Source organism: Brenneria salicis ATCC 15712 = DSM 30166, from assembly GCF_003315515.1.
Lineage (GTDB): Bacteria > Pseudomonadota > Gammaproteobacteria > Enterobacterales > Enterobacteriaceae > Brenneria > Brenneria salicis.
The window spans coordinates 1-57,052 of sequence record NZ_QNRY01000023.1; the positions used below are offsets into that span (position 1 = coordinate 1).

General features: G+C 51.8%; 47 protein-coding genes, 1 tRNA gene, 6 pseudogenes, 1 riboswitch and 1 other annotated feature. Of the genes and pseudogenes, 31 read left to right on the forward strand and 23 right to left on the reverse strand.

Annotated elements, in window-relative coordinates:
- Positions 1-90 precede the first annotated feature (90 nt).
- The 4 genes and pseudogenes from DES54_RS10780 to DES54_RS10795 form a co-directional block, all read right to left on the reverse strand.
- Positions 91-1,137 (reverse strand): oxidoreductase, encoded by a 1,047-nt coding sequence (locus DES54_RS10780; protein ID WP_113867244.1) that lies wholly within the window; start codon positions 1,135-1,137, stop codon positions 91-93.
- Positions 1,138-1,238: 101 nt separating this feature from the next.
- A pseudogene (locus DES54_RS10785) lies at positions 1,239-1,654 on the reverse strand (helix-turn-helix domain-containing protein); the annotation flags it as partial.
- Positions 1,655-1,656: 2 nt separating this feature from the next.
- Positions 1,657-2,715, reverse strand: a pseudogene (locus DES54_RS10790) (ATP-binding cassette domain-containing protein); the annotation flags it as partial.
- Between the two features lie 115 nt (positions 2,716-2,830).
- Positions 2,831-3,766 carry an arabinose ABC transporter substrate-binding protein gene (locus tag DES54_RS10795; RefSeq protein ID WP_113867246.1) on the reverse strand — a complete coding sequence of 312 codons (936 nt, stop codon included), beginning with the start codon at positions 3,764-3,766 and terminating at the stop codon, positions 2,831-2,833.
- Between the two features lie 421 nt (positions 3,767-4,187).
- Between DES54_RS10795 and DES54_RS10800 the strand changes: the two are divergent.
- The 10 genes and pseudogenes from DES54_RS10800 (at position 4,188) to nth (ending at position 13,981) form a co-directional block, all read left to right on the forward strand.
- A pseudogene (locus DES54_RS10800) lies at positions 4,188-5,875 on the forward strand (ribulokinase).
- A gap of 47 nt (positions 5,876-5,922) precedes the next feature.
- Complete coding sequence (araA, locus tag DES54_RS10805) at positions 5,923-7,428, forward strand: L-arabinose isomerase (RefSeq protein WP_113867248.1); 1,506 nt, start codon at positions 5,923-5,925, stop codon at positions 7,426-7,428.
- A gap of 164 nt (positions 7,429-7,592) precedes the next feature.
- The gene (gene ydgT, locus DES54_RS10810) at positions 7,593-7,808 is read left to right on the forward strand and encodes a transcription modulator YdgT (protein WP_113867250.1); all 216 of its coding nucleotides are present in this window, start codon (positions 7,593-7,595) and stop codon (positions 7,806-7,808) included.
- Positions 7,809-8,025: 217 nt separating this feature from the next.
- Positions 8,026-8,607: an electron transport complex subunit RsxA gene (rsxA, locus tag DES54_RS10815; protein ID WP_113867252.1), complete on the forward strand. Its 582-nt coding sequence runs from the start codon at positions 8,026-8,028 to the stop codon at positions 8,605-8,607.
- Entirely contained in the window at positions 8,607-9,185 is a 579-nt protein-coding gene (rsxB, locus tag DES54_RS10820) for an electron transport complex subunit RsxB (protein WP_113867254.1), read from the forward strand. The genes rsxA and rsxB overlap by 1 nt, the downstream gene beginning before the upstream one ends.
- A pseudogene (gene rsxC, locus DES54_RS10825) lies at positions 9,178-10,914 on the forward strand (electron transport complex subunit RsxC); the annotation flags it as partial. The gene rsxB and the pseudogene rsxC, both read left to right, overlap by 8 nt.
- 27 nt (positions 10,915-10,941) lie before the next feature.
- Positions 10,942-12,012, forward strand: a complete 1,071-nt coding sequence (rsxD, locus tag DES54_RS10830) for an electron transport complex subunit RsxD (protein ID WP_113867258.1) — start codon at positions 10,942-10,944, stop codon at positions 12,010-12,012.
- Between the two features lie 9 nt (positions 12,013-12,021).
- Entirely contained in the window at positions 12,022-12,651 is a 630-nt protein-coding gene (gene rsxG / locus DES54_RS10835; protein ID WP_113867260.1) for an electron transport complex subunit RsxG, read from the forward strand.
- Positions 12,648-13,349: an electron transport complex subunit E gene (locus tag DES54_RS10840; protein ID WP_113867262.1), complete on the forward strand. Its 702-nt coding sequence runs from the start codon at positions 12,648-12,650 to the stop codon at positions 13,347-13,349. Before rsxG ends, DES54_RS10840 begins: the two co-directional genes overlap by 4 nt.
- Positions 13,346-13,981 (forward strand): endonuclease III, encoded by a 636-nt coding sequence (gene nth, locus DES54_RS10845; protein ID WP_113867264.1) that lies wholly within the window; start codon positions 13,346-13,348, stop codon positions 13,979-13,981. The genes DES54_RS10840 and nth overlap by 4 nt, the downstream gene beginning before the upstream one ends.
- An 82-nt stretch (positions 13,982-14,063) precedes the next feature.
- Here nth and cysB read toward each other — a convergent pair whose 3' ends face one another.
- Together cysB and topA are read right to left on the reverse strand one after the other, a co-directional pair.
- Positions 14,064-15,038, reverse strand: a complete 975-nt coding sequence (cysB, locus tag DES54_RS10850; protein ID WP_113867266.1) for an HTH-type transcriptional regulator CysB — start codon at positions 15,036-15,038, stop codon at positions 14,064-14,066.
- 328 nt (positions 15,039-15,366) lie between these two features.
- Positions 15,367-17,964: a type I DNA topoisomerase gene (topA, locus tag DES54_RS10855; RefSeq protein ID WP_113867268.1), complete on the reverse strand. Its 2,598-nt coding sequence runs from the start codon at positions 17,962-17,964 to the stop codon at positions 15,367-15,369.
- A 524-nt stretch (positions 17,965-18,488) separates the two neighbouring features.
- On the opposite strand from topA, the gene DES54_RS10860 reads away from it, so the two are divergent.
- Entirely contained in the window at positions 18,489-18,758 is a 270-nt protein-coding gene (locus tag DES54_RS10860) for a YciN family protein (protein ID WP_113867270.1), read from the forward strand.
- Positions 18,759-18,812: 54 nt separating this feature from the next.
- Here DES54_RS10860 and sohB read toward each other — a convergent pair whose 3' ends face one another.
- Positions 18,813-19,859 carry a protease SohB gene (sohB, locus tag DES54_RS10865; protein WP_113867272.1) on the reverse strand — a complete coding sequence of 349 codons (1,047 nt, stop codon included), beginning with the start codon at positions 19,857-19,859 and terminating at the stop codon, positions 18,813-18,815.
- Between the two features lie 360 nt (positions 19,860-20,219).
- Here sohB and DES54_RS10870 point away from each other — a divergent pair, with 360 nt between their 5' ends.
- Both DES54_RS10870 and cobO read left to right on the forward strand, forming a co-directional pair.
- Positions 20,220-20,981, forward strand: a complete 762-nt coding sequence (locus tag DES54_RS10870; protein WP_113867274.1) for a YciK family oxidoreductase — start codon at positions 20,220-20,222, stop codon at positions 20,979-20,981.
- A gap of 17 nt (positions 20,982-20,998) precedes the next feature.
- Entirely contained in the window at positions 20,999-21,589 is a 591-nt protein-coding gene (gene cobO, locus DES54_RS10875) for a cob(I)yrinic acid a,c-diamide adenosyltransferase (RefSeq protein ID WP_113867276.1), read from the forward strand.
- Between the two features lie 56 nt (positions 21,590-21,645).
- Here cobO and rluB read toward each other — a convergent pair whose 3' ends face one another.
- From rluB to rnm, 3 genes are all read right to left on the reverse strand, one after another.
- Positions 21,646-22,530 carry a 23S rRNA pseudouridine(2605) synthase RluB gene (rluB, locus tag DES54_RS10880; protein ID WP_113867330.1) on the reverse strand — a complete coding sequence of 295 codons (885 nt, stop codon included), beginning with the start codon at positions 22,528-22,530 and terminating at the stop codon, positions 21,646-21,648.
- A gap of 186 nt (positions 22,531-22,716) precedes the next feature.
- A complete protein-coding gene (locus DES54_RS10885; RefSeq protein ID WP_113867332.1) occupies positions 22,717-23,337 on the reverse strand; it encodes an L-threonylcarbamoyladenylate synthase in 621 nt (206 codons plus the stop codon).
- Between the two features lie 25 nt (positions 23,338-23,362).
- The gene (rnm, locus tag DES54_RS10890; protein WP_113867334.1) at positions 23,363-24,259 is read right to left on the reverse strand and encodes an RNase RNM; all 897 of its coding nucleotides are present in this window, start codon (positions 24,257-24,259) and stop codon (positions 23,363-23,365) included.
- Positions 24,260-24,506: 247 nt separating this feature from the next.
- Positions 24,507-24,611 (forward strand) — a sequence feature (Trp leader region).
- 35 nt (positions 24,612-24,646) lie between these two features.
- Between rnm and DES54_RS10895 the strand changes: the two genes are divergently transcribed.
- The 5 genes and pseudogenes from DES54_RS10895 to trpA all read left to right on the forward strand — a co-directional run bounded on the left by DES54_RS10895 (position 24,647) and on the right by trpA (position 31,263).
- Entirely contained in the window at positions 24,647-26,209 is a 1,563-nt protein-coding gene (locus DES54_RS10895; protein WP_113867336.1) for an anthranilate synthase component 1, read from the forward strand.
- Positions 26,209-27,833: pseudogene (gene trpD, locus DES54_RS18920) on the forward strand (bifunctional anthranilate synthase glutamate amidotransferase component TrpG/anthranilate phosphoribosyltransferase TrpD). Before DES54_RS10895 ends, trpD begins: the two are co-directional and overlap by 1 nt.
- A gap of 4 nt (positions 27,834-27,837) precedes the next feature.
- Positions 27,838-29,217: a bifunctional indole-3-glycerol-phosphate synthase TrpC/phosphoribosylanthranilate isomerase TrpF gene (gene trpCF / locus DES54_RS10910; protein WP_427846326.1), complete on the forward strand. Its 1,380-nt coding sequence runs from the start codon at positions 27,838-27,840 to the stop codon at positions 29,215-29,217.
- A gap of 46 nt (positions 29,218-29,263) precedes the next feature.
- Positions 29,264-30,454, forward strand: a complete 1,191-nt coding sequence (gene trpB / locus DES54_RS10915) for a tryptophan synthase subunit beta (protein ID WP_113867282.1) — start codon at positions 29,264-29,266, stop codon at positions 30,452-30,454.
- Entirely contained in the window at positions 30,454-31,263 is an 810-nt protein-coding gene (gene trpA / locus DES54_RS10920) for a tryptophan synthase subunit alpha (protein ID WP_113867284.1), read from the forward strand. Before trpB ends, trpA begins: the two co-directional genes overlap by 1 nt.
- Before the next feature lie 63 nt (positions 31,264-31,326).
- Here trpA and ompW read toward each other — a convergent pair whose 3' ends face one another.
- Positions 31,327-31,962, reverse strand: coding sequence for an outer membrane protein OmpW (ompW, locus tag DES54_RS10925; protein WP_113867286.1), 636 nt, complete (start codon positions 31,960-31,962; stop codon positions 31,327-31,329).
- Positions 31,963-32,248: 286 nt separating this feature from the next.
- Between ompW and DES54_RS10930 the strand changes: the two genes are divergently transcribed.
- The 4 genes from DES54_RS10930 to yciA all read left to right on the forward strand — a co-directional run bounded on the left by DES54_RS10930 (position 32,249) and on the right by yciA (position 34,705).
- Positions 32,249-32,614, forward strand: a complete 366-nt coding sequence (locus tag DES54_RS10930; protein WP_113867288.1) for a YkgJ family cysteine cluster protein — start codon at positions 32,249-32,251, stop codon at positions 32,612-32,614.
- Between the two features lie 94 nt (positions 32,615-32,708).
- Positions 32,709-33,458: a YciC family protein gene (locus tag DES54_RS10935; protein ID WP_113867290.1), complete on the forward strand. Its 750-nt coding sequence runs from the start codon at positions 32,709-32,711 to the stop codon at positions 33,456-33,458.
- A 192-nt stretch (positions 33,459-33,650) separates the two neighbouring features.
- A complete protein-coding gene (locus tag DES54_RS10940) occupies positions 33,651-34,211 on the forward strand; it encodes a septation protein A (RefSeq protein ID WP_113867292.1) in 561 nt (186 codons plus the stop codon).
- A gap of 68 nt (positions 34,212-34,279) precedes the next feature.
- Complete coding sequence (gene yciA, locus DES54_RS10945) at positions 34,280-34,705, forward strand: acyl-CoA thioester hydrolase YciA (protein WP_113867294.1); 426 nt, start codon at positions 34,280-34,282, stop codon at positions 34,703-34,705.
- A gap of 97 nt (positions 34,706-34,802) precedes the next feature.
- Here yciA and tonB read toward each other — a convergent pair whose 3' ends face one another.
- Positions 34,803-35,567: a TonB system transport protein TonB gene (gene tonB, locus DES54_RS10950; protein WP_113867296.1), complete on the reverse strand. Its 765-nt coding sequence runs from the start codon at positions 35,565-35,567 to the stop codon at positions 34,803-34,805.
- Positions 35,568-35,771: 204 nt separating this feature from the next.
- Here tonB and DES54_RS10955 point away from each other — a divergent pair, with 204 nt between their 5' ends.
- Together DES54_RS10955 and DES54_RS10960 are read left to right on the forward strand one after the other, a co-directional pair.
- Positions 35,772-36,068 (forward strand): YciI family protein, encoded by a 297-nt coding sequence (locus DES54_RS10955; RefSeq protein ID WP_113867298.1) that lies wholly within the window; start codon positions 35,772-35,774, stop codon positions 36,066-36,068.
- Positions 36,069-36,209: 141 nt separating this feature from the next.
- Complete coding sequence (locus DES54_RS10960) at positions 36,210-37,871, forward strand: methyl-accepting chemotaxis protein (protein WP_113867300.1); 1,662 nt, start codon at positions 36,210-36,212, stop codon at positions 37,869-37,871.
- A 12-nt stretch (positions 37,872-37,883) separates the two neighbouring features.
- Here DES54_RS10960 and DES54_RS18485 read toward each other — a convergent pair whose 3' ends face one another.
- Positions 37,884-38,060 carry a YciY family protein gene (locus DES54_RS18485; protein ID WP_147247283.1) on the reverse strand — a complete coding sequence of 59 codons (177 nt, stop codon included), beginning with the start codon at positions 38,058-38,060 and terminating at the stop codon, positions 37,884-37,886.
- 195 nt (positions 38,061-38,255) lie between these two features.
- Between DES54_RS18485 and cls the strand changes: the two genes are divergently transcribed.
- Positions 38,256-39,716 carry a cardiolipin synthase gene (gene cls, locus DES54_RS10965; protein ID WP_113867302.1) on the forward strand — a complete coding sequence of 487 codons (1,461 nt, stop codon included), beginning with the start codon at positions 38,256-38,258 and terminating at the stop codon, positions 39,714-39,716.
- 56 nt (positions 39,717-39,772) lie between these two features.
- A complete protein-coding gene (locus tag DES54_RS10970; protein WP_113867304.1) occupies positions 39,773-40,096 on the forward strand; it encodes an HI1450 family dsDNA-mimic protein in 324 nt (107 codons plus the stop codon).
- Positions 40,097-40,163: 67 nt separating this feature from the next.
- On the opposite strand, the gene oppF is transcribed toward DES54_RS10970, so the two are convergent.
- From oppF to oppA, 5 genes are read right to left on the reverse strand one after another with little or no spacing between them, the layout of a single operon-like run.
- Positions 40,164-41,192: a murein tripeptide/oligopeptide ABC transporter ATP binding protein OppF gene (oppF, locus tag DES54_RS10975; RefSeq protein ID WP_113867306.1), complete on the reverse strand. Its 1,029-nt coding sequence runs from the start codon at positions 41,190-41,192 to the stop codon at positions 40,164-40,166.
- Positions 41,189-42,184, reverse strand: a complete 996-nt coding sequence (locus tag DES54_RS10980) for an ABC transporter ATP-binding protein (protein WP_113867308.1) — start codon at positions 42,182-42,184, stop codon at positions 41,189-41,191. The genes oppF and DES54_RS10980 overlap by 4 nt, the downstream gene beginning before the upstream one ends.
- An 11-nt stretch (positions 42,185-42,195) precedes the next feature.
- Positions 42,196-43,104 (reverse strand): oligopeptide ABC transporter permease OppC, encoded by a 909-nt coding sequence (oppC, locus tag DES54_RS10985; RefSeq protein ID WP_113867310.1) that lies wholly within the window; start codon positions 43,102-43,104, stop codon positions 42,196-42,198.
- Positions 43,105-43,116: 12 nt separating this feature from the next.
- Positions 43,117-44,037: an oligopeptide ABC transporter permease OppB gene (gene oppB, locus DES54_RS10990; RefSeq protein WP_113867312.1), complete on the reverse strand. Its 921-nt coding sequence runs from the start codon at positions 44,035-44,037 to the stop codon at positions 43,117-43,119.
- 56 nt (positions 44,038-44,093) lie between these two features.
- The gene (oppA, locus tag DES54_RS10995; protein WP_427846325.1) at positions 44,094-45,722 is read right to left on the reverse strand and encodes an oligopeptide ABC transporter substrate-binding protein OppA; all 1,629 of its coding nucleotides are present in this window, start codon (positions 45,720-45,722) and stop codon (positions 44,094-44,096) included.
- A 1,026-nt stretch (positions 45,723-46,748) separates the two neighbouring features.
- On the opposite strand from oppA, the gene adhE reads away from it, so the two are divergent.
- Positions 46,749-49,436 (forward strand): bifunctional acetaldehyde-CoA/alcohol dehydrogenase, encoded by a 2,688-nt coding sequence (gene adhE / locus DES54_RS11000; RefSeq protein WP_113867316.1) that lies wholly within the window; start codon positions 46,749-46,751, stop codon positions 49,434-49,436.
- 305 nt (positions 49,437-49,741) lie between these two features.
- Here the strand turns inward: adhE and DES54_RS11005 are convergent, their stop codons facing one another.
- Positions 49,742-50,338, reverse strand: a complete 597-nt coding sequence (locus tag DES54_RS11005) for a thymidine kinase (RefSeq protein WP_113867318.1) — start codon at positions 50,336-50,338, stop codon at positions 49,742-49,744.
- 398 nt (positions 50,339-50,736) lie between these two features.
- On the opposite strand from DES54_RS11005, the gene hns reads away from it, so the two are divergent.
- Positions 50,737-51,144: a histone-like nucleoid-structuring protein H-NS gene (gene hns, locus DES54_RS11010; RefSeq protein WP_113867320.1), complete on the forward strand. Its 408-nt coding sequence runs from the start codon at positions 50,737-50,739 to the stop codon at positions 51,142-51,144.
- 131 nt (positions 51,145-51,275) lie between these two features.
- Here hns and galU read toward each other — a convergent pair whose 3' ends face one another.
- The 3 genes from galU to rssA form a co-directional block, all read right to left on the reverse strand.
- Positions 51,276-52,187, reverse strand: a complete 912-nt coding sequence (gene galU / locus DES54_RS11015) for a UTP--glucose-1-phosphate uridylyltransferase GalU (protein ID WP_113867322.1) — start codon at positions 52,185-52,187, stop codon at positions 51,276-51,278.
- Positions 52,188-52,391: 204 nt separating this feature from the next.
- A complete protein-coding gene (gene rssB / locus DES54_RS11020) occupies positions 52,392-53,408 on the reverse strand; it encodes a two-component system response regulator RssB (RefSeq protein ID WP_113867324.1) in 1,017 nt (338 codons plus the stop codon).
- Positions 53,409-53,480: 72 nt separating this feature from the next.
- Positions 53,481-54,386: a patatin-like phospholipase RssA gene (rssA, locus tag DES54_RS11025; protein ID WP_113867339.1), complete on the reverse strand. Its 906-nt coding sequence runs from the start codon at positions 54,384-54,386 to the stop codon at positions 53,481-53,483.
- Positions 54,387-54,533: 147 nt separating this feature from the next.
- Here rssA and DES54_RS11030 point away from each other — a divergent pair.
- The 3 genes and pseudogenes from DES54_RS11030 (at position 54,534) to DES54_RS11040 (ending at position 56,163) form a co-directional block, all read left to right on the forward strand.
- Positions 54,534-54,996: pseudogene (locus tag DES54_RS11030) on the forward strand (YchJ family protein).
- An 83-nt stretch (positions 54,997-55,079) separates the two neighbouring features.
- A complete protein-coding gene (gene purU, locus DES54_RS11035) occupies positions 55,080-55,928 on the forward strand; it encodes a formyltetrahydrofolate deformylase (RefSeq protein WP_113867326.1) in 849 nt (282 codons plus the stop codon).
- 150 nt (positions 55,929-56,078) lie between these two features.
- Positions 56,079-56,163: transfer RNA gene (locus DES54_RS11040), tRNA-Tyr, on the forward strand.
- A gap of 43 nt (positions 56,164-56,206) precedes the next feature.
- Here the strand turns inward: DES54_RS11040 and DES54_RS11045 are convergent.
- A complete protein-coding gene (locus DES54_RS11045) occupies positions 56,207-56,827 on the reverse strand; it encodes a trimeric intracellular cation channel family protein (protein WP_113867328.1) in 621 nt (206 codons plus the stop codon).
- Positions 56,828-56,848: 21 nt separating this feature from the next.
- Positions 56,849-56,946, reverse strand: a riboswitch (glycine riboswitch).
- Positions 56,947-57,052: the final 106 nt, after the last annotated feature.

The following is a 57,052-nucleotide window of genomic DNA, read 5'->3' on the forward strand; positions in this document are numbered from 1 at the left end:
CGGTTGGTGATTTGTGATTTTTGGCGATTGATCAGATCGCTCAACTCGGACTGAGTTCCCTCAAAGTGATCTACTATTTGGAACAGCTATTTAGCTATTTTTTACCGTCATGGTTTTTTTCTGTTGATAAGAGAGCAGCCCCAGTTCGATCAATTCCATCACCTGAATTGCCTGATGCACGCTGACTGGGTTATCTCCTTTGCCGGTTAACGCGTCACGGATAGCGGCATAGTAAGCCGGATAGTCGCCGGGTATGGTTGTGACGGCTTGCTGTGCCATCACGCCGTCACGGTGCAGCGTCAGCACGCCATCTTGCTTATCCTGTCCCCAGCTCGCTGAGGGCGGACGTTGCCCGGCTTTCAGATGATCTTCCTGCTGATCAACGCCGAACTTCACAAAACTGCCTCGCGTACCGTGAACGATATAACGCGCCGTAGGCGCCGCCGCCAGCATACTCGCGTGTAACGCCACGCGGCGCTGGGGATAAATCAAGGTGGCATGGAAATAATCGACCGCTTTGCTGCCGGGTCTTAATTGCGCCATATCGACCTGGATCGCCACTGGTAAACCAAATAGCTGCAACACCTGGTCGATCAAGTGCGGCCCCAGATCGTACCAGATGCCGCTCCCTTCGCTGCCGTCTTCACGCCAGCGCTGACGGACTTCAGGACGGAAACGGTCGAAGTGGGATTCCATATACACCACATCGCCTAACGCGCCGCTGTGCAGCAGATTTTTCAACGTAAGGAAATCGCTATCCCAGCGACGGTTGTGAAAAACCGAAAGCAGTTTGCCCTTATGCTCCGCCGCCGCGCCGAGTTCGTGCGCCTGCGACAAGGTGACGGTAAAGGGCTTATCGACCACCACATGTTTCCCGGCTTCCAGCGCCTGACGAGCCAGAGGAAAGTGTGTGTCATTCGGTGTGGGAATAACAATCAGATCAATATTCGGATCGTTAAATAGCGTTTGCGGATCGCTTTGGATACGCAAGGTTGCCCAGTCAGCATGAACCTTATCCGCATCGCTGCTGGAAATCGCGGCCAGTTCCATTCCCGGCGTACCGGCAATAAGCGGCGCATGAAACGTTTTGCTGGCATAACCATAACCCAGCAACCCAACACGGATAGTGTTACTCATGAAGATTCCCCTTAATGCGCTTACCCAATAGTGAATGTCAGTATAGCACCGGGGCAATCCCCTATTTTTAGCTATTTTGCCGCTTTTACCGCTCGTCCCGTTCAGATGCCAACCACGCCAGCGCTTTGATTTCCCCAGCACGGCGCCTCGCGCGTTTTGGCGGACGGGTAGTTGATTTCACTACTGCGCCGCCGAAAATCACTGGGACTGACGCCCACGCGTTTTCGGAATACTCTGGAAAATAAAGTTGATCATCATAGCCGACCACCCTGCCGATATTGGCGATCGACTCCTGCGTCGTCTGCAACAACAGCTTGGCCCGAATAACCCGCTGATCTTCACGCCAGCGCAGAATATTGATGCCCACCTGCTCACGGAACCGATGCGCCAGACGCGAAGGCGACAAACAGACATGGCGCGCCACATCCTCAATCCGTAACTCCCCGGCCAGGTTGCCGGTAATGAACTGGCAAGCTTCAATCACCCGCGGATCCATGATTTTCTGAAGACTTAGCGGATGTCGCGCACGGAATGTACCGGAATGATGCCATCAGCCTTGCGATCCTCAGGGCAAAACATCACACCCTGACGGATCGCGTCGATCGGCGAGTTCACCACCAACGGTTCGCCATCCAGCAATACCTGACCTGACGTAATCCGCGTCGCGCCGAATAACCCTCTCAACAATTCGCTGCGGCCCGCGCCGACCAAGCCAAACAGTCCGACGATCTCCCCTTGCCGGACATGCAGCGAAACCGTCGATTTTACCGCCGGCGCTTTCACCAGTTTCAGCGTCAGTCGCTCGTCGCCGAGCGGACGCGGCTGATAACCATAGATGTCGCCCAGATCGCGTCCCACCATGGCTTGTACCAGCAGTTCATGATTTACCTGCCGCCGATCGTCAAACGTGCGCACATAGCGACCATCTTTAAACACGGTAATCGCATCACTCAGTGCGAAAATTTCTTCCATGCGATGCGAAACATACACAATGACCCGCCCTTCGGCGCGCAACTCTTTAATCACGCGGAATAGCTGTTCGATTTCACGGGCCGAGAGCGAGCTGGTGGGTTCGTCGAAAGCAATGATTTTCGCGTTGCGGGCCAGGGCCTTGGCGATCTCCACCATTTGCCATTGCCCGATAGACAGGTATTTCAACGGCGTATCCGGGTCGAGATCCAACCCCAGATGTTCGAGTTGCAATTTGGCCTCATAACGCAGCAGCGAGTAATTAACCATGCCGTATTTATGCGGTAACTGACCAAGATAGATATTCTCCGCCACCGTCATTTCCGGCACCAGATGCAGTTCCTGATAAATAATCGCTACCCCGGCATTCAGGGCGTCCATCGTGTTATTGAATTGAACCGGTTTACCCTGAATATGAATTTCCCCCGCCGAGGGCGCGTAGTTGCCACTCAGAATTTTCAATAAGGTGGATTTACCCGCCCCGTTTTCCCCCATCAAGGCATGGATCTGCCCGGCCTGGCAGGAGAAACTGATATCCGCAAGCGCCCTGACGCCGGGAAACGTTTTACCAATACCATGAAACGACAAATAGGGTGACTGTGCTGTCATGTCCGTTTCCTCACGGTTAACCGCTGGCCACCAGCCAGCGGGCCTTACGTCAGCTGCATGTTGGCCGGCTGAATAACGTTTAGGGCAAACGCGGGACTGCCTGGCCCCAACTGCCTCACATCAGGCCCTTTTTCGCCAGTTCGACCTTGAAGTTTTCACGCGTGATCAGCACCACATCAGTCACCTCAGTGAATTTTTGCGGTTCAACCCCGTTGGTAACCCAGTCGTTCAACATCTGGATACTTTTATAGCCGTGCACATCCGGGCTGGGCAGCAACGAACCATAGAAACCGGTCGCCTGACCTTTGGACAGTTCACTTACCGCATCCACGCCGTTGATGCCAATGCCAATCACATTCGCGGCTTTAAAGCCCTGTCCTTCGATGGCGCGAATGCCCCCCAGAACGGTGTTATCGTTCATACCGACGATCAGCCAGTTTTTCACTTTCGGGTGCTGCACCAGCATGGAGTTGGCGGCATCAAACGCGCCGGGGATATCGTTGGATTTGGTGGGCACCTGATAGATTTGCTGTGCCGGGAAACCGGACGCTTTCAACGCTTCCATCGAACCGCTGGTACGGCGCCGCGCGGTATCCAGTTCGTCGGCGGTAATCGCCATGACCGCGGTTTCATCCACCTTCCAGCCACGGTTGTGCATTTCTTTCCACAGTTCCTGCCCCTGACGTTCGCCGATTTTGGTTGCCGCCATCATGACCAGCGGCACGCTGTCCATCGGCTCGCCTTTGGCATTGACAAACTGGTCATCCACGGCGATGACTTTCAAATCATAACTGCGTGCTTTGGCGACAATCGCCGCACCCAGCTTGGGATCAGGCGTACAGATAACAAAGCCTTTCGCGCCGCTGGCCGCCAGACTATCAATGGCATTCAGGGTTTTCTCTCCATCGGGAACCGCAATTTTAATCACATCAAAACCGAGATCTTTTCCTGCCTTATCCGCAAATCGCCATTCGGTCTGAAACCAGGGCTCTTCCGGTTGTTTAACCAGAAACCCCAGTTTCAAAGTTTCGGCGATAGCCGATTGTGACATAACGGCAGCCAGCCCGATTGTTGCCAGCACCTTAGTGAATTATGCATGATGTTCTCCGCTACGGTTATTTTTTTATTCCCCGGTCAGACCGGTACATATCATGGTTTCTGATACGCTATTTGAGGCTCGAACAAAGGAAAAACACAGGCTTAGCACCATTCTTTTATTCATTGGCATTCAGACGACCTATGTTTTAGCCGCTATTTTCATCAAGAATATAGAGCGCTATCACATCCCGGAATAACTACAGGTTTGTGCATATATTTAGCAAATTTAACCGGTCGTTAACTTTTGACGACCATCACAAAATGACAGCCGATGACAGAAAAATACATACTTCCAGCTAACGCCTCCTCACGCCCTCACCTATCCCCTGTCTATCGTTGAGCACAATAAAAACGGGATGAACAGGAGCGGAGCAATGCGTGCAGGTGCGATTACGATTGGCCTCGATTTTGGCAGTGATTCGGTGCGCGCCCTGGCCGTTGAGTGCCATTCCGGGCGGGAATTGGAAACAGAAGTGGTCTATTACCCGCGCTGGCGTGAAGGTAAGTATTGCCAACCGGCCAATAACCAATTCTGACATCATCCTCTGGATTACATTGAATCAATGGAACAGGCTATCCGGGTAGTGATGGCGCGCCTGACGGCCAGACAACGTCAACAGATTATCGGCATCGGCGTGGACGCCACAGGCTCGACGCCGGCGCCGATTGATGAACGCGGACAGGTGTTGGCGTTGCGTCCCGAATTCGCTGAGATAACCCCAACGCGATGTTTGTGTTGTGGAAAGATCACACCGCGATAGAGGAAGCGGACGCGATCAATACGTTATGCCGTAGCGGGCAATTCCCGGATTACACCCGCTACATTGGCGGCGTCTACTCCTCAGAATGGTTCTGGGCAAAAATTCTGCATGTCTCGCGTGAAGATGCCGACGTCCGCCGGCACGCCGTCTCCTGGATCGAATTATGTGATTGGCTGCCGGCGCTGCTTTCCGGTACGCTAGCGCCGGAGCAAATCAAACGCGGACGCTGTAGCGCCGGACACAAATCCCTGTGGCATCCTCACTGGGGCGGTTTGCCGCCCCAGCCTTTCCTGCACGCGCTCGATCCCTGTCTGACCGAACGATTGCAATATCCAATGTTTAGCGCGACCTGGACGGCCAATCAGCCCGTTGGCGTCCTCACCGCCGAGTGGACACAACGGCTGGGGTTACCTGACGGCGTGACGATCGCGGGCGGCGCATTCGACTGTCATGTCGGCGCCGTTGGCGCAGGGGCACAACCTTATACGCTGGTTAAAGTCATCGGCACCTCCACTTGCGATATTTTGATCGCTGATGCGTCACGTATTGCCAATCGCACGATCGCCGGGATCTGCGGACAAGTGGATGGCAGCGTGATACCCGGTTATATCGGGCTGGAAGCCGGACAATCCGCTTTCGGCGATATGTACGCCTGGTTCGGTCGGCTACTGAATTGGTCTTTGCGGCAAGCCATGCGGGATTATCCACAACTCAACGCGCAGCTACAGGCAACGGAAAGTCAATTGCTTGAACGGCTCACACAAGCGTGGGCCGCCAATCCCACACTGGATCATTTGCCGATGGTGCTCGACTGGTTTAACGGACGCAGAACACCGTTTGCAAATCAACGTTTGCAAGGCGTGATCGCTGATCTCAATCTCGGCACCGACGCGCCAACGCTGTTTGGCGGCTTTATCGCGGCCACCGCTTTCGGCGCGCGCGCCATCATGGAGTGTTTTGAAAATCAGGGCGTCCCGGTTGAAAACATTCTGGCGTTGGGCGGTATCGCCCGTAAATCCCCCGCCATTATGCAGGTTTGCGCCGATGTCATGAATCGTCCGTTACAAATCGTCGCTTCCGATCAATGCTGCGCGTTGGGCGCCGCCATTTTCGCCGCCGTCGCCGCGGGGGAGCATGCCGATATTCCGACCGCGCAGCGGCATATGGCCAGCCCCATCGAACGCACGTTGACGCCGGACCGCCAGCGCGTTGCGCGCTATCAACAGCTTTACCAACGTTACCAGCAGTGGTGCCATCTGGCCGAGCCCGCTTACCGCCCGACAGCCAGAGCGGATGCTTGAACCGATTATTTTCTTCCCCCACAGGGAAAAGCGAAACAGGAGTCATCATGGATCACTTTAAGCAGCTTGAAGTCTGGTTTGTCATCGGCAGTCAACACCTGTACGGACCGGAAACCTTACGCCAGGTAAAAGAGAATGCGGAAAACGTCGCCGCCGGACTGAATCAGGAAGGCGGACTGCCGGTAAAACTGGTGCTGAAACCGCTGGTGAAAACCCCGGATGAAATCACCGCCCTGTGTCGCGACGCGAACTATCAGGATAGCTGCATCGGCATGCTCCTCTGGTTGCACACCTTCTCTCCAGCCAAAATGTGGATTGGCGGACTGCGTATTCTTCATAAACCGCTGCTGCAATTCCATACCCAGTTCAACGCCGAAATTCCCTGGAACACCATGGATATGGATTTTATGAACCTGAATCAGACGGCGCACGGTGGCCGTGAGTTCGGGTTTATCGGCGCACGGATGCGTCAGGCGCATCAGGTGGTGGTCGGCCACTGGCAGGATAAAAGCGCGCATCAGCGTATTGCCAAATGGATGCGCGTCGCCGCGGCGATCCAGGAAAGCAAGCATCTGAAACTGGCGCGCTTTGGCGACAACATGCGCGAAGTGGCGATCACCGAAGGCGATAAAGTCGGGGCGCAGATCCAGTTCGGCTACGCCGTCAGCGCCTGGGGACTGGGCGATTTGGCGGCTGTCGTCGATGCGGTGTCCCAAGCGGATATCGACACGCTGATCGAAGAATACGAAGCCAGTTATCAACTGACGGATGCGGTTAAACTGCATGGCCCGAATCGTCAGAATCTGTTGGATGCGGCCCGGATTGAACTGGGTATGAAGCGCTTTCTGCAACAAGGCGGCTATAACGCTTTCACCACGGATTTTGAGAACCTCCACGGACTAAAGCAGTTGCCGGGACTGGCGGTACAACGCCTGATGCAACAAGGTTATGGCTTTGGCGGCGAGGGCGACTGGAAAACAGCGGCCCTGCTGCGCATTATGAAAGTAATGGCGAGCGGATTGCCGGGCGGCACATCGTTTATGGAGGACTACACTTACAATTTCGAGCATAACAATAATCTGGTTGTCGGTTCCCACATGCTGGAAGTCTGCCCCAGCATAGCCAAAGAACAGAAACCGCTGCTGGATGTTCAGCCTTTGGGGATTGGCGGCAAGGCCGACCCTGCCCGCCTGATTTTCTCCGTACCGGCAGGTCTTTCGCTCAATGCCAGCGTGATCGATATGGGCGATCGTTTCCGCATGCTGGTTAATGTGGTGGATACCATAGAACAGCCGCATCTCTTACCCAAACTGCCCGTCGCGCGGGCGATCTGGAAAGCCCAACCTACGCTGGCCCTGGCCGCCGAAGCCTGGATCCTGGCGGGCGGCGCCCACCATACGGTATTCAGTCAGGCGCTGGATCTGGACTTTATGCGGTTGTACGCCGAAATGCAGAATATTGAACTGCTGGTCATCGATAACGATACCCGCCTTCCGGCATTCAAAGATGCGCTGCGTTGGAATGAGGTCTATTACAAGTTTTATTCGCACTAGTATCGCCAATGGAAGACGGTTTTTTATCACCTTCCATTGCATTTTATTATCTGTTATCAAAAATCCGATTTTTCTATTTTCTTTTCCCATTCAGCGCTGGACAGCGTTTATCTGTTGCATATACTTAATCATCTCAATTACATAACTATCTATGTTCATTCACTATGACCGTTCATGACTACTTGCTTAAATTCAGAAAAGTAAGCACCACGGAAAGTCTGGAAAAACTCTTCGATCACCTCAATTATTCTCTGACGGATAATCAGGAAATCATCAATATGTACCGCGCCGCCGACCATCGCCGGGCTGAGTTGGCGGCTGGCGGAAAATTATTTGATTTAGGCTGCGTGCCAAAATCGATATGGCATTATGTGATATAACGCTACGGTGATATTATTATCTCTCGTCGAATAGTTATGCATTCACACCAATTTATGGCTATCACATTTTTTTACGATGGATAGCCTCTATTGTCCCGAAAAGAGGGATACAGAGCGGCTATTTACTGTGGTTTCGTCCATAACCCTACAGTGGGTATGTTGTCGAAAGCCCGACAATGCCCGATAATATGCGGGTTTTGTTTTTTTAGGCACCGTAATGACCGAATACGCTTTATTATTTGTCAGCATCCTCCTGGTAAACAATTTCGTTCTGGTGAAATTTCTGGGGTTATGCCCGTTCATGGGCGTGTCCAGAAAACTGGAAACGGCCATTGGCCTGGGGCTGGCGACCACCTTCGTCATGACACTGGGCTCCATGTTTTCCTGGTTGATCAATGCGTTCATTTTACAGCCGCTGGATATTCTTTATCTGCGGACCATGGCGTTTATTCTGGTTTTAGCGTTTGTAGTTCAGTTTTCTGAAATGTTTGTGCGTAAAGCCAGCCCCGACCTCTATCGTTTGCTGGGGATTTTCCTGCCGTTGATTACCACCAATTGCGCGGTGCTGGGCGTGGTATTGCTTAATGTGAATATGGCGCACGGTTTTCTTCAGTCAACCCTATACGGGTTTGGCGGCGCGCTGGGCTTCTCTTTGGTCATGGTGCTGTTTGCCGCGATCCGCGAACGTATTGCGGTGTCTGATGTTCCCGCGCCATTCCGGGGGAACGCCATCGCCTTGATCACCGCCGGACTGATGTCGCTGGCCTTTATGGGTTTTACCGGCCTGGTGAAATTCTGATGACCACGATTTGGATTGCCATTACAGCGCTCAGCGCGCTCGCCTTGTGTTTCGGCCTCATTCTTGGCTATGCCTCCCGACGCTTTCAGGTTAAAGGCGATCCGGTGGTTGAACAGGTCGAGGCCATGTTGCCGCAGAGCCAATGCGGTCAGTGCGGTTACCTTGGTTGTCGCCCTTACGCGGAAGCGGTGTGTCTGAATGGCGAAAGTATCAATAAATGCGGGCCGGGCGGCGAAGCAATGATGCTCAAGCTGGCTGAAAAACTGAATATCGATCCCCAGCCGCTCGACGGAGACGGCGCAGTGCTGAATCCTGAGCGTAAAGTGGCGTGGATCGATGAGAGCAATTGTATCGGCTGCACCAAATGCATTCAGGCCTGCCCGGTGGATGCCATCATCGGCAGCACCAAAGCCGTGCATACCGTGGTCAGTGATTTATGTACCGGTTGCGATCTGTGCGTATCGCCCTGCCCGACAGACTGTATTGAGTTGCGCCCCATTGCGCCAACGCCCGCCAACTGGAAGTGGGATCTCGATACGATCCCGGTTCGCGTTATTCAAGTAGAACAACATGCTTAAGCTGTTATCCGCCTTTAAAAAAGACAAGATTTGGGATTTCGCTGGCGGTATCCATCCACCGGAAATGAAAACGCAATCCAGCCGGGTGCCGTTGCGTCACATTCCCTTGCCTGATCAGTTTATTATTCCTCTGAAACAGCACCTGGGTCCCGAAGGTGAACTGTGCGTCAGCGTGGGCGAACACGTACTGCGCGGTCAACCGTTGACCATCGGCAAAGGACGAACCCTTCCGGTTCATGCTCCGACATCCGGCACGATCCACGCCACTCGTCAACACATGACGGCGCACCCTTCCGCGTTGCCGGAATTAAGCGTTATCCTCATCCCCGACGGGGAAGACCGCTGGTGTGAACGCCCTACGCTGGCCGATTACCGCACACAATCCGCCGCTACGCTGCTGGCCCATCTTCATCAGGCGGGAATTGCCGGTCTTGGCGGCGCGGGCTTCCCTACCGCCGCAAAATTACAAGGCGGCCTGCGCGGGATCGAAACGCTGATCATCAATGCGGCAGAGTGCGAACCTTACATCACGGCGGATGACCGGCTGATGCAGGAGTGTGCCGATGAAATTGTGCAAGGCATGGATATTCTTGCTTCTCTGCTGCAACCGCAGCGCCTGATGATCGGGATTGAGGACAACAAACCCGAAGCTATTGACGCCCTGCGTCATGCATTAGGTCGGCGCGACGATATACAACTGCGCGTGATCCCGACCAAATACCCGTCCGGGGGCGCCAAGCAACTCACCAAAATTCTGACCGGCAAAGAAGTGCCGTTTGGCAAGCACTCGGCATCCATTGGCGTGCTGATGCAGAACGTGGGAACCATCTTTGCCATAAAACGCGCCGTGATCGATGGCGAACCCATGACCGAACGCGTGGTGACGCTGACTGGGGAAGCGTTGCGCCAGCCCGGTAATGTTTGGGCGCGGCTGGGTACGCCGGTGCGTCATTTACTCAAACACGCCGGTTTTCAGGCCAATAAACAACCGATGGTGATTATGGGCGGGCCGCTGATGGGCTTTACATTGCCGTCGCTGGATGTGCCGATAGTCAAAATCAGTAACTGTCTACTGGCGCCGTCGCATACCGAAATCGAGCCTGTTGCCCAAGAGCAATCGTGCATTCGTTGCAGCCAATGCGCTGATGCTTGCCCTGCCGGACTATTGCCGCAACAGTTATATTGGTTCAGCCGTGGGCAGGAACATGAAAAGGCCCGCGATCATCATTTATTCGACTGTATTGAGTGCGGCGCCTGCGCTTACGTTTGTCCGAGCAATATCCCGCTGGTGCAATATTACCGGCAGGAAAAAGCCGAAATTCGCGCCATTGATGAAGAAACGCAACGCGCCGCGCAAGCCAAACTGCGCTTTGAAGCGAAGCAGGCGCGTCTTGAGCGTGAAAAACTGGCGCGTGAATTACGACATAAGCAGGCCGCCGCCAGCGTTTCCACCAGCGATAAGCAAGCGGTTCAAGCCGCGCTGGAACGAGTTCGCCAGAAAAAGAGCGCCGATGCGGATTTGGTCATTAATGCCGTACCCGGCCAGCAACCGGATAACAGTGAAGTTATTGCCGCTCGCGCCGTGCGCAAAGCACAATCACGGGAAAATCAAGCGATGGCGAAAACTAGTGCGGCTGATAGCGCAGCAACGCCAGCGCTTGAGGTTGATCCTCGCAAGGCGGCGGTGGCCGCGGCACTCGCCCGCGTGAAAGCGCGTAAAGCCGCGCAAACGGCATCGAAGTTTCAAGAGGAATAAATGGCTTTCAAAATCGCGAGTTCTCCCTTTACTCACAACCAGCAACGCACTCAGCGCATTATGCTGTTGGTGATCATCGCCTGTATCCCCGGCATGCTGGCGCAGTATTATATTTTCGGCTACGGCAACCTGATTCAGGTTGGCCTGGCCGCTGCGACCGCGCTGATCACGGAAACCGTGACAGTGTCACTAAGAAAATTTAATGCGCGTGCGGCGCTGGCCGATAATTCGGCGCTGCTGACCGCGATCCTGCTTGGCATCAGTCTGCCGCCGCTGGCGCCGTGGTGGATGATTGTCATTGGAACCGCCTTCGCTATCGTAATAGCCAAACAACTATATGGTGGGCTAGGCCAGAACCCGTTCAATCCGGCGATGATCGGCTACGTTGTTCTGCTTATCTCCTTTCCGGTACAAATGACCAGTTGGTTGCCCCCCGGCCCCCTTCAGGTTATGCCGATTGGCTTTTACGATTCGCTGATCGTCATTCTGTCGGGGCAGACGCCGTCCGGCCATTCGGTGCAACAGTTGATGCAAACAGTCGATGGCGTCAGTCAGGCGACGCCGCTGGACACCTTCAAAACCGCTTTGCGCTCAGGTCAACAACCGCAGGCTATTTTCCAGCAGCCTCTTTTTGCGACCACGCTATTTCGTTCCGCAATGGCCGGTATCGGCTGGCAGTGGGTCAGCATTGGCTTTCTGATCGGCGGATTGTTCCTGTTGGCGCGCGGAATCATTCGCTGGCATATTCCAGTCAGTTTTTTGCTTAGTCTGACGCTATGTGCGGCGCTGAGTTGGTGGCTGGCGCCGGAAAAATATGCCCCGCCCGTCCTGCATCTGCTTTCGGGCGCCACCATGTTGGGCGCGTTCTTTATTGCCACCGATCCGGTCACCGCCTCAACCACCAACCAAGGTCGTTTGATTTTTGGCGCACTGATCGGACTGTTAGTCTGGCTGATCAGAACATATGGCGGTTATCCTGACGGCGTGGCGTTTGCTGTTTTGCTGGCGAACATTGCCGTGCCATTGATTGACTATTTCACTAAACCGCGTGCTTACGGCCATCATCGTTAAGGAATCGCCATGTTCACCACTATGCGCCGCCATGCGACGACACTGGCACTGTTCGCAGCCTTAACTACCGCAATGAGCGCGGTGGTTAACAGCCTGACTGCGCCAACCATTTCCCGACAAGCGTTACTGCAACAAAAAGCGCTTTTGGATCAGGTGGTGCCGATTGACCGCTATAATAATGACATGCAACAAGAATGTTACATTGTCACTGATTTGGCATTGGGATCAACCTCCCCCCATCGGCTGTTCGTTGCCCGTAAAGACGGCATTCCCGTCGCGGCGGCGGTGGAAAGCACTGCGCCGGATGGTTATTCCGGCGCCATACAACTGCTGATTGGCGCCGACTTTGCAGGCAATGTGCTAGGGACGCGGGTCACGGCGCACCGGGAAACACCCGGATTAGGGGATAAAATAGAAATCCGTATTTCTGACTGGATCACCCGTTTTAGCGGTCAGACAGTACAAGGCAGTGATGATGCTCGCTGGGCGGTAAAAAAAGAAGGTGGTATGTTTGACCAGTTTACCGGTGCGACCATTACGCCGCGCGCAGTAATCAACAGAGTAAAACGCAGCACGCTGTATCTACAAACGCTACCGTCACGACTTAATACCCTGCCGGTTTGTGGAGAGAATAAATGAGTGCAGTCAAACATCTGCTGATTCAGGGATTATGGAAAAACAACTCGGCGCTGGTGCAATTGCTCGGCTTGTGTCCCCTGCTGGCGGTATCCTCCACCGTCACCAACGCGCTGGGATTAGGGCTGGCCACCACGCTGGTATTAACCTGCACCAATGTCGCCGTCTCCACGCTCAGACGCTGGGTTCCGGCTGAAATCCGCATCCCGATTTACGTCATGATTATCGCCTCCGTGGTGAGCGTGGTACAGATGCTGATCAACGCCTATGCCTACGGGTTATATCAATCACTGGGGATTTTTATTCCGTTAATTGTGACTAACTGCATTGTTATTGGCCGTGCCGAAGCCTTTGCCTCGAAAAACCCGGTCGGACTATCGGCCGTTGATGGTCTGGCGATGGGGCTGGGCGCCACCAGTGCGCTGGTCGTCCTGGGTTCGCTGCGCGAAATACTGGGCAACGGGACATTGTTCGACGGTGCCGATCAGCTGTTGGGTGACTGGGCCAAAGCGTTGCGTATTGAAGTGGTTCACCTGGATTCGCCGTTCCTGCTGGCCATGTTGCCCCCCGGCGCTTTTATCGGTTTAGGGCTGATGCTGGCGGGGAAATACCTGATTGATGAAAGGATGAAACAGCGAAGGGAACGTGTTGCTCAGGCGGCAAAACCGGCCGCGGCCAAGGTAGCTGGAGAAGCACGATGAACAAGGAAAAGCGGCTTGAGATCTTACGCAGATTACGCGCTAACGACCCTCATCCCACCACGGAACTGAAGTTCAACACGCCTTTTGAATTACTGATTGCGGTTTTGCTCTCCGCGCAGGCCACCGACGTCAGCGTCAATAAGGCTACGGCCAAGCTCTATCCGGTAGCCAATACCCCGCAAGCCATGCTCGCACTAGGCGTTGATGGCATCAAGCCGTATATCAAGACCATCGGTTTGTTTAACGGCAAGGCTGAGAACATCATCAAAACCTGTCGCATACTGATTGATAAACATCACGGCCAGGTGTCCGAAGATCGCGTGGCGCTGGAAGCCCTCCCCGGCGTGGGCCGCAAAACCGCTAACGTGGTATTAAATACCGCTTTCGGATGGCCGACGATTGCCGTGGATACCCATATTTTCCGCGTCAGTAACCGCACGGGCTTTGCGCCGGGCAAAAACGTCGAGCAAGTTGAAGATAAGCTGCTGAAAGTCGTGCCCGCTGAGTTTAAAGTCGATTGCCATCACTGGCTTATTCTGCATGGCCGCTACACCTGTGTCGCTCGTAAACCACGTTGCGGCGCTTGCCTGATTGAAGATCTCTGCGAGTTCAAGGAAAAAGTTTACGCCTAGCCATATCCGGGAGCATGTGAACGCCCCTCCTTTGGTCATTAAAAAAGACCAGACAGTCTGGCCCTCTTTTACCATAGCGGTTTCATTTCACCGGCAGCGTAATGTCTTTAAACATCGCCTCAATTTCATCATTAGATCGTAGCGCAACAGCGGTATCCACCACATCGCGGGTAAGATGCGGGGCAAAACGTTGGATAAAATCATACATATAGCTTCTTAGAAATGTGCTGCGACGAAAGCCGATTTTAGTGGTGCTGTAGCTGAAAATACGGTTGGCGTTGATTGTCACCAAATCGGTTTCTATCCGCGGGTCCACCGCCATATTTGCAATCACGCCGACGCCCAATCCCAGCCGGACATAGGTTTTAATCACATCGGCGTCGGTCGCCGTAAAGACAATGCGCGGGGTCAATCCGGCCCGATTAAACGCCGCATCCAGTTCTGAACGTCCGGTAAAACCAAAGGTATAGGTGACGATCGGATAGGCCGCCAACGCTTCAATGGTAACGTCTTGTTTGGATGCCAGCGGATGATCGGGCGTCACTACCACCGCCCGGTTCCAGTGATAGCATGGCAACATGATCAAATCGTCGTACAGGTGCAGCGCTTCCGTGGCAATGGCGAAATCCGCCGTTCCCTTAGCCACCGCTTCCGCAATCTGGGTCGGCGAGCCTTGATGCATATGCAGCGAAACACGCGGGTAGCGCTCAATGAATCCTTTGATTACACCAGGCAACGCATAACGGGCTTGCGTATGCGTCGTCGCAACATACAGGGAGCCTTTATCAGGATAGGTATGCTCGCCTGCGACGGCTTTGATGGCATCGACTTTGGAAAGGACTTCACGCGCAATACGAATGACTTCCTGTCCTGCGGGAGTGACCTGCGTCAGATGTTTTCCGCTGCGGGTGAAAATCTGAATCCCCAGTTCATCCTCTAACATTCTGACCTGTTTACTGATCCCTGGCTGAGAGGTGTACAGGCCCTCAGCGGTAGAAGAAACATTCAGATTATGGTTAACAACTTCAACAATATAACGAAGCTGTTGCAGTTTCATAATTTATCCCATTCCCAATTGAATGATGCGTGCGGCATCTAAAGTCTAATGTGGTTTTATTGACGAAAATAGGCTTTGTTATACGAAACGCTGGCGCAGCTTTCATCATTTAATGTCATTAAATCATAAAAATAGTTTTTATATAACTATGATTGCATGCCGTCCGTCAAGTAACGCCATGCGGCAGGCCGCGCCAGCCAGAGAAATGCAGGGTAGCTCAACAGATAATTATTCTCTCAGCTAAATAACCATCCCCTTACCCAGATCAAAAAAAACCAGCCTAAAAAGGCTGGCCCAGGTCAATTCCCGGCATCACCGATGCATTGGCTTATTTCTTGCCGTCCACCCATTTACCCTCGACATAGAAAGCCGACCAGCCGGTAGCCTTGCCCTCTTTTTCCGAAGAGACATATTGCTGCTTGGTCTTACGGCTAAAGCGCACCTGAGTTTTGTTGCCGTCTTTATCCACTGCCGGGGCATCGGCCAGATAACGCAGTTTTTCAGGCAGCCGATCTTTGAAGCGTTGTAATTCCTCAACCAGCGGCGCACGCGTCTCACGGGATTTCGGGAACGTATTGGCAGCCAGGAACACGCCAGCGGCGCCATCCCGCAATACGAAATAGGCATCCGATTTCTCACATGGCAGTTCAGGCAATGGTACCGGATCTTCTTTCGGCGGCGCGACATCGCCATTACGTAAAATTTTACGTGTGTTGCCGCAAGTGTCATTGGTGCAGGCCATATACTTGCCGAAACGTCCCATTTTGAGATGCATCTCTGAACCACATTTTTCGCACTCGACAACCGGGCCGTCATAACCTTTGATCCGGAATTCGCCCTCTTCTATCTCATAGCCATCACAAGCCGGGTTATTACCGCATACATGCAGCTTGCGTTGATTATCAATCAGGTAACTGTCCATAGCGGTGCCGCATTTCACACAACGGCGGCGCGCGCGTAAGGCATTGGTTTCGGCCTCATCCCCTTCCAGCACATTCAGCACTTCAGCTTCGGGGATCAGATTGATGGTGGTTTTGCAGCGCTCTTTAGGCGGCAGCGCATAGCCGGAACAACCAAGGAAAACCCCGGTGCTGGCAGTACGTATCCCCATTTTGCGTCCGCAGGTCGGGCAGTCGATGCTGGTCATCACCATCTGGTTTGGCCGCATACCGCCAGCTTCCGGGTCCTGCTCCGCGGTTTCCAGCTGTTTGCTGAACTCGGCGAAAAATTCATCCAGAACCGCTTTCCATTCCGCCTGATTATTCGCCACCTGGTCGAGGCTGCTTTCCATCCGGGCGGTGAAATCGTAATTCATCAGTTCGCGGAAGTTCTCTTCCAGACGATCGGTAACAATTTCGCCCATTTTTTCGGCGTAAAAACGACGGTTTTCTACCCGCACATAACCACGATCCTGAATGGTTGAAATGATTGAGGCATACGTGGATGGTCGTCCAATCCCACGTTTTTCCAGTTCTTTTACCAATGAAGCGTCGCTGTAACGCGCTGGCGGCTTGGTGAAGTGCTGACCGGGCAACAGTTTCTGCAACGCAAGCGATTCGCCCACCGCCACGTTCGGCAACGTTCGATCTTCATCGTTTTTACGCAGCGCGGGCATAACTTTCGTCCAGCCGTCAAAGCGTAAGGTTCGGCCCTTGGCGCGCAGTTGGTAGCCTGCGGCTTCAACAATCAGGGTTGTGGAGTCATATTGCGCAGGCGTCATCTGACAGGCGACAAACTGACGCCAAATCAGTTGATACAGTTTCTGCGCATCGGCTTCCATGTCTTTCAGGTTATCCGCCAATACTTTCACGTCGGAAGGACGGATCGCTTCGTGCGCTTCCTGTGAATTTTCTTTACTGCTGTAGTGATTCGCCGCATCAGGCAGATAGCGTTTACCGAATTCGTCGCTGATGTATTCGCGCGCCATAGTCAACGCATCCTGACTCAGGTTGGTCGAGTCTGTACGCATATAGGTAATGTAGCCCGCTTCATACAGACGCTGCGCCATCATCATGGTTTTTTTCACGCCAAAGCCAAGACGGGTGCTGGCGGCCTGCTGTAGCGTCGAGGTAATGAACGGCGCGCCGGGTTTACTGCTGGTGGGTTTGTCCTCACGCTCGGCAACCACATAGCTGGCTTTTTCCAACAGGCTGACGGCGGCCTCGGTCTGCGCCTTGTTAACCGGCTTAAACGCCTTGCCGCTGTAATGCGTGACCTGCATTTGTAACTGAGCGGCATTACCTGACAGTAAATCCGCATGCAATTCCCAATATTCTTCCGGGACAAAGGCTTTGATTTCGCGCTCACGCTCCACGATCAGGCGCACCGCCACAGACTGTACGCGACCGGCCGACAAGCCGCGGGCGATCTTTTTCCACAGCAGCGGCGAAACCATGTACCCCACCACACGATCCATAAAACGGCGCGCCTGCTGTGCATTAACACGATCGATATTCAACTTGTCCGGTTTCTGGAACGCCTGCTGAATGGCATTTTTGGTGATTTCGTTAAACACCACGCGGCTGAAGCGCTTATCGTCACCGCCAATGATTTCCCGCAGGTGCCAGGCAATGGCTTCCCCTTCGCGGTCAAGGTCGGTTGCGAGATAGATATGTTCGGCGTTTTCCGCCAGCGTTTTCAGTTCGGAAACGACTTTTTCCTTACCGGGCAAAATCTCATAATGGGCTTTCCAGTCATGATAAGGATCGACGCCCATACGGTTGACCAACGCGGACTTTTCATCCTTTTTAACCGTTTTTTTCGTTTTGTCTTTGGTTGAGTCCGCGCTCTTTTTACTGACAGAGCCACTGGTCGGCAGATCGCGCACATGACCGACGCTGGATTTAACCACATAGTCATTGCCAAGATACTTATTGATTGTTTTGGCTTTTGCCGGGGACTCGACGATTACGAGAGCTTTTCCCATATGTCCTATTACCTGCTTGATTCTTCTGAAAATCAGATAGCTTTTGGGGGCATTCGCCGGAAAAACCAGGGCGGATGCTCGATTAATGACAGATTACGGCGTTGCGTATTTATCCTGCGTGGGTGAGTCTTTTTTCAACGCGCCGCCCGTAACCCTCTATTCCGTCTGAATATTAACGTTGTCTGCCGCTACATTAAATCAGCGCAGACCGCCACGACGTAAAGAAATTATTCCACTCATGGCAGAAAATCCCACACTCTACCTGATAAATAATGCCACGCAACCTAATTAGCATGGAAACGTCGTTTTAGCCAATCCAGACTGAAGGCGCTATCGGCGGCCAAGTGATTAAAACCTGACGCATTTGCGATGGCATCGCCTCGCGCAGTACAATTATCCCATTATGAAAAACATCGCCCTCGTTGTGAATGCCTTGTACCACTGACATCCCGTTCTCTCAGGCCTTGACGATTGTGCGGGCGTAAAAAACGACGATTAAGTTTCAATGCAGGAGTAGGTAATCCATGACAGATGAATCTCAGGTACACGAAGAAAAATCCCCGATTGACCGTCAACACTTACTGGCGGAGGCTAACGCCATTATTCAAAATCATGACGACTACCTGCACGGCATGGTCGCCGACAGTGTAGAACAAAAAAATGGCGTACTGGTTTTCCGCGGCGAGTTTTTCCTTGATGACAATGGCTTGCCAACGCTGAAAACCACTGCGGTTTTCAATATGTTTAAACATCTGGCCCATGTGCTGTCAGAAAAATATTATCTGACCGATTAAAAGCAAATCGCCCGCATTAATTCGCGGGCGACGGCGATTTCGGCGCTCAATGCTTTACAGCAGCGGGTTATTTCCACGCTGCCACCAACGCAGCATCAAACGCTCCGTGGTTTCCCCGGCGCTGCCCATCAGACGATCAATCAGGCGTTTACGACGCGAGTAACGGACACTGAGAACCTCGTGATTCTCCAGTTCGGCAATCAGCAAATCATCACTGGTGCCGATCGCGTCAACCAGCCCCAGGTCTTTGGCCTGAGAACCAAACCAGTGCTCGCCGGTTGCGACGGCGTCAATATCCAGAGCAGGACGCATATCCTGTACAAACTGCTTGAACAACTGGTGCGTGACGTTTAGATCCGCCTGAAATTTCTCCCGTCCGGCTTCAGTGTTTTCACCAAACAGGGTCAACGTGCGTTTGAACTCGCCCGCGGTATGCAATTCAACGTCAATATCCTTGTTCTTCAATAAGCGATTGAAGTTGGGGATTTGCGCGACCACGCCAATCGACCCCATAATGGTAAAGGGCGCGGCAACAATGCGATCGGCCACACACGCCATCATATATCCCCCGCTGGCGGCCACTTTATCAACCGCGACCGTCAGGCGCACGCCGCCCTGACGCAAGCGTTGCAGTTGTGATGCGGCCAGCCCATAGCCATGAACCACGCCCCCGGGACTTTCCAGACGCAGCAGCACTTCATCCTGCGGTTTCGCCACCGCCAGCACAGCGGAGATCTCCTCACGTAACGAGCTCACCTCGCCGGCATCCATGTTGCCGTTGAAATCCAGTACATAGAGGCAAGGTTTGACTCTTTTCCCCTCTCCTCGCTTCGCACGCTGTTTATCCTGTCTGGCGGACGCTTTTCCTTTCTTTTTTTCCTGTTTGAATAACAGCTTACGCTCAGCGTCATTCATGCAGGCCGCTTGCATTTCCCGTTGCATCTCCCGGTACTGTTCGCTCAGATTAACCACCTGCAACTCACCTTTCTGCTGGCGCTTGCGCTGCGACAGACCGAATGCCAGAACCACCAGCGCGCCGAACGCCACCACGATGGTGAGCGCTTTAGCCAGGAATAAACCATACTGAGAAAGTAATTCCACAAATACCGCCCTCATTAAACAGAGTATTGAATAGGATGTTGATTATGCTAAACAACGACGACGTCAGCGTTGTGCGCTAAACCTTTAAGCTAACTGATGCCGCGCCATAAGGCGAAGTTATTCACAGCATTTGCCTGCTTTCCGCTGTTTTTTGCCGCACCCGCCATAAGAAATGGCGCCGCTCTGATTGAAAACGCGTGTTATTTAAGGCATAACTCCCTCATTCTCATTTCTCATCCCGATTGGATTTTAAGCCGGATACCGGGCAGTACCGCGATGGCATACCGCTCAGTCAAGGTATCGGGCAGGTTTGTTATCTGAAACGCGGTATCCCTATCGCCGCGGTAAGAGGAATTTTCCGTGCACTATCAGCCCAAAAACGACCTGCTGCAAGATCGCATCATTCTGGTCACCGGCGCAGGCGACGGTATCGGTCGCGAAGCGGCCCTGACCTATGCCCGCTTCGGCGCGCGTCTTGTGCTGTTTGGCCGAACAGAAAGCAAACTTCAGGCCGTGAAACAGCAAATCTTGCAGGCGCATGGCGCAGAACCCTACATCATTGTCTGCGACATGCTGACCGCTGATTCCGAACAGTTTTTCCACATTGCCGACCAACTGGCGCGGGCGATCCCGCATCTGGATGGCGTGCTGCACAACGCCGGCTTGCTTGGCGACATCGCCCTGATGACGGAGCAAATTGTCGATACCTGGCATCAGGTCATGCAGGTCAACGTCAATGCGACGTTTATGCTGACCCAGGCGCTGTTGCCGTTATTACTGAAATCACCCAACGCGTCGCTGATTTTCACCAGTTCCAGTGTCGGGCGTCAGGGCCGTGCCGGTTGGGGCGCTTACTCGGTATCCAAATTCGCGACCGAAGGCATGATGCAGGTGCTGGCGGAAGAGTATCGCCACAGTCATCTGCGCGTAAACTGCATCAACCCCGGCGGGACGCGTACCGCCATGCGCGCCAGCGCCTTCCCGGAAGAAGACCCGGATAAACTGAAAACGCCGACGGATATCATGCCGCTGTACCTTTATTTGATGGGTGACGACAGCCGCCGGAAAACCGGTATGAGCTTTGACGCCCAACCCGGCAGAAAAGCCGGGGCCTCCGAATAACCAAACGAGAATATCAGATGACCGATGAACGTCACCAACAGCGTCAGCAACGCATTAAAGAACGCGTGGACGCCCGTATTGCCGCCGCCAGTGAAATCCGCGGCATCCTGATCATTTTTACAGGAAACGGAAAAGGAAAAACCACCGCCGCCTTTGGTACGGTGACCCGCGCCATCGGTCACGATTTGCGCGCAGGCGTGATTCAGTTTATCAAAGGCGACTGGGCGAACGGCGAAAAGAACCTGTTGCAGAAACACGGCGTAGAGTTTCAGGTCATGGCTACCGGCTTTACCTGGGAAACCCAGAATCACCAGACAGACACCGCGGCGGCGTTGAGCGTCTGGCAACACGGCAAGCGTATGCTGGCTGATCCGCAATTGGATCTGGTGGTGCTGGATGAACTGACTTACATGGTAAGTTATGGTTATCTGGAACTGGATGAGGTGGTTGACGCCTTGAACCAGCGCCCTGCCGGACAAACCGTGATTATCACCGGACGTGGCTGTCATCGGGATTTACTGGACATGGCCGATACCGTGACTGTGATGCGTCCGGTCAAACACGCGTTTGATGCGGGTATCAAAGCTCAACAGGGAATTGACTGGTAAACACAGCCGTTGCGCGTGATCGCCGAACCAGCGGAAATCACGCGCAACGCAGGAGATTAAGCGTTACGTCTGGATTTTGGCGAGGCGCGTCTGGCCGGCGCCGAACTAATCTGACTATGGCGTTTAACCGCCCGGCGAATTTGATTGGCTTTTACACCGCGCCGCTCCCGCTCAACAGGCAGTTTGGTTACGGTTTCCGGCGGCAACTGCACCAGTTTACGCAGGTAGTTGACGTCGTCGAGCGTCATTTCCGTCCAGCCGCCGCGCGGCAAACCTTTAGGCAGTTGAATGTCGCCGTAACGCACGCGGATCAAGCGGCTAACCTGAACGTCCACCGCTTCCCACAGACGACGAACCTCACGGTTACGCCCTTCTGTCAGCGTCACGTTATACCACTGGTTAAGCCCTTCGCCGCCTTGATAACGGATGGTGCGAAATGACGCGGGGCCGTCTTCCAACTGCACGCCGCGACTGAGTTGTTTGATCTTCTCATCGTTGATTTCGCCAAACACCCGCACCGCGTATTCACGCTCGACTTCATGGCTGGGGTGCATCAGACGATTGGCCAGTTCGCCATCGGTGGTAAACAGCAGTAAGCCGGACGTGTTTACGTCCAGCCGCCCTACCGCCACCCAGCGAGAACCCTGAATTTTCGGTAACCGATCAAATACGGTAGGACGACCATCTGGATCGCTGCGCGTACACAGTTCGCCTTCCGGCTTGTAATAGATCAGTACGCGGCAAACTGTTTCCTCGGTTTCCTTAACGGAAACCACGTGGCCGTCAATACGAATTTTGGTGGCTTTCGTCACTTCAACACGGTCACCCAGCGTGGCGATTTTGCCATCAACGCTAACGCGTCCCGCCTGGATAATACCTTCAATTTCACGACGCGAACCGTGACCTGCGCGCGCCAGAACTTTCTGTAGCTTTTCGCTCATTGAGCAACCTCTGAGTGTCGCCTTCCCAGGCGTCGGGGGGAATAACAAAACGCTGATATAATTCAGTGAATTACGTAGAAATAATGCGTTATAAAAAATACTGGCCCGATTATACAGTGATTCACGCCGTTTGTATGCCAATTCATTTGCGGACTGATAGTTGCTGTTGTCTGGGTAGCGCCGCACTTACAGGAATGGCGTGATATCGCCCGTACCTTCGCGAGTAATTTTCGGCGACGACTCGGTTAAATCAATCACGGTGGTTGGCTGTTGCCCAAGAAAACCGCCATGAATGATCAAATCCACCTGTTTGCCCAGCGTTTCCTGTATTTCCTCTGGATCGGATTCGGCAAAATCATTGCCCGGCAGCATTAAGGTAGTGGACATCATCGGTTCATTCAATACCGCCAGCAACGACAAGGCGATAGGATTGGACGGTACGCGCAGTCCTATCGTCTTGCGTTTTTCATTCATCAGACGACGAGGAACTTCTTTGGTCGCTTTCAGAATAAAGGTGTAGTTGCCGGGCGTATTGTTTTTAATCAGGCGAAAGGCGGTGTTATCAACGTAAGCATACGTGGACAATTCGGACAGATCGCGACACATCAGCGTAAAGTTGTGATTGCTGTCTAATGAACGAATACGGCAGATACGCTCCATGGCGTTCTTGTCGCCCAGCATGCATCCCAGTGCGTAACCGGAATCGGTAGGATAGACAATCACGCCGCCTTTATGTAGAAAGTCCACGGATTGCGTAATCAATCGCAATTGTGGATTCTGCGGATGAATATAGAAAAACTGACTCATGACATGACCTATTTCAAAATGTTTTTCATGTGTGACCGCCACATCCGCTTTGCGTCAACGCCGGGTGTCGCCAGACAGGTTCAACATCGGCAGGCAGCCACAATTTCCGTCCTAGCTCAATCCAGGCGCAGGGTTGATGGAAGTCCGATCCCTGCGACCCCAGCAAGTTAAAATCGCGGGCATAACGCGCAAGCTGGGTACGCTCATCAGGTGCTTGCTGACATTGGGCGACTTCCATCGCCTGGCCGCCGTTTTCGGCAAACGCGGCTAGCAGGCGTTTCAGCCATTTGGCGGTCAGATCGTAACGTCCTGGGTGGGCCAAAACCGAAACGCCGCCAGATTGATGAATAGCATCAATCGCTTGCTTTATTGTACACCACTGTGGCGCAACGTAACCGGTTTTCCCCTTCGCCAGATATTTCTTGAATACCTGACTGATATTCGCGGCAACGCCAAGTTCAACCAGATAACGGGCAAAATGCGCGCGGGTGATCTGACCGCCCGACGCCAGACGACTCGCACCGGCCAGCGCCGCCGGGATGCGGGCTTTCTCCAGTCGGATAGCGATTTGCTCCGCCCGTGCCTGGCGGGATTGCGCCTGCTGTTGCAACAGGGCGCACAAAGCGGGGTGTTCGATATCCATTCCCAGCCCCACTATATGAATTTCGTGATTTTCCCACCGCGTGGAAATCTCTACGCCGGTAACCAGCCGTAGCGGTAATTGCTGATGTTCAATCGCATGGCGGGCTTGCGCCAGCCCACGGGTGGTATCGTGATCGGTGATTGCCAGCACGCTCACCCGCATCGCCACCGCACGGGCGACCAGTTCGGCTGGCGTCAATAAACCGTCCGATGCGCTGGTGTGGCTATGCAGATCATAGAGTTGAAACGACGACAACGTTGATTGAGATTCTTCCGGCACAAATGTATCCAACATGATGGCTAGGCATAGGTAAGGCGGCATGATGCCACTAATGCATGTTAAATGGTAATTTCATGCCTTATGACCGCATTCGGCCGTTCAATAAAATAATGTTATTCCTGATGTTGACTTTTGAATCATGAACTAGTTAACTAGTACGCAAGCTTGATTCACCAATCGTGAGATGACGATAATGACTATGCAACCAATGGCCATACAACAAATAACTACGCAACAGATGATGACATTTGGTTGGTGGCGCTCTTCCCTGTCGCGGGTGGAGTAGTCACGCATAGCGTTTATCGCAACATGCAGATATTCCCAGGCCCGCCTACCCAGCGGGCTTTTTTATGGACTCAATGATACGGAATGATACAGGTCGCAATGATGCAAACAACAAAACCAAAACTGGAACTGCTGCGTACCGAGGCCGTCTATCGCAACGACCCAAGCGCGATTTTCCATCAATTGTGCGGGGCCAGACCAGCGACGCTGCTGCTGGAATCCGCGGAGATAGACAGCAAAGCCAACCTGCAAAGTCTGTTGATCGTCGATAGCGCCTTACGCATTACCGCGCTGGGCCAGCAGGTTTCAGTACAGGCGCTGACGGCAAACGGCGCGGCATTGCTCCCGTTACTCGATACCGCGCTGCCGGAAGCGGTACTCAATCAACATCGCCCGAACGGACGCGAACTGACGTTCCCCGATACGGATACGCTTCAGGATGAAGACGCCCGCCTGCGCGCCTTGTCCGTTTTTGATGCCTTACGTCAGATTCTGATATTGGTCGACAGCCCGAAAGATGAACGTGAAGCCCTATTTCTCGGCGGGCTGTTTGCCTACGATCTGGTTGCCGGTTTCGAATCGCTGCCCGCACTGAGTCAACAACAACGCTGCCCGGATTTTTGCTTCTATCTGGCGGAAACCTTATTGATTCTCGACCATCAAAAACAAGTCACCAGATTACAGGCCAGTCTGTTTACTCCGGATAATGCCGAACGGCGCCGCCTGCAACATAGACTGGAACAGTTGCAGCAGCAATTGACCCATTCGGCGCCGGCGTTACCGCATCAGTCAATCGAAAATATGACGTTAAGCTGCAATCAGAGCGACGAAGCCTTCGGTGAAGTGGTCAGCCAGATGCAACAGGCGATCCGCATCGGCGAAATATTTCAGGTTGTGCCTTCGCGCCGCTTCTCATTACCCTGCCCGTCCCCGCTGGCCGCCTATCACACGCTGAAAGCGCATAATCCCAGCCCCTATATGTTTTTCATGCAGGATCAGGATTTCACCCTGTTCGGCGCTTCACCGGAAAGCTCATTGAAATACGATGCCGACAGCCGTCAGATTGAAATTTACCCGATTGCCGGTACGCGTCCTCGCGGTCGGCGGGCGGACGGTTCCCTGGATCGCGATCTCGACAGCCGTATCGAACTCGAAATGCGCACCGACCATAAAGAATTGGCGGAGCACCTGATGCTGGTCGATCTGGCGCGTAACGATCTGGCGCGTATCTGTGAACCGGGCAGCCGTTATGTCGCCGACCTGACCAAAGTCGACCGTTATTCCTTCGTCATGCATCTGGTTTCGCGCGTGGTCGGAACGTTGCGCGCGGATCTGGATGTATTGCATGCCTACCGCGCCTGTATGAACATGGGCACGCTGAGCGGCGCACCGAAAGTCCGCGCCATGCAGTTGGTCGCCGACAGCGAGAAAACCCGGCGCGGCAGCTACGGCGGCGCGGTGGGTTATTTTACGGCCCACGGCGATCTGGATACCTGTATCGTTATCCGCTCCGCCTACGTCGAGGATGGCATCGCCACCGTTCAGGCAGGCGCGGGCGTAGTGCTGGACTCGATCCCACAGGCGGAAGCCGATGAAACACGCAATAAAGCCAGGGCGGTACTGCGGGCCATCGCCAGTGCGCACCATGCCAGGGAGATATTCTAATGGCCGATATCCTATTGATTGATAATATCGATTCTTTCACCTACAACCTGGTGGATCAGTTGCGCGCCAGCCAGCACAATGTGGTGATTTACCGCAACCAGATACCTGCCGATGCGATTTTTGAACGCTTGCAGCAGATGGAAAAACCGGTTCTGATGCTCTCCCCCGGTCCCGGCACCCCGGCAAAAGCCGGTTGCATGCCGCAACTGCTGCAACGTCTGCGTGGCCGCTTGCCGATTATCGGCATCTGCCTCGGCCATCAGGCGATTGTCGAAGCCTACGGCGGTCATGTCGGTCAGGCAGGCGAAATTCTGCACGGCAAAGCATCGGTCATTGAGCATGACGGGCTGGGCATGTTCAACGGCTTACCCTCGCCGCTGCCGGTCGCCCGCTACCATTCGCTGGTTGGCAGCAATATCCCCGCCTCGCTGACCGTCAATGCGCGCTTTAATGACATGGTCATGGCGGTGCGCAATGACGCAGACCGCGTTTGTGGTTTCCAATTTCACCCCGAATCAATTTTAACCACTCACGGTGCGCGTTTGCTGGAGCAAACGCTGGACTGGGCTTTGGCGTAAGGATGGACTCGATTATGCAAAATACATCTCCCGTACAATCTAATTCTTTACAACCCATACTGGAAAAATTATACCGCGGTGAAAATATCAGCCGACAGGAAAGCCAGGATCTGTTTACCGCGATTATTCACGACGAACTGCAAGCCAGCCAATTGGCGGCGGCGTTGATCAGCATGAAGGTGCGCGGCGAACATCCTGATGAGATCGCGGGCGCGGCGGCGGCATTATTGGCGGACGCCCAGCCGTTTCCCCGGCCGGATTATCTTTTTGCCGACATTGTCGGCACCGGCGGCGATGGCACCAACAGCATCAATATTTCGACGGCCAGCGCCTTTGTCACGGCCTGTTGCGGTCTGAAAGTGGCCAAGCACGGTAATCGCAGCGTCTCCAGCCGTTCAGGTTCATCCGATTTGTTGTCCGCCTTTGGCATCAAACTCGACATGTCGGCGCAAGCGGCGCGTCAGGCGCTGGATGATCTGGGCGTCTGTTTTCTGTTCGCACCGCACTATCATCTGGGCTTCCGTCATGCCATGCCGGTGCGTCAGCAATTGAAAACCCGCACGCTATTCAATGTGCTGGGGCCGTTGGTCAACCCCGCCCGCCCGCCGCTGGCGCTGATCGGCGTCTATAGTCCGGATCTGGTGCGCCCCATCGCCGAAGCGCTACGGATGCTGGGCTATCAGCGCGCTGCCGTGGTGCATGGCGGCGGCATGGATGAAGTCGCCATTCATGCGCCGACGCAGGTTGCGGAACTGAATGACGGCAAAATCGAAACATACCAACTGACGCACCGCGATTTCGGTCTGGACAGCTATTCGATATCGTCATTGCAGGGCGGAACGCCGGAGGAAAATCGTGATATTCTGGTGGCGCTGCTGCAAGGCCAGGGCGAACGCGCGCACGACGCGGCCGTCGCCGCCAACGTCGCGTTGTTGATGCGCTTGTTCGGGCAGGAAAATCTGCGGCAGAATGCGCAACAGGCGCTGGAAGTCATACACAGCGGACAGCCTTATCAACGCGTTATTGACCTGTCGGCCAGAGGATAACGATGTGATACAGGAAACCGTTCTGAATAAAACGATTCTGGGTAAAATCGTGCGTGATAAAGCCCTGTGGGTTGAAGAACGCCAGCAAAAGCAGCCGCTGTCTAGCTTTCAACATGAGATCGCGCCAAGCCAGCGTGATTTCTATCAGGCGCTGCGACAGAATAAGCCCGCGTTTATTCTGGAGTGCAAAAAAGCCTCGCCATCAAAGGGGCTGATTCGTGATGATTTCGATCCCGTCGCCATCGCGCAGGTTTATCAGGACTATGCCTCCGCTATTTCAGTCCTGACCGATGAAAAATATTTTCAGGGCGATTTTGCGTTTCTGCCACGCGTCAGCGCCGCGGTGCCGCAACCCGTCCTGTGCAAGGATTTCATCATTTCGCCCTACCAGATCTATCTGGCGCGTTACTATCAGGCCGATGCGATTCTGCTGATGCTATCGGTGCTTGATGACGAGCAGTATCGGCAGTTGTCCGCTATCGCCCATAGCCTGAAGCTGGGCGTACTGACCGAAGTCAGTAATGAAGCGGAATTGCAGCGGGCGATCCAGCTTGAAGCGCGGGTGGTGGGGATCAACAACCGGGATTTGCGCGATTTGTCCATCGATCTCAACCGTACCCGGACGCTGGCGCCGCGTCTGCCCGCCGGCGTGACGGTGATCAGCGAATCCGGCATTAATCGTTATGCGCAAATACGCGAGTTGAGCCAGTTCGCCAACGGTTTTCTGATCGGCAGTTCATTAATGTCCGAACCCGATCTGAGCATGGCGGTGCGCCGTATCAGTCTGGGAGAGAACAAAGTCTGTGGACTTACCCGCCCTGAGGACGCGCAGGCGGCCTATCGCAGCGGCGCGATCTTCGGCGGCTTGATTTTTGTGGCTGCTTCTGTGCGTCATGTTGATCTGGCACAAGCGAAAAACATAATTGCCGCTGCCCCGCTGCGCTATGTCGGCGTGTTCCGCGATGCGCCGGTTGACGAGATCGTCGCTATCGCCGAACAGCTTAAATTAGCTGCGGTTCAGCTTCACGGACAGGAAGACCAGCAAACCCTTTCACAGCTTCGCCAGCAGTTGCCCGCCGCCTGTCAGATCTGGAAAGCGCTGAGCATTCAGGGAGAACTGCCCGCCCGCAATCTGCAAAATGTTGATCGCTATTTACTGGATAACGCGCAGGGCGGCAGCGGTCAAACATTTGACTGGTCGCTGCTCGACGGCGAATCGCTGGATAATGTCATGCTGGCCGGTGGATTGAACGCCGAAAACGTGGCGCAGGCAGCGCAGTTCGGCGCGCTGGGGCTGGATTTTAATTCCGGCGTTGAAAGTCAACCCGGCAAAAAAGATCCGCATAAAATCGCGGCGGTTTTCAAGGCATTGCGCACGATATAAACCAACCGCATAACACTCGATACGACAAATTAAAGACAGGAATACTATGACGTTACTTAATCCTTACTTTGGTGAATTCGGCGGGCAGTATGTCCCGCAGATCCTCATCCCGGCGTTGCGCCAACTGGAAGAAGCCTTTGTCAGCGCGCAACAAGATCCTGCTTTTCAGGCTAAATTTTTTGATCTGCTGAAAAACTACGCCGGTCGCCCAACCGCGCTGACCTTATGTAAAAACCTGACGGCCGGCACGCGCACTAAGCTGTACCTGAAACGTGAAGATCTGCTGCACGGCGGCGCGCACAAAACCAACCAGGTACTGGGTCAGGCGTTGCTGGCCAAACGTATGGGCAAAAGCGAAATCATCGCCGAAACCGGCGCGGGACAGCATGGCGTCGCTACCGCGCTGGCTTGTGCTTTGCTGGGATTGAAATGCCGCGTTTACATGGGCGCCAAAGACGTCGAGCGCCAATCACCCAATGTCTTCCGTATGCGTTTGATGGGCGCGGAAGTGATCCCCGTGCACAGCGGTTCCGCCACCCTGAAAGATGCCTGTAACGAAGCGTTGCGCGACTGGTCAGGCAGCTACGATAATGCTCATTACCTGTTGGGAACGGCGGCTGGCCCGCATCCTTTTCCGACCATCGTGCGTGAGTTCCAACGGATGATCGGTGAAGAAATCAAAGCCCAGTTGCAGGAAAAAGAGGGTCGTCTGCCAGACGCGCTGCTGGCTTGTGTGGGCGGCGGCTCTAACGCCATTGGCATGTTCGCCGACTTTATCGACGAGACGTCAGTACGGCTGATTGGCGTCGAACCTGCCGGTTTGGGTATTGAATCAGGACAACACGGCGCACCGTTGAAACATGGCCGCGTGGGGATCTACTTCGGTATGAAATCGCCCATGATGCAAACCGCCGACGGGCAGATTGAAGAATCCTACTCTATATCCGCCGGTCTGGATTTCCCATCCGTCGGGCCGCAGCATGCTTACCTGAACAGTACTGGCCGCGCCGATTATGTTTCCATCACCGATGATGAAGCCCTGGACGCCTTTAAAGCGCTTTCCCGTCACGAAGGGATTATTCCGGCGCTGGAATCGTCTCATGCGCTGGCCTACGCGCTCAAGATGATTAAAGAAGAGCCAGAGAAAGAGCAGATACTGGTGGTCAACCTGTCTGGCCGGGGAGATAAAGACATATTTACCGTTCACGATATTCTGAAAGATCGGGGAGAAATCTGATGGAGCGTTATCAACAGCTATTTAAACGTCTGGCGGATAAAAAAGAAGGCGCGTTTGTTCCCTTTGTCACGCTGGGCGATCCTTCTCCCGAACAATCGCTGAAGATTATCGATACATTGATTGCCGCGGGCGCCGATGCGTTGGAACTCGGTATCCCCTTCTCGGACCCGCTGGCGGATGGCCCAACCATTCAGGATGCCACGTTGCGCGCTTTTGCGGCGGGCGTGACGCCAGGCCACTGCTTCGAGATGCTGGCCGCTATCCGGCAGAAATACGCGGAAATGCCTATCGGTCTGTTGATGTACGCCAATCTGGTGTTCAGCAATGGTATTGATGCGTTTTATCAACGTTGCGCTGAAGTGGGTGTTGACTCGGTTCTGATTGCCGATGTTCCGGTAGTGGAATCCGCGCCTTTTCGGGCGGCGGCCCAGCGTCATGGTATCGCGCCGATTTTTATCTGCCCGCCGAATGCCGATGATGCGTTGCTGCGCGAAATTGCGTCCTATGGCCGTGGTTATACTTATCTGTTGTCACGCGCCGGGGTGACCGGGACGGAAAAACGGGCGCAATTGCCGCTGCATCATCTGGTCGCCAAATTGCAGGAGTATCATGCCGCCCCGCCGCTCCAGGGATTCGGCATTTCTGAACCGGCTCAGGTGCGTGAGTCACTCGCGACGGGCGCCGCAGGCGCGATCTCCGGCTCTGCCATTGTGCGTATTATTGAAAAGAATCAGCATCAACCGGCTGAAATGTTGTCTCAGTTAAACGCTTTTGTCAGCGAGATGAAAGCCGCGACGCGTTCGCAATAGTGATTGTTAGTTACTGACGATAAAACGGCGGATAGTATCCGCCGTTTTATTTCACTACCCGATTTAGAACCGATATCCGACGCCAAACATAAATGTCCACGGATCCAGCCGGGTTTTGATGGTTTGCTGCCCGGCGGTAGCATGGTTGAATTTCACGTCCGTATCAATATCCATCCACCACAGGGAAGCATTAATCAGCCAGTTTTTATCCAGGTTGTAATCCAACCCGGCTTGTGCGGCAAGCCCCCAGGAGTTTTTCAGACTCAGATCGCTCAGCCCGGCGTCTTTCCCGCGCTGATTGAATTTCTCATCGAAGAACATGGTGTAGTTCAGCCCCACGCCAAGATAAGGACGCAGCTTATCCGCTTTTTCACCGAAGTAATATTGCGCAACCAGCGACGGCGGCAGATGCTTGACTTCAGCGATAGTCCCCACGCCATTCAGTCCGACTTTATGGTTGAAAGGCGTGGCCGCCAACAACTCTACGCCAAAGTTGTCAGTCACCATATAGCTGAATGTCAAACCAAGCTGGGTGCTGTTATCAACGTTAAACGATCCCAGCCCCAACACGTTATCTGAGCCTTCTACTGGACGCACGGTCGCGGATCCCGCACGGACGATGAAATCACCGGCCTGATGCGCTTGTACGAATGATGGCACCAGTGTTGCCGCCAGTAATAAGAAAGACGCCTTTTTCATTACCCACTCCCTTTTTATGGTTTAAATTTCGAGCGAAATATACCTCGCCGTGGCTATGGTTGTTTTAAGCCAGATCACATCTTTTAAAGGTTTTTAGCAAAAAAAATGAAGCACATCAATTCATGCTAACTAATTAAAAATGAAAGAATTGATCCACATCAAAAACAGATATAAATACATAAAATGCGCATCAGGAAAATTAACCTCCCCTTAGTCCGAATTAGGCGGTAGATTTTCATTCCTGCTAATGTTGATTCAATGCCAGCCAGGGCGGTGGTTAAATCAAATGAGTGATAACACCTGTATGCGTTGCGGCGCTTGTTGCGCCTATTTCAGGGTGTCGTTTTACTGGGCCGAAGCCGATGACGGCGGCGGTTGCGTCCCCGCGCAACTCACCGAGCCACTTTCTCCTTTTCTTCGCTGCATGGCGGGAACCAACAGTCGAAAACCTCGTTGTACCGCCCTGATGGGAAAAATTGGCGAATGCGTTAGTTGCTCTATTTATATTAATCGCCCTTCGCCGTGTCGTGAGTTCGTACAATCTGGGGTGAACGGCCAGATCACTGACGCCTGTAACCGGGCGAGAGCGCATTACGGATTACCGCCACTGGCGAAAACAACGGCAGATCAAAGCGGGAAACGTAATAAATGACGACGTCGCAAAGCACACAGGGTGCCACACTGAGGCGTAACAGGTTACAATCAACGGTTAAGCCTGATTGATCATTTTACCTCAAGGAGTTTGCATGCCTATCACGGCTAACACTTTGTACCGTGACACAATGAACTTTACCCGTAATCAGTTCCTCAGCATTTTACTGATGGCACTGCTGACGGCGCTCATTACTGTCATTCTGAATCATGCTATGTCGCCCAGTAGTGAAGATTTACAGATATTGCAAAACGCGGACAGCGATTTGTCTTCCGTTGAACTGGGGATGATGGACTTGATCCAGCAAATGACGCCGGAACAGCAAACGATATTGTTGAAAATGTCGGCGGCTGGCACATTTTCAGCTTTGATTGGCAACGCCCTGCTTACTGGCGGTATTCTGATGTTGATTCAGATGGTTTCCGCGGGACATCGCACCAGTGCGTTGCGGGCGATTGGCGCCTCCGCTCTGGTATTGCCCCGCTTATTTCTGTTGATCCTGCTATGCACGCTGCTAATCCAGTTGGGTATGCTGTTTTTAGTCATCCCCGGCGTGCTGCTGGCCATCGCGTTAAGTATGTCGCCGATTATTGTCGTCACCGAGAAGCGTGGCGTCTTCTACGCCATAAAAACCAGCGCCCGGTTAGCCTATCGTAATTTTAAAATCACGGCGCCGGCGGTTATCCTTTGGTTATTGACTAAAATCGCCATTTTACTGCTGGTGACAAAACTGACTATGTTTTCTCCCACCATAATAGCGGTGATCCTGAACGGGCTGAGCAATCTGGTTTCCGCCATTATGCTGATTTATCTGTTCCGCCTTTATATGCTGCTGCGCACCTGATATCACGGCGTGCTGTAACATTACGGCACGCCTTTCCCCGTTCTCCCTGTGGCTGAAAGAATGGCCAATCGTAATTTTCTGCAAATTATTACAATATCTCGGGAACCGCGCACCACAATAAAGGATAATGACATCGTTATCAGATGATCGTTTGGTCATCATCAATACATTCTTGAGTGACGGATTGACATAATGAAGCAACTTCTTGATTTTATTCCGCTGGTCGTTTTTTTTGTGGTTTACAAACTGTACGACATCTACATTGCTTCAGGCGCGTTGATCGCCGCAACCGCGCTGGCGCTGGCGGTAACCTGGTTTGTGTACCGCAAGGTAGAAAAAATGATGCTGATCACCTTTGTGATGGTCGCCATTTTTGGGACGCTGACCCTGGTATTCCATAACGATCAGTTCATTAAATGGAAGGTCACCATTATCTATGGTCTGTTTTCCATCGCTCTGTTGGTAAGCCAGTTCGTCATGAAAAAAACACTTATCCAGAGAATGCTGGGCAAAGAGTTAACCTTGCCGCAAGCCGTATGGGGCAAGCTTAACTTCTCCTGGGCCATGTTCTTTCTGGCATGCGGATTAGTAAACATTTATATTGCTTTCTGGATGCCGCAAAGTGTGTGGGTAAATTTTAAAGTCTTTGGTCTGACAGGGTTTACCTTGCTGTTCACGCTGCTGTGTGGCATTTATATTTACCGGCACTTGCCCGGCGAAAACGAAAAGTCAGAAGAAGAAAGCAAGCAATGATACAGTTCGTCGTGACTGCTGACAACACGCATTAACTTGATATTTCGACCATATTTGATTGATACCATATGAGCAAACAAGACGTGTTACCTCAGGGCGAACTGGTGCTTCGCACACTGGCGATGCCAGCAGACACCAATGCGAATGGGGATATTTTTGGCGGCTGGTTGATGTCGCAGATGGACATCGGTGGCGCTATTTTGGCTAAAGAAATTGCGGAAGGCCGTGTGGTGACCGTCCGGGTGGACGGCATGTCGTTTTTAAAGCCAGTAGCGGTTGGCGATGTGGTGTGTTGCTACGCGCGCTGCCGACATACCGGGCGCAGTTCCATTAACATCAATATTGAAGTCTGGGTGAAAAAAGTGTCATCGGAGCCCATTGGTCAGCGTTATCGGGCAACAGAAGCGCTATTCACCTATGTCGCCGTTGATGAAGAAGGACGTCCGCGCGAACTGCCCGTTGGCAAAAGCAACTTTAATCCAGGTGAAGCGTAAATCGGCTGAAGCTGTAGATACATTTTCTCTGCGAATAATAGACGCCAAAAGAGCCGCAATTGCGGCTCTTTTCCCAACCATCATCACCAGCGCGCCGTTACTCCATAGCCGCCCCGCCGTCAATTTTAAAGACAATCGTGACCACCAGATCTTTACCGGGCTTGTTGGCTTCATAGCGCCATTTGCGCATCGCTTGCCGGATATCACGCTCGAACATATTGCGCGGCTCAGCGGAAAGTACGCGAACGTTATCAACCCGGCCAGAACTGTCGACGTCGAATTGCATTTTAACCCGGCCTTCTACCCGCAATGCAAAAGCACGCGCCGGATATTGCGGCTGAGTACGATTCAGCGGACGTGGCCCGCTCGACTGCGTATTCGCTGAAGGCGCCTGCTGAACTGGCGCATTGTTGACACTACGGGTTGGCGTTTCACTGGTGAACGGAGACGGCGGTTGTTTGTTGACGGTGGGCTCGCGTTTAACCGGTTTCGGTTCCTCAACCTTTTTCACTGGCTTGGGCTTGGGCTTTGGTTTCGGCTGAGGTTTGGGCTCCGGCAAAGGTACAGGAACCGGCTCAGGGATCGGTTCGGGTATTGGTTCCGGTTCCGGTAAAGGTTCTGGTGTCTGTTCGGGCTGTTTTATCGGTTCAGGTTCGGTAGGCGCGGATTTTGCCGCAGGCGCCGCCTCAAACGCCGCAGGATTCACCATCACCACACTGATCGGTTTCGCTTGCTGAGGCAGTTCAATCGCATTATTAAATGATGCGTACAGCAAGCCGGCAATCAGCGAACCGTGGATACCCACTGAAAGTATAAATGGCCATGAATAACGGCGGGTAATAAGAAACGTTGTATGCGGCATAGTATGTCTTTATCCTCTTATGCCGACCAAGTTTAAATGCAAATAGCAATCATATTCAATAACAACCCGAGTAATTGTTAAAAAAACCAATTCCAGTTGAACGAGCACGGTTGCACATTCTGAATAACAGGTTGCTTGTCCTGACGATTGCATCACGTATGATGGTTTATCCCGTTGTTTCATGTCTCTATTTGTGAGGTTTTTATGCTGTATGTTATTTATGCCGAGGATAATGTCGATTCGCTGGAAAACCGGCTGGCGGTAAGGCCAGACCACCTCGCCCGCCTGAATCAATTACGTGATCAGGGCCGGTTGCTCACCGCAGGGCCGACACCAGCCGTGGACAGTGAAAATCCAGGCAATGCCGGTTTTACGGGTTCAGTCGTCATCGCCGAGTTTGCGTCTCAGGATGAGGCAAACGCATGGGCGCAGGCAGACCCTTACATGATGGCCGGTGTTTATCGTCAGGTAACGGTCAAACCTTTCAAGAAAGTTTTTTAGTCTCCCGCCATTATCATGGTCATCTTGCTCGTGGTGACCATCACGCCGGACGCCCAAGTCTGTCCCTCGTGGAAAAGCTGAAATATTTTAGTCATTTAACCATGCTAGCTTGATGACTCTTCATGAGTAGAGAGTCACGACATGTTAACGTCCATTTTTTCTCGCCTTGGCATTTTAACGAAAAACCGCCACTGTCGGTTGGGCATCCTTTCTGGGTTACTACTGATTATCGGATTGTTTTCTTTATTACAGTTGATTTCGGTCGGCATCATTTCTCAAACCATGACGCAGGTAAAATTAGTGATTTCCGCCAATGATAATCTGATCCAACAGCAGGCGCTGATGGACAAAACCAGAATGGCCGTCATGAACGCCAGCGACAAGTTGAACCGCGCAGGCATTTACCTGCTGGTCGATAAGGAAACGGGATCGGAAGGCAGTTGGCACAGCCTGATGGATGAGGCCGAAGCCTCACTGGAACAAGCCAGAATCCATTATCAGTTACTGGAAAAATCCACCACCGATCTAAGCGATGAACAGCCGCTGAATAATCTGAAACAGAGTTATCGCCAGTTATACAACGGGCTGGTTGAACTGGCGCAAGGCATCAAAGCCACCAACGGAATTGATATTTTCTTCGCCATCCCCATTCAGGCGTATCAAAACGACTTTACTCAGAAATATGCGCGCTATCTGCAAAGCAACAGTGCGCTACAGAAACAACACGGACAACAATTTCTCGCCTCTCTCGACCGCACCCAACTGATATTCATGATTGTGCTGGGCGTATTACTGGCGCTATCCCTTGCCGTCGGGTTAGGCGTTAACCGGATAATTATCCGTCCGCTGACACGGATTATTCAGCATCTGCAACGTATCGCCGCGGGCGACCTGTCACGGTCGCTCCATCTGAAACACTCGACCATGCGGGAAATCAACCTGTTGCACGGCAACGTGATCCAGATGCAGAACGGACTGGTGGATCTGGTGAATCGCGTCCGTCAAAGTGTGGACAATATGATCACCCAGGTTGATAAAGTCGCTCAGGATAACCAGATGCTTTCCGAACAAGCCAGCAGGCAGTCTCATGAGTTAAAGGCGACCACCGAACATATTTTGCAATTGGGCCAACATCTCGAAAAAAACGCCGGACATACGCGGCAGGCCAGTCTGCACGCCACCGATGCCACCAATATTGCGATGCAAGGCGAAATGATGATGGATGAAGTCAAAGCAGCCATGTCGGACATCACCGGCAGAACACGGGAAATGACAGAGGCCATCGGCATGATTGAAAACGTGGCGTTTCAAACGCACATTTTATCCTTGAATGCGGCGATAGAAGCCGCCCACGCGGGGGAAATGGGGCGCGGGTTTTCCGTCGTCGCCCGCGAAGTAGGTACGCTGGCGTCACAAAGCAGTCATTCGGCGCAAAATATCAACGCGTTAATCCGGGATTCAGATCACAGCGTTGAAACCGGCACCCTGCTGGTGCAAAAACTGAATGACAGCTTGCAGGAAATCATCCATGCGGCAAAAGGCACCAGCACATTTTTAAGCGAAATATCTGAAATATCCTATCAGCAAAATGAGAGCATTCAGGAAGTGACCATTCGCATCAGCACGCTGAATGACAGCGTTCGACAGAATGCGGATCAGGTTGAAACCTCGGCGTTAACATTCTCCTCCCTGTTGCAACAAACCGAGCAACTCAATGCGACCGTTTCCCTGTTTCAGTTGCCTGCCGATGAAGAGACGCTCCCCCGTATGACCGGTAACACACTTATACCCGCGTTATCCTGATATCCGGGCGCGTTACCATTTATGCGTCACCGCAAATAACAACGCGCGCCATTGGTGCTTTTGTTGCAAATAGCGCGCATAGTGAATATGGCGGTAAGTTCGGGACTGCGCCTCCAGCCAGCGGCTTCTTCGACGCTGAACCTGACGTAACATGCGCCAACGGCTTACTTCATTGCGACTGCGTTTCATGCGTGTCACTATTCTCTCGGCAATGGGTGCCGAACATTATAGAAGCTTCCGATGGCGATCCAAGCCATGTTTAAATTTGTCTGAACTGAAAACCGCCAACCACCCTATGCTATTCAGACCAAAGGCGTTTCCCCTTTCATAAAACTATGCGTACACTTTACCGATATTTTACCACAGAGAATCTGTCTCGCCTCTATGACAACATTTTATACCGTAATAAGTTGGTTGCTTGTTTTCAGTTACTGGTTGCTGATCGCGGGGGTCACGCTGCGTATTCTGATGAAACGTCGGGCGGTGCCGTCGGCTATGGCCTGGTTGCTGGTCATTTATATCCTGCCACTTGTCGGTATTGTAGCTTATCTCTCATTTGGCGAATTGCATTTAGGTAAACGCCGGGCCGAACGCGCCAGTAAAATGTGGCCTTCCACGGCCAAATGGTTGCGCGAGTTAAAAGAATACCGGCGGATTTTTGCCACCGAAAACAGCCAGGTCGCCAGCGCGTTATTCCAACTTTGCGAGCGACGTCAAGGGATTGGTGGCGTCAAAGGCAACCAATTGCAATTGCTCACCACTTTCGAAGACACCATCAAGGCGCTATTGCGTGATATCAATCTGGCTCGTAATAACATCGAGATGGTGTTTTATATCTGGCAACCCGGCGGATTGGTGGAGCCGATCACCAGCGCGTTGATTGCCGCCTCGCGCCGCGGCGTACATTGCCGTATTTTGCTCGATTCGGCAGGCAGCGTTCGTTTCTTCCGCTATCAACATCCCGAACTGATGCGCACCGCGGGGCTCGAGGTGATCGAGGCATTAAAGGTCAACCTGTTCCGCGCCTTTCTGCGACGTATGGATTTACGCCAACATCGTAAAATTGTCCTGATCGATAATCGCATCGCCTATACCGGCAGCATGAATATGGTCGATCCGCGCTACTTTAAGCGGGATGCCGGCGTCGGACAATGGATTGATTTGATGGCGCGGATTGAAGGCCCGGTGGCGACCACGCTGGGGATCATCTACTGCTGCGACTGGGAAATGGAGACCGGCAAACGCCTTTTGCCGCCACCGCCGGATGTCAACGTGATGCCCTTTGAACAGGAAAGCGGCCACACCATTCAGGTGATAGCGTCCGGGCCGGGGTATCCAGAAGAAATGATCCACCAGGCGCTGTTGACCGCAGTCTATGCCGCCCGTACGCAGTTGATCATGACGACGCCCTATTTTGTCCCCAGCGACGATCTGCTGCATGCCATCTGCACCGCCGCCCAACGCGGCGTGGATGTCAGTATCATTGTGCCGTACAAAAATGACTCGATGTTGGTGGGCTGGGCTTGTCGCGCCTTCTTTACCCAACTGCTGGATGCCGGCGTGAAGATTTATCAGTTCAAAGACGGGCTGCTGCACACCAAAAGCGTTCTGGTCGACGGACAGTTGAGTCTGGTCGGCACCGTCAATCTCGATATGCGCAGCCTGTGGCTAAACTTTGAAATTACGCTGGTGATTGACGATGCCGGCTTTGGCAGCGATTTATCTTGTGTGCAGGAGGACTATATCGCCCGTTCCGCCTTGCTGGAACCGTCTCAATGGCAAAACCGACCATACTGGCAGCGAATTGTTGAGCGGCTGTTTTACTTTTTTAGCCCCCTGCTATAAATACCGCTTTCAGCATGTTTTAATAACGCCCTTCATGCATTAACAGGAATAGCGCTATGGATTTGAATAACCGCCTCAACGAAGATGAAGCGCTGGAACAGGCTTACGACATCTTTCTGGAACTGGCCGCCGATAATCTCGATCCGGCAGATATTCTGCTGTTCAATCTGCAATTCGAGGAGCGCGGCGGCGCCGAGCTATTCGATCCGGCGCAAGACTGGGCCGAGCATGTTGATTTCGATCTGAATCCTGACTTTTTTGCCGAAGTGGTGATTGGACTCGCGGCACAGGATGGCGGAGAAATCACGGACATTTTCGCCCGCGTATTGATTTGCCGGGAAAAAGACCACAAGCTTTGCCACATTCTGTGGAAAGAATAAGTTCCTGTGGAAAAAACCAGTTATCCCGCCTGTCAGACGTCCCCGCCACGGGACGTCTGACAGCGATTCAACGCTTCGCTTCTACCGGCAGCAATGCCTGCGGGTCCACTTTCAAACAGGATACCGCATGATGAAAACTCCCCTCCATAACCGGTCTGGTTTTGCTGCATTCCGGCCCGACTATCGGACAGCGGGTGCGGAATACGCATCCCGATGGCGGATTGAACGGAGAAGGCAGTTCCCCTGTCAGCAACTGGATCGGCTTGTTTCTTTCTTTATCAGGATCCGGGATCGGCACCGCGGACATCAGCGCTCGCGTGTAGGGGTGCAAAGGATGACGATAAATCTGCTCATAGGTTCCCAACTCCACCGCATGTCCCAGATACATCACCAATACCCGATCGGAAATATGCTTCACCACCGATAAATCATGGGCGATAAAAATCAGCGACAGCCGCATTTCACGCTGTAACTGTCTCAGCAGATTCACTACCTGCGCCTGAATGGAAACATCAAGCGCGGAAACCGGCTCATCACAGATGATCAGTTTCGGCTCCAGGATCAGCGCCCGCGCGATGCCGATACGCTGACACTGCCCGCCCGAAAACTCATGCGGATAGCGGTTGATCAGATTCGGCAGTAACCCGACTTTCAGCATCATGCTTTTTACGCGGTCTTTCACCTCCTGACGCGTGAGTTCAGGGTGATACGTTTTCAACGGTTCGGCGATGATTTCTCCGATGGTCATCCGTGGATTCAGCGAGGCCAGCGGATCCTGAAAAATCATCTGAATATCGCTACGCGCTTTACGCCATTCGCCATCATTCATCCCCAGCAAATCTTTACCCAACCAGGTCACTTTCCCGCTGGTCGCCTTGACCAGGCCGATAATGGCTCTGGCCAGGGTGGACTTGCCGCAACCGGACTCCCCCACCACGCCCAGCGTTTCGCCTTCATATAACCGAAATGTGGCTCCATCCAACGCTTTCAATGTTTTCGCGGGTTGCCAGAACCATTGCTTGTCATCTCTGACATCAAAATGTACTTTCAGATCGGCGACGTCCAGCAATACCGTTTTTTCCGTTGTACGATTCATAACACCTCATCAACCGCTCTGAAGCAGGCTCGCATACGTCCGTCATTGAAAGACGCTAACGCTGGCGTGTCATGGCAAACATCCATCGCATAAGGACAACGTGGCTGGAACGGGCAACCTTTGGGTAAGCGCAGTAAATTGGGTGGATTGCCGGGGATGGTCGCCAGCGTTTCATCTTCCGTATCCAGACGGGGAACCGCGTTCAACAACCCGACGGAATAAGGATGGCTGGGCTGATAAAACACGTCACGCGCCGAGCCATATTCCATCGTCCGCCCCGCGTACATCACCAGCACCTTATCGCAGATGCCCGCTACCACGCCCAGATCGTGGGTAATCAAGATAATGGCGGTATTGAATTCGCGTTTCAATTCATTGAGCAGCGTCATGATTTGCGCCTGAACCGTCACATCCAGCGCCGTCGTCGGTTCATCGGCGATCAGCAGTTTAGGCCCGCATAGCAACGCCATCGCGATCATGACGCGCTGACGCATCCCGCCGGAGAACTCATGGGGGTACATTTTCATGCGTTTACGCGCTTCCGGCATTTTTACCGCATCCAGCATTCTGACCGACTCTTCAAAAGCGTCCCGCTTGCTGATCCGTTTGTGCAACATCAGCACCTCTATCAGTTGCTCACCCACCCGCATATAGGGGTTTAGCGATGTCATCGGATCCTGAAAGATCATGGCGATTTCTTCCGCACGCAACTTGTTCAACTGCTGTTCCGGCAGATTCAATATTTCCTGGCCGCGAAAACGGGCTGAACCGGTAATGCGTCCGTTCTGGGCCAACAAGCCCATCAACGCGAACACGGTTTGCGACTTGCCCGATCCCGATTCGCCAACAATGCCCAGCGTTTCCCCGGCATTCAAGCTGAACGTCAGGTCGTTTACCGCCGTGACTTCGCCATCCTGCGTATGAAACATCACGCGTAAATCCTGAACACTGAGCAGCGCCTCACTACCACCGGCTGAATTCATCCTCTTCATGCAACCACTCCTCAGCGATCTTTCGGATCGAGGGCATCACGCAGACCATCGCCGATAAAATTGAAACAAAACAGCGTTACCACCAGAAAGGCGGCGGGATAAAACAGCAGCCAGGAAGAGACTTCCATCGAGTTGGCGCCATCATTCAATAACGCGCCCCAACTGCTTAACGGTTCCTGCGTGCCTAATCCCAGAAAACTCAGGAAGGATTCGAACAGGATCATGCTCGGCACCAGTAGTGAGGCATACACCACCACCACACCCAGTACGTTCGGCACAATATGGCGCAATACGATGCCGCGCGTTGACACGCCGGACACCATCGCCGCCTCAATGAACTCTTTACGTTTCAGGCTCAGCGTCTGACCGCGCACGATCCGCGCCATATCCAGCCAGGAAACCATGCCTATCGCCACGAAGATCAACAGCATGTTCTGTCCGAAAAAGGTCACCAGCAGAATAACGAAAAACATGAACGGGAAGGAGTTGAGGATCTCCAACAGACGCATCATGACGGAATCGACTGTACCGCCCAGATAACCGGACAACGCGCCATACAATGTGCCGACCACCACCGCCACCAATGCCGCCGCAACCCCCACCATCAACGACACGCGCCCGCCGATCGCCACACGCACCAGCAGATCGCGACCGGAAGAGTCAGTGCCGAAATAGTGACCGGACGTCATGTCCGGGGCGGAAGACATCATCCCCCAATCGGTATCCGCATAATTAAACGGCGAAACCAGCGGCGCGATAATCACAAACAGCGTGATCATCCCCAGCACCAGCAAACTGGCCAGCGCTGCCCGATTATTGATAAAACGTGACCGGGCATCCTGCCATAAACTGCGCCCTTCAATCTCCATCTGCTCACTGAAACTTTCCAGGGCTTCAATATCTTTTCGATTCCAAAACATAACGTCCCCGATTCAGTAGCGTATTTTGGGATCGATAACCGCGTATAACACGTCAATTATCGCATTGAATAAAATGGTCAGTCCGCCGACCAGAATAGTCAGGCTGAGTACCAGCGAATAATCTCGATTCAGTGCGCCATTTACAAACAACTGACCGATTCCCGGCAACCCGAAAATGGTTTCAATCACCATTGAGCCGGTAATAATGCCGACGAATGCCGGTCCCATATAAGAAAGCACCGGCAACAGCGCCGGTTTCAACGCATGACGTAAAATAATGCGGCGCATAGGCAACCCTTTGGCCCGTGCGGTGCGAATGAAGTTGGAATGGAGAATTTCAATCATCGAACCTCTGGTAATCCGCGCAATACTGGCAATGTAAGAGAGCGACAGCGCCACCATCGGCAAAATCATGAATCTGGCCTGACCGCCGTTCCAGCCGCCGCCCGGCAACCAGCGCAGCGTAATCGCAAAGATAAGCACCAGTGAGGGCGCAACCACAAAACTTGGGATTACTACCCCCGTCATGGCAAACCCCATGACCATATAATCCCATTTACTGTTTTGCTTCAACGCGGCAACTACTCCGGCGGTCACCCCCAATATCACAGCCAGCAAAAAAGCGGCGGCCCCCAGTTTGGCGGAAACCGGAAATGACGCCGCTACCAAATCGTTTACGGAATAATCTTTGTATTTGAAAGAAGGGCCAAAATCACCCTGCACCAATTGCAATAAATAATTGCCGTATTGTGTCAGGATCGGATCGTTCAGATGATATTTGGCCTCAATATTCGCCATCACTTCAGGTGGAAGATTACGCTCCCCGGTAAACGGGCTGCCTGGCGCCAGCCTCATCATAAAAAACGAAATCGTAATCAGTATAAATAGTGTCGGAATGGCTTCCAGACAGCGGCGAAATATGAATTTTAACATTGCTCATACCTGTAAAAAAACAGACAGGACGGAATATCGCCTGTCTGTCATTTTTATTAATGCTTAATAATATAAAGATCTTTAACGTAAACGCTATCCAGCGGATCTTTACCAGTTAATCCGCCGACATAGGGTTTTACCAACCGAATATTGGCGTAATAATAAACCGGCGCGATGACCGCATCCTTATCCAGCAAAGCCTCAGCCTGCTGATAAATCACCGAGCGCTCTTCATCCGTGGTGACCTGCAAGGATTTGCGCATCAGTTGATCAAATTGCTGATTTTTATAATGCGACGTGTTGTTACTGCTGTCTGATATCATGCTATTGAGGAAGGTAGACGGCTCATTATAGTCGGCGCACCACCCCGCACGCGCAATATCATATGTCCCCTGATGACGTGAACTGAGGAACGTTTTCCACTCCTGATTATCCAGCTTGACGGTAACGCCGATATTTTGCTTCCAGAGCGCCGCCGCCGCGATAGCCAACTTTTTATGTAAATCAGAGGTGTTATACAACAGGCTTAACGTCAGCGGTTTGTCAGCGGTATAACCCGCTTGCGCCAACAGTTTTTTCGCTTCTTCATTACGCTTCGCTTGCGGCCAGGTAAACCACTCCGGCTCGGCGGCTTTCAATCCATCAATGTAAGGCGGCACAAAACCATAAGCCGGCGTGTCGCCCTGATTCTTGACTTTGTTGGTTAAAATATCCTGGCTCAGCCCCAAACGCAGCGCGGTTCTTACCCGCAAATCATTAAAAGGCGCTTTCTGATTATTGATTTCATAGTAATAGGTACATAGATAAGGATTGACCTGCACTTCCTGCGGAATTTCTTTTTTCAGTTTCTGGAACAGTTCGATGGGCAGATAATTATAGGTCATCTCGATTTCACCGCTGCGGTAGCGGTTAACATCTGTCACTTCGGAGGCAATCGGCAAATAGGTGACCTGATTAATTACCGTATCGGCGTTATCCCAATATTGCGGATTGCGCTCCAGCACGATTTTCTCATTCACCACCCACATCTTCAGCTTGTAAGCGCCATTACCGACCCAATTTTGTGGTTGTGTCCATTTATCGCCAAACTTTTCGACCACGGTTTTATTTACCGGCGACATCGCCGGATAAATCGGCAATTTATAGAAATAAGGCACCGCTTCAGATAGCGTGACTTCCAGCGTATGATCATCCAACACTTTCACGCCCAGGGTATCTGGGGCTTTCTTGCCGGCAATAATGTCATCAATATTCAATAAATGACCATATTGGAGATAGCTGGCATAAGGGGATGCGGTTTTGGGATCGGCCAGACGTCGCCAGCTATAAACGAAATCCTGCGCCGTGACGGGATCGCCATTTGACCAGCGCGCATCTTTGCGCAAATGGAAAGTCCACACCTTGAAATCTTTGTTATCCCAACGTTCCGCCACGCCGGGGATCACTTTACCGTTCACATCCGAAATCACCAGCCCTTCCAGCACATCGCGCAACACATTCGACTCTGGTACGCCTTCGATTTTATGCGGATCCAACGACGCTACTTCCGCGCCGTTATTGCGCACCAGTTCCTGTTTTTTCGCCAGTTGAACGCCTTCGGGAACCGTGGCCGCCCAGGTTTGTCCCCCTGCTGCCGCGCACGACAGCGTAATGAGACTGGCAAGCAGAATTTTTCTTGTGATCATGAGTGTCATTCTCCTTTCCTTTAACTATTAAAAAACATCCGTGCAGTATCCTTGACGATTAAGCGTGACGGACATTTATGCCTGTCTGACGGGGAGTTAACAAATTCGTTGTATCTGAGTCGTCATGATTATCAGACGGCATCGATGTTTGCCGTAATAAAACCAATAAAAATAACTTATCAATTACACTGCAAAGACGATATTAATCCGAAACTAGCAAATGCACTCACATCCGCCAATACGTTTAAAGCCGCGTTGTTGATTATTCTTTAAGTCAGCGGAAGCAATCGTTAAATATCACCAAGCTGGAAAAAATTAACCAATTGATAAATTTAGCTATTTAATACGATGTGCATTTTTATAAATAATCACCCATTAAACTATTGATACAAAAAAGATCTGCCTGAATCCTGATGCAGTGATGATTAAACAGACCATCATGCGGTTAAACATATAACACATCCTATTACTCCATCCGTTACAAATTTAACAAAATATACTTCACCTACAGGGTTATACCGCGACCTCGCTCACGATTAAAAGATAAACAACAGGCCAAATATTAAATTTTTGACATAAGGATTATTTATATAAAGGTGAGAATATCTACCAGCACAGAGACACAACTAGGAAGCCAGACCCAGCGATAAAAACAGATAAGATAAATATGGATAACGATTAGCAACAATCACTTGCTGAATGGTGTCAGCATGACAAAAAATAGACGGAGATCACAAAAAAGAGCCTCACAAATCGGTATGCTTTTTTCATACTCGATTAAACAAGCGATTATTCTTCATTTACACAAACTATCAAATTTTTATTTTTATAATACCCGCCATTCTCGATTACAGTATTTTAAAAACCGAATAGTAGACCATGAAGGTCGACAAGCTCTTTGAGTCAATCAATGCGATGTAACGGATGTACGCTTTGTCGGTAAAACGCGTTCAAAGTACGTTTAACCATCCCTTTGGGTTTAGCAAGCGATTGACTGAAAGAGTTTAACACTATCAGGAGAACCTTATGGCCGTAACCAATGTTGCTGAACTTAACGCACTAGTGGAAAGAGTAAAGAAAGCACAGCAGGAATTTTCCAACTATTCCCAGGAACAAGTTGATAAAATTTTCCGCGCTGCTGCGCTCGCCGCCTCCGATGCACGTATTCCGCTGGCGAAGATGGCCGTGGCCGAATCCGGCATGGGTATTGTTGAAGATAAAGTGATCAAAAACCATTTTGCTTCCGAATACATTTATAACGCTTATCAGGATGATAAAACATGTGGGGTTCTCTCTACCGATGACATCTTTGGCACCATCACCATCGCCGAACCGATAGGCCTGATTTGCGGTATTGTGCCGACAACCAACCCGACTTCCACCGCGATTTTCAAAGCGCTGATCAGTCTGAAAACCCGTAACGGGATTATCTTTTCCCCGCATCCGAGGGCCAAAAACGCCACTAATAAAGCAGCGGATATCGTTCTGCAGGCAGCAATTGCGGCAGGCGCGCCTAAAGATATTATCGGCTGGATTGATCAACCTTCTGTTGAATTGTCCAACCAGTTGATGCATCACCCGGATATCAACCTGATTCTGGCGACCGGCGGCCCCGGCATGGTGAAAGCCGCATACAGTTCCGGTAAACCTGCGATTGGCGTAGGTGCGGGCAACACGCCCGTCGTCATTGATGAAACCGCCGACATTAAACGTGCCGTTGCCTCTATTCTGATGTCGAAAACCTTCGATAACGGCGTAATCTGTGCGTCTGAGCAGTCGGTGATTGTGGTTGACAGCGCCTATGATGCGGTACGTGCGCGTTTCGCTTCCCATGGCGGCTACATGCTGCAAGGCAGAGAACTTCAGGCCGTTCAAGGCATACTGCTGAAAAATGGCGCGCTCAATGCGGATATAGTAGGCCAAACGGCGCCGAAAATTGCAGAAATGGCTGGCATCTGCGTACCTGCCAACACGAAGGTGCTAATCGGCGAAGTGACTGCGGTTGACGAGTCGGAACCCTTTGCCCACGAAAAACTGTCTCCGACCCTGGCCATGTATCGTGCCATCGATTTCAACGATGCGGTGATGAAGGCTGAAAAGCTGGTCGCGATGGGCGGCATCGGCCACACCTCCTGTCTTTATACCGATCAGGACAACCAGCCGGAACGCGTCAATCACTTCGGCAACAAGATGAAAACCGCCCGTATTCTGATCAATACCCCGGCGTCTCAAGGCGGTATCGGCGATCTGTATAACTTCAAACTCGCCCCTTCCCTGACGCTGGGTTGCGGTTCCTGGGGGGGGAACTCCATCTCGGAAAACGTAGGTCCGAAACACTTGATCAACAAGAAAACGGTAGCCAAGCGAGCAGAAAATATGTTGTGGCATAAACTTCCCAAATCCATTTATTTCCGTCGCGGTTCATTGCCGGTGGCGCTTGAAGAGGTCGCGTCCGATGGCGCCAAACGTGCATTCATTGTGACTGACCGCTTCCTGTTCAATAACGGCTATGTCGATCAAGTGGTCAGCGTGCTGAAACAGAATGGTCTGGAAACCGACGTTTTCTTCGAGGTCGAAGCGGACCCCACTCTGAGCATCGTGCGTAAAGGCGCTGAGCAAATGAACTCCTTTAAACCGGATGTCATTATCGCGCTGGGCGGCGGTTCTCCGATGGATGCGGCAAAAATCATGTGGGTGATGTACGAACACCCCACTACCCACTTTGAAGAACTGGCGTTGCGTTTTATGGATATCCGTAAACGTATCTACAAGTTCCCGAAAATGGGGGTGAAAGCCAAGATGATTGCCATCACCACCACCTCAGGCACTGGTTCCGAAGTGACGCCGTTTGCGGTGGTAACCGACGACACGACAGGCCAGAAATATCCCCTGGCCGACTACGCATTAACCCCGGATATGGCCATTGTGGACGCCAATCTGGTGATGAATATGCCGAAATCGCTGTGCGCCTTCGGGGGACTGGATGCGGTGACTCACTCGCTGGAAGCTTATGTCTCGGTATTAGCGAATGAATATTCTGATGGTCAGGCGTTGCAGGCGCTGAAGCTGTTGAAAGAAAACCTGCCGGCTAGTTATCGAGACAGCGCGAAGAATCCGGTAGCCCGTGAACGTGTCCACAATGCCGCAACCATTGCCGGTATCGCGTTTGCCAACGCTTTTTTGGGGGTTTGTCACTCTATGGCGCACAAGCTGGGCTCGGAGTTCCATATTCCACACGGTCTGGCTAATGCGCTGCTGATCTGCAACGTTATCCGCTATAACGCCAATGACAACCCAACCAAGCAAACAACCTTCAGTCAGTATGACCGTCCGCAGGCTCGGCGTCGTTATGCCGAAATCGCCGACCATCTGCGCCTGACCGCATCGAGCGATCGCACTGCGCAGAAAATCGAGAAGCTGTTGAACTGGCTGGAGGAAATGAAGACTGAGTTGGGGATCCCTACCTCTATTCGTGAAGCGGGCGTGCAGGAAGCGGATTTCCTGGCGAAAGTAGATAAACTGTCTGAAGATGCGTTCGATGACCAATGTACTGGCGCTAACCCGCGTTATCCGCTGATTTCTGAATTGAAACAGATTCTGATGGATACTTACTACGGTCGTAAATTCTCCGAAGATACTGCAAAAAAAGAGGTGGAAGCGGTTGCTGCCCCCGCAGCAAAAGCCGTGAAGCAACCGAAGAAAGTCACCAGTTGATTCATGATGCGCCAACAGCCTCATTGGAGACTGTTTGACCGCTTTATCGTCGCTGCCCTGCTAATGAAGCAGGGCTTTTTTACATCACTATCCTCGTATTCATCCCACCTGAATGTTCAAATCATGCTTACCAAACAGCATTAGCATGAATCACCGCAAAAACGTCCATCAGCAGCGCTACGGCGGCATTTTTCGTCAAACATGCGGAAACGGCGGCGCAACATATTCACAAGCCCTTAAATCGCTTTTTAACGATACCATGCAGCCATAACGATGAATTGAACAAACCATCGCCTCCCATCGATTTACTCGCTCTCAGATCTGATCAATCCCAACGCTATTTTGTAGTGTTTTCGACAGACGGAAACATAGTTTTCATTGCCACCAATCACTACCTGCTCGCCTTCACGCAACGGGTTACCCTGTGCATCCAGACGCAACACACGGTTTGCTTTACGTCCGCAGTGACAAACCGTTTTTAGCTCGATTAATTTATCGGCCCAGGCTAATAAATAGTGGCTTCCTGAGAACAATTCGCCGCGGAAATCTGTGCGCAAACCGTAACACAATACCGGGATATCTAATTGATCCACCACGTCGGAAAGTTCGCTCACCTGCTCTTGAGTTAAAAACTGACATTCATCAATTAATACACAGTGAATAGGTTGAGCCCTATGTTCTTTTATCAGCAAGTTAAATAAAGATGTCTGCGAATTATACAATAATGCAGGAGAAGAAAGGCCGATACGGGAACTTACCACACCAATGCCATGACGGTTATCTATTTCTGCGGTGAACACCAGCGTCCGCATGCCGCGTTCCTGATAGTTATATGAAGATTGCAATAGCGCGGTGGATTTCCCCGCATTCATTGCTGAATAATAAAAATAAAGCTGAGCCATACCCGGCGCTCCAAAAGATAGGCGATATCATCGCTTATACGGTCAAGTTTTATTGTAACAACCCACCTTTGGACTATGCAATGCGCTATTACATTTACGTTCCTCCGCTCAGACAGTGGCTATTGGTAGGCGCGGAAAGATAAAGAGATAAAATTCCCTTATAACGGTAACCTAAGGTTCAATATCCTCCCCATCTACATTTGCTGTAGAAAAAATGACGGAAAAATGTATTTCTCATCTTGGCGGAAGTAATTTATATTCAGGTCTCGGGGTATGTGATATCCGTTTTAAAACTGGTATTTTTTAACAAACTTACAAATTTGACTATTGCAGAAAAGAAAATAGCATTCTATTATCACTCTACACGACACCAATAATATAAATCTGAGATTATCACAATGAGCGAAGCACTAAAGATTCTAAACAACATCCGTACTCTGCGTGCGCAGGCAAGAGAATGTAGTCTGGATACTTTGGAGGAAATGCTGGAGAAACTGGAAGTCGTCGTTAATGAACGACGTGAAGAAGAAAGCCAGGTTCAGGCAGAAGTTGAAGAACGTGCACGTAAATTACAACAATATCGCGATATGTTGATCGCTGATGGTATTGACCCCAACGAATTATTACAATCTCTCGGTTCCGTAAAAGTCGCAGGTAAAAGCAAACGTGCCGCGCGCCCTGCAAAATATCAATACACCGATGAAAACGGCGACCTTAAAACCTGGACTGGTCAGGGCCGGACGCCAGCTGTAATCAAAAATGCCATTGAAGAGCAAGGCAAGTCCCTGGACGATTTCCTGATCTAATTCAGTTTTAAAATAATACGCCGATACCCTTGATTTTTATCAAGGGTATTTTTTTATTAAAAAAAGCGGGGACGACGAAAATTTATGCTCTCCATCTTGGGAATAAAACAGAGAGCAGGCTTTACCCGATATTATTTCACTTCGACGTCAACCGTTTCCTGTAACCACTCGGTGAATTCACTACCCAGGCTATCATTGCGCATACCGTACTCGACAAAGGCCTGCATATAACCTAATTTGTTGCCGCAGTCATGGCTCACGCCTTTCAGATGGTAAGCTTCCACCGTTTCTTTCTCCATCAGCATGGCAATAGCATCAGTTAACTGAATTTCATTACCCGCGCCTGGCGGTGTTTTTTCCAGCAGAGACCAGATTTCAGCAGAGAGAACATAACGGCCAACAACTGCTAAATTAGACGGCGCTTCGGATGCTTTTGGTTTTTCAACCACGCCCACCATCGGCGCGCTATCGCCCGCTTTCAATTCCACGCCTTTGCAATCCACAACCCCATAGCTGCTAACGTTTTCCACCGGCTCCACCATAATCTGGCTGTGACCGGTTTCTGAAAAACGTTTCAACATTTCACTCAAGTTATCTTTTTTCAGATCGGAGGCATATTCATCAATAATCACGTCAGGCAAAATAACGGCAACCGGCTCATCACCCACTAACGGATGCGCGCACAATACCGCGTGGCCCAATCCTTTCGCCAATCCCTGACGAACTTGCATAATGGTGACGTGCTTAGGACAAATAGATTGAACTTCTTTGAGTAGCTGGCGCTTAACACGTTTTTCCAACATGGCTTCCAGTTCGAAACTGGTATCAAAATGGTTTTCAATCGAATTTTTAGAAGAATGAGTTACCAGAATGATTTCATTGATTCCCGCAGCAATACACTCATTAACGACATATTGAATTAGCGGTTTATCCACCAATGGCAGCATTTCTTTCGGAATAGCCTTTGTCGCCGGTAACATACGAGTTCCCAGCCCTGCAACCGGGATTACCGCTTTTTTTACTTTCTTATTAACAATCGACATAAACAACCTCTTATATATCGTTCAAATAATGAACTTTATTTGCATTGCCTAAAAACGGGATGATTACAACTCATTTAACCGGATAGCGCTTGAACAATGTTATAACGCAATAAAAAATAAGGTCACTAGGAATAGTGTAGAAAATAAAAAATAATAACGGAAGGTGGACATCGTCTGGAGAGAGTAACCAGCATACCTATCAGATTATTCTGTAGACAACATGAGTCGTAAACGCCCACCCCCACCCCATATCTGACATTGCCAATCAACACAATTGTGATTTAACTGATTGAGATAAGTGACATCCAACGTTCCCAACGGCACGCCGCTATTCAGAGAAATCTGGTTGCCATCGGCATTCAACATGGCGTTCAAGCCGGCTGATACCAAAATTAACCTTTTTAATTCACGATGATAATAACCAACCAATAAAGGAAAGCGTCCTTCTAAACTCGCTTGGCGCAACAACTGGTTTACCTGCTTTAATAATGTCGGTAAATATGGCAAGCGCTGCTGCTGATTAGCCAAATGATCCTGAAGCAAACCATTGAATAACGTTCGAAGTAATAAGGCCGCTAACGTACCATTATTATTGACCGCCTGAGTCACATCCAGACAGTAAAACGCCAGCTCCGCCTCTGAGAGCGCGGCAATATCCAAAACCAGGCCCGGCTGTTCGGCAATCGTCAACTGGCGGTAATTAATACGACAATGCGCAAGCGTTTGCTGAACCGGTGGCTGCAATTGCGCCAGTAATTTTGCGACCGCATCGGGAGATTGACTCAATGAGTCCATATCCTGCATTAGCTGTTCAAGCTCATTTACCGGCGAGGTAAACATGTCTGGATACAGGCAAGACATGACGACCTCGCGTAAGCGGGCATAATCGCGAACCGGTTTCAGCAGCACATCCTGGGCGCCAAGGCGCAATACCTTCGCGACATCAGCCATATGGCTGGTTGCCGATATAACCAATATCGGCGTGTTGTTGCCTCTTAAGCGCAGACGCTCAAGAAATTCGATCCCCCCCATCATCGGCATATCCAGATCGCAGATAATTAAATCAGGTTGGTGATCCTCCAAAAGGCTCAATGCTTCCAGTCCATGGACAGCTTCTGACACTGAAGCGCCAAGCGTAATCAGATAACCGGAAAGCACGGAGCGGAAAACGGCCTCATCCTCAATGATTAAAACATGTTTACCCGCTAATGGTTGTTCCATCCGTTTGTTACCTCTTGCTTCAAACTCTTCATGTTCAAAGATTGCTTATCAACAATACATGAATCCAGGGTTTCAGTGAGATTGATTAACCAAAGGCAACAATTCCTCACGTTTCCTCTCCACCGCCTGACGCCCTGCGCTTATCGACTCTTGCGCCCGGTGGAAATCCAGAGTGGCAATCTGCGGACAGTAGGGTTGCACCAGCACATCCGGCGGATCACCCGCCATTCGCGTCATTTTAAGTCTGCTTTCCAGGATATGGATCGAGGTGCTCATGATTTCCATCGCCGTTGGCGAAACCGCTGGACGATGGCGTCGTCCCCGTAATAAGCGTTCACGGATTTTACTGCGCCAATCGTTTGGCTCAACGTCGGCATCCTCCTCCGCGTTCGAGGGCTTAACCGACAGCAGGTGCTGATTGAGGCTAGCATCCTGCTGCAAATCGACCGCGATGACAACATCCGCCCCCATCGCGCGCGCCAGTGAAACGGGAATAGGGTTCACTACGGCCCCATCCACCAGCCAATAACCATTGAACCATACGGGAGACAATAAGCCCGGCACACTACAAGACGCCCGGATTGACTGGTGCAAGTCTCCTTCCGTCAACCAGAGTTCGCGTCCGGTGCTCAGATTGGTCGCGACCGCACCAAATTTAATAGCGCATTCTTCAAAACGTTGTGTATGCAACAAATGCTTTACATTATTAAATACCCGCTCACCGCGTAATAACCCGCCACGTTGCCAGGAGAGATCCATCAATCGAATGACATCCCAGTAGCCAAACCCTGACACCCAGCGCTCGATCACCGCCAGATTATGCGTGGCGTAAGCGGCCCCGACCAACGCGCCGACAGAGCAGCCGGCGACAACATCAATCTTGATGCCCAGTTCGGTCAACGCATTGATGACGCCGATATGAGCCCATCCTTTGGCCGCGCCGGAACCCAAAGCCAGCCCCACTTTTACCTGTCGCATGGGTACATCATGTGTTTTCATTCTAGCCCACATTACTACTTCCAGAACGTCTTGGTTAACTTATTGGTTAACATATCTGTATCCTGATTAAAGATCTCTTTATTATCTATCAAGATTAAAGTTATTAAATTTTCTTCAGGAGAAACTGTGCCAGAACTTTGTCCTTGTTGCAGCGGCTTGCAGTATAGCGCATGCTGCCAACCGTATATTGGCAATACCCGCACCGCCGCGGAACCCGAAACGCTAATGCGTTCTCGCTATACCGCCTACGTCAAACACGATGTGGACTATTTTCGCCACCTGGCATCCCGATTTGCAAGCGGAGAAATGGCGTGATTCCATTGCGGAAAGCTGCCGGGACACCTGCTGGCTTGGGCTCAATATATTGACCACAGCCCCCGGCAAGACGCAAGACGAAGGTTATGTTGAATTTGCCGCACGCTACACGGCGGCCAACCGACAGCAAACCGGATTGATGCGAGAACGCTCGCGCTTCCTTCGTTATCATGATCGCTGGTATTATAGAGATGGCATTCATCTGCAAACCGGCAGAAATGAACATTGCCCATGCGGTTCCGGCAAAAAGTACAAAAAGTGCTGCGGACAATAAGCAAGGCGCATTAACCGCAGTGAATTCCGGCACTGCATTAACATACGATCGCTATTATAGTTTTGGACAGGATCCACGCTCTCATGCAATCCCAGAATATACAAAGAAAAGTGTTACGGACTATTTGCCCTGATGCCAAGGGCCTTATCGCAAAAATCACCAATATCTGTTACAAGCATGAACTTAACATCGTGCAGAACAATGAGTTTGTTGATCATCGTACTGGCCGCTTCTTCATGCGCACGGAACTGGAAGGGATTTTTAACGATACCACCCTGTTGGCCGATCTCGACAGCGCCCTCCCTGAAGGTTCTTCTCGTGAGTTAACCAGCGCAGGCCGTCGCCGCATTGTTATTCTGGTCACCAAGGAAGCACACTGTCTGGGTGATTTGCTGATGAAAAGCGCATACGGCGGATTAGATGTTGAAATCGCCGCGGTGATTGGCAACCACGAAACGCTGCGCACGCTGGTCGAGCGCTTTGATATTCCCTTCCATCTGGTCAGTCATGAAGGCTTTTCCCGTGAAGAGCACGATCAGCACATGATCGCGCAGATCGACCAGTACCAACCGGATTACGTTGTGCTGGCAAAATACATGCGTGTACTGACGCCCGCTTTCGTTCAGCACTATCCGAATCAGATTATCAATATCCACCACTCGTTCCTGCCGGCGTTTATCGGCGCACGACCTTATCATCAGGCTTATGAGCGAGGCGTAAAAATCATTGGCGCCACCGCTCACTATGTTAATGACAACCTGGATGAAGGCCCAATCATCATGCAGGACGTGATCAATGTCGATCATTCCTACACCGCTGATGACATGATGCGTGCCGGACGCGATGTTGAGAAGAATGTGCTGAGCCGGGCGCTTTATCGTGTATTGGCACAGCGGGTTTTCGTCTACGGAAACCGCACTATCATTCTTTAATTTGCTGATCGGGCATCATTTTTTGTATCAGGATGGCCGGCATAAAAAACGGTAAACAGGTTCGTTTTTAATATATCCGGCTTTACAGCGGCGCATCATTTGATATGATGCGCCCCGCTCGACGCGAAAGCGTCGAGCGGGAAGGCCAGTGGTGGGGTTCCCGAGCGGCCAAAGGGAGCAGACTGTAAATCTGCCGTCACAGACTTCGAAGGTTCGAATCCTTCCCCCACCACCACTTCAATATTGTTCTACTAAATTCAATCCTTCCCGACATCAGATCAACTTTTCCAACTCCCCGACACATAGGAAAACACCGGAAGTTGCCACGACCAGCGAATGGCCGCCAGACGCACGAATAAGCCGAGGGTGAAGGACACCAGCAGATTGATGTCGTGGTTCACATTCAACGCTTTCAGACCGAGATATAATAAAGCCACCAGCAACGATACGCTGGCATAGAGCTCTTTTCTCAACACCATCGGCGTTCGGTTGCAGAAGATGTCCCGCAGAATACCGCCGAAAATACCGGTCACAATTCCCGCCATAATCACCACTGCCGTGGAGTAATTTAATCCCTGCGCAACATTGCAGCCGATGACGGTAAACGCAATCAGTCCCATCGCATCCAGTATCAGAAACAGACGATGTAGATGGTGCATAATGCGCGCGATAATGATAGTGAACAGACCGGCGCCAATGGTGAGATAAATATAACCGGTGTGCTGAGTCCAGCTGATGGGATAATTGCCGAGAAGAATATCGCGTACCGTACCACCGCCCAGCGCGGTGATAAACGAGATCATGCCGACACCAAAAATATCCATATTTCGCCGTCCGGCAGCCAGCGCGCCAGACATGCCTTCAGCCGTGAGCGCGATCAGATAGATGTAAGTAAGCACACAAGATTTCCTGTGAAATGTGCCCCTCCCTCTGTCCGTTTTACCTGAGAGTTTACGCGGCGCTCGCCGCTTGCCCCTTCGGTGGGTTGTCGCAACAACCTCTCTCCAGTTGGCGTCAAAGAAATTCTGTAGTGGAATACTGAATTTGGCCACCTGAACAGAGGTGATATGCTCACCTCAGAACAACACAGGTGCTCCAATGAAAAAAAGAAATTTTAGTGCAGA

Excerpts from the sequence above, each read along its gene's own strand:
- rluB (WP_113867330.1), bottom strand. The coding sequence starts at position 22,530 with ATGAGCGAAAAGCTACAGAAAGTTCTGGCGCGCGCAGGTCACGGTTCG.
- rsxA (WP_113867252.1), top strand. The coding sequence starts at position 8,026 with ATGACCGAATACGCTTTATTATTTGTCAGCATCCTCCTGGTAAACAAT.
- cysB (WP_113867266.1), bottom strand. The coding sequence starts at position 15,038 with ATGAAACTGCAACAGCTTCGTTATATTGTTGAAGTTGTTAACCATAAT.
- cobO (WP_113867276.1), top strand. The coding sequence starts at position 20,999 with ATGACCGATGAACGTCACCAACAGCGTCAGCAACGCATTAAAGAACGC.
- galU (WP_113867322.1), bottom strand. The coding sequence starts at position 52,187 with ATGTCGATTGTTAATAAGAAAGTAAAAAAAGCGGTAATCCCGGTTGCA.
- rsxG (WP_113867260.1), top strand. The coding sequence starts at position 12,022 with ATGTTCACCACTATGCGCCGCCATGCGACGACACTGGCACTGTTCGCA.
- DES54_RS10895 (WP_113867336.1), top strand. The coding sequence starts at position 24,647 with ATGCAAACAACAAAACCAAAACTGGAACTGCTGCGTACCGAGGCCGTC.
- cls (WP_113867302.1), top strand. The coding sequence starts at position 38,256 with ATGACAACATTTTATACCGTAATAAGTTGGTTGCTTGTTTTCAGTTAC.
- DES54_RS10980 (WP_113867308.1), bottom strand. The coding sequence starts at position 42,184 with ATGAAGAGGATGAATTCAGCCGGTGGTAGTGAGGCGCTGCTCAGTGTT.
- adhE (WP_113867316.1), top strand. The coding sequence starts at position 46,749 with ATGGCCGTAACCAATGTTGCTGAACTTAACGCACTAGTGGAAAGAGTA.
- hns (WP_113867320.1), top strand. The coding sequence starts at position 50,737 with ATGAGCGAAGCACTAAAGATTCTAAACAACATCCGTACTCTGCGTGCG.
- DES54_RS10780 (WP_113867244.1), bottom strand. The coding sequence starts at position 1,137 with ATGAGTAACACTATCCGTGTTGGGTTGCTGGGTTATGGTTATGCCAGC.
- DES54_RS11005 (WP_113867318.1), bottom strand. The coding sequence starts at position 50,338 with ATGGCTCAGCTTTATTTTTATTATTCAGCAATGAATGCGGGGAAATCC.
- rsxB (WP_113867254.1), top strand. The coding sequence starts at position 8,607 with ATGACCACGATTTGGATTGCCATTACAGCGCTCAGCGCGCTCGCCTTG.
- oppA (WP_427846325.1), bottom strand. The coding sequence starts at position 45,722 with ATGATCACAAGAAAAATTCTGCTTGCCAGTCTCATTACGCTGTCGTGC.
- DES54_RS10935 (WP_113867290.1), top strand. The coding sequence starts at position 32,709 with ATGCCTATCACGGCTAACACTTTGTACCGTGACACAATGAACTTTACC.
- DES54_RS10960 (WP_113867300.1), top strand. The coding sequence starts at position 36,210 with ATGTTAACGTCCATTTTTTCTCGCCTTGGCATTTTAACGAAAAACCGC.
- oppF (WP_113867306.1), bottom strand. The coding sequence starts at position 41,192 with ATGAATCGTACAACGGAAAAAACGGTATTGCTGGACGTCGCCGATCTG.
- trpA (WP_113867284.1), top strand. The coding sequence starts at position 30,454 with ATGGAGCGTTATCAACAGCTATTTAAACGTCTGGCGGATAAAAAAGAA.
- yciA (WP_113867294.1), top strand. The coding sequence starts at position 34,280 with ATGAGCAAACAAGACGTGTTACCTCAGGGCGAACTGGTGCTTCGCACA.
- DES54_RS10930 (WP_113867288.1), top strand. The coding sequence starts at position 32,249 with ATGAGTGATAACACCTGTATGCGTTGCGGCGCTTGTTGCGCCTATTTC.
- oppC (WP_113867310.1), bottom strand. The coding sequence starts at position 43,104 with ATGTTTTGGAATCGAAAAGATATTGAAGCCCTGGAAAGTTTCAGTGAG.
- trpB (WP_113867282.1), top strand. The coding sequence starts at position 29,264 with ATGACGTTACTTAATCCTTACTTTGGTGAATTCGGCGGGCAGTATGTC.
- tonB (WP_113867296.1), bottom strand. The coding sequence starts at position 35,567 with ATGCCGCATACAACGTTTCTTATTACCCGCCGTTATTCATGGCCATTT.
- topA (WP_113867268.1), bottom strand. The coding sequence starts at position 17,964 with ATGGGAAAAGCTCTCGTAATCGTCGAGTCCCCGGCAAAAGCCAAAACA.
- ydgT (WP_113867250.1), top strand. The coding sequence starts at position 7,593 with ATGACCGTTCATGACTACTTGCTTAAATTCAGAAAAGTAAGCACCACG.
- rsxD (WP_113867258.1), top strand. The coding sequence starts at position 10,942 with ATGGCTTTCAAAATCGCGAGTTCTCCCTTTACTCACAACCAGCAACGC.
- DES54_RS10940 (WP_113867292.1), top strand. The coding sequence starts at position 33,651 with ATGAAGCAACTTCTTGATTTTATTCCGCTGGTCGTTTTTTTTGTGGTT.
- rssA (WP_113867339.1), bottom strand. The coding sequence starts at position 54,386 with ATGCGACAGGTAAAAGTGGGGCTGGCTTTGGGTTCCGGCGCGGCCAAA.
- DES54_RS10840 (WP_113867262.1), top strand. The coding sequence starts at position 12,648 with ATGAGTGCAGTCAAACATCTGCTGATTCAGGGATTATGGAAAAACAAC.
- DES54_RS10795 (WP_113867246.1), bottom strand. The coding sequence starts at position 3,766 with ATGTCACAATCGGCTATCGCCGAAACTTTGAAACTGGGGTTTCTGGTT.
- DES54_RS10885 (WP_113867332.1), bottom strand. The coding sequence starts at position 23,337 with ATGAGTCAGTTTTTCTATATTCATCCGCAGAATCCACAATTGCGATTG.
- oppB (WP_113867312.1), bottom strand. The coding sequence starts at position 44,037 with ATGTTAAAATTCATATTTCGCCGCTGTCTGGAAGCCATTCCGACACTA.
- DES54_RS10860 (WP_113867270.1), top strand. The coding sequence starts at position 18,489 with ATGACAGATGAATCTCAGGTACACGAAGAAAAATCCCCGATTGACCGT.
- DES54_RS10970 (WP_113867304.1), top strand. The coding sequence starts at position 39,773 with ATGGATTTGAATAACCGCCTCAACGAAGATGAAGCGCTGGAACAGGCT.
- DES54_RS18485 (WP_147247283.1), bottom strand. The coding sequence starts at position 38,060 with ATGAAACGCAGTCGCAATGAAGTAAGCCGTTGGCGCATGTTACGTCAG.
- purU (WP_113867326.1), top strand. The coding sequence starts at position 55,080 with ATGCAATCCCAGAATATACAAAGAAAAGTGTTACGGACTATTTGCCCT.
- rssB (WP_113867324.1), bottom strand. The coding sequence starts at position 53,408 with ATGGAACAACCATTAGCGGGTAAACATGTTTTAATCATTGAGGATGAG.
- DES54_RS10955 (WP_113867298.1), top strand. The coding sequence starts at position 35,772 with ATGCTGTATGTTATTTATGCCGAGGATAATGTCGATTCGCTGGAAAAC.
- nth (WP_113867264.1), top strand. The coding sequence starts at position 13,346 with ATGAACAAGGAAAAGCGGCTTGAGATCTTACGCAGATTACGCGCTAAC.
- araA (WP_113867248.1), top strand. The coding sequence starts at position 5,923 with ATGGATCACTTTAAGCAGCTTGAAGTCTGGTTTGTCATCGGCAGTCAA.
- ompW (WP_113867286.1), bottom strand. The coding sequence starts at position 31,962 with ATGAAAAAGGCGTCTTTCTTATTACTGGCGGCAACACTGGTGCCATCA.